This window comes from uncultured Methanobrevibacter sp. (assembly GCF_900314615.1).
Taxonomy (GTDB): Archaea; Methanobacteriota; Methanobacteria; order Methanobacteriales; family Methanobacteriaceae; genus Methanocatella.
The window spans coordinates 1-57,671 of record NZ_OMWA01000014.1; the positions used below are offsets into that span (position 1 = coordinate 1).

A 57,671-nucleotide genomic window follows, 5' to 3' on the forward strand; every position below is an offset into this window, starting at 1 on the left:
AAAAAAACTACGAAAATCACATTCAAAATAAGTACGCCCAACTTGCAATTCATCCACAACCTAAAAGAGGTCGTGGTATTCTTGCATTATTAAGATAAAGTATTATGAATTCAATACGGGAGTAATACTTTAGCATGCAAAATTATGAAAAATTTCTGATTTAAAAAAAAATTAGTTTCTGTTTGCGAATTTTAGAAACTTTTCCTTAGCTTCTTCTATTGTCAGCGGATAATCCCCTTCCATATCAAAGCCTTCAGCTTCAATCTGCTGGAACAGTTCAGTGACAATAGGTACTTTTAAATTAGCTTTTTCGAGAATTTCAGGCTGTGCAAAAATCTCTTTAGGAGTTCCTTCAGCAATCAATAAACCGTCCACCAGTACAAAAACACGATTAGCATAATTAGGAACTAGGTCAACCTCATGTGTTGATATGATAATTGTAATACCTTCGCTGTTGAGTTCTCTCAATAATTTTGTTAAATTTGTAACACCCTGAGGGTCTAATCCTGCTGTAGGTTCATCCAAAACCATTATTTCAGGTTTCATAGCTAGGATTCCTGCAATTGCAACCCTTTTCTTTTGACCTCCGCTTAAATGATGCGGCGCTTTCTTTTCAAAACCTGTCATTCCAACACGGGCAAGTGCCTCTTCAACCCTGTCCTGGACTTCCTCCATAGGCAATCCCAGGTTTAAAGGTCCGAAAGCAACATCTTCTTCCACTGTTGGAGCAAATATCTGGTCGTCAGGATTTTGAAATACAATTCCAACTTTCTGTCTGAATTTAAGCAGAGATTTTTTATCATATTTCAGCTCTTCCCCATCAATGAATACCTGACCTTCATCAGGTTCATAGATACCGTTCAAATGCAAAAACAAAGTTGATTTTCCGGCACCGTTTTTTCCTAAAAGTGAAACCATCTCACCTTTTTCCACTTTTAGACTAACGCCTTTAAGCGCATGATAATCAGAATTATATGAATATTTTAAATTTTTAACTTCTATCATGTTATTCCTCCTTTTTTCTTGGTACGTAAACAGGAAGCTCTCCGGTATATCCTCTAGAATCTAGAGAATGCTGAAGTGTTTCACTTTTATCAAGAGACCTTAGAAATATTGTACTTGCAAGTGCACCCAGAGATTTGAAGGATCCCCAGTATGAAGAGTATCCAAGACGTGTATCCTGTGCCTTTTGCATAGTGTCAATTTCATTTAAGAATATAAATATTGAATTGTACATCAGAAGTGCAATTTCAATTACTACTTTCGGAACTTTTAAATTGCCCAAACAATGCAATATTTTAGCAATTGGTGTTGTTAGAGATAAAAAACCAAGTATCGGCAGACATCCGACTACTCTAAAGAATGTATATATTCCGTAGTGCAGTGAATCGGTTGTAACAACAATACCAAAAATACCTGTTTCATAAATAACTTCCCCCTTTCCGAAGAAGAATATCAGAAATAGACATGTTAAAACCACAAAGGTCATTGGAATGGATAAGAATTTTAAATATGACCTGAAATTTATTTTAGCGATTGCTAAAATTACAATTGACATTACAATGAAGATAAATATGTCAAAATATAGATTATCTAAAGCTAATGTTAATATTAACAGGAAAATTGTTAAAAACAACTTAAAATAAGGATTGGTTTCTGTTAATTCATTATGATGTGCAATATAATCCATATCAAATTTCATAAAATCACTAAAAAAAAGAAAATAATAAAGAAGATTTATTCTTCTTTACCCTGTCCTCTCCAGTAACCGAAGAAGTAACCGATAATGATTGCTCCTATAGCTGCTTGAAGAGCGAATAATAAACTTTCAATTTCTCCACTTGGAGGTTCCCATATAGAGGAGAACCATGGTTCAAAATGAGTTGCTTCAATAGCTTCACTAGCTGCATCGTCTGAACCGCCGAAGTATCCGTCATCTTCCCCATGACCATTAAAGATTACTAATGGTGCAATGAAAATGATTGCGCAGATAATTGCTAAAATAATTAAAGTTGATGTTTTCATTTAAATCACCTTATGCTTCATTAGGAGCTAATGCATTAAGTTTATCTAATAATTTAGGTTTGTAAGCTTTTAATCTGTCCCAGATAATTACTGTTAAGATACCTTCACCAATAGCTAATGGAATTTGAGTAACTGCAAAGATAATTAAGAAGTTAGTTAATGCTCCACCGAATGTTGGTGCAGGAAATGCAAAAGCTAACTGGAATGAAGTAGCTACGTAAGTTAATAAGTCACCTAAGAATGCTGCAAAGAATATTGCAATAGTTGATGAAATATTTGCTTTTGTTAAACCTTTATAAACTGCCCAAGCTACAAGAGGTCCTACAATACCCATTGAAACAATATTTGCACCTAAAGTGGTTAATCCACCGTGTGCGAGTAAAAGAGCTTGGAAAATAAGTACAATAGTTGCTAATACTGCGGTTACAGCAGGTCCGAATAATGCTGCACCTAATCCGTTACCACAAGGGTGAGAACAGCTTCCAGTAACAGAAGGTAGTTTCAAAGATGATAAGACGAACATGAATGCTCCACTTACAGCGAGTAACGCTTTGGATTCAGGTGTTTCATCTACAATTTTTTTAATTTGATAAATACCAACGGCTACAAATATGATTGCTACAACAAACCATATTATACACCATGTTAATGGTAAATATCCTTCCATAATATGCATAAATAATTTCCTCCAAATTAATAATCAATAATATTTGATTAAATTGTCAATAAAAATTTAAATTAAAGTTAAAATTTATTAAAGTTTTATTGATAATGATAATATATAAGTTATTATATATAAATATTATTAGTAATGTACTAAACATTTTTTAGGTAAACCTAATTTATTTAAATAACAAATTAACAAAGATGATACTATGGATATAAAAAATAACCTCATATTGGCACTCGACGTTATGAGTGAAAGTGAAGCGATTGACATTTGCAGATCAGTTGCAGAACATATCGACACAATAAAAATCGGATATCCTCTAGCGCTTGCAGAAGGCCTTGAAATAATCGGCAAAATCAAGGATGCCTTTTGTGTTAAAGTCATATGCGACTTCAAGGTAGCCGATATCGATGCTACAAACTCCAAAATATGTGAAGAGACATTTAAAGCAGGGGCAGATGCAATAATATGCCACGGTTTTGTCGGCCGTGACAGCGTCCAGGCATGTCTTGATGTAGCAGACAAATATGGAAAAGAGCTGTTTCTGCTTACTGAAATGTCACACCCAGGGGCAAAAATGTTTTTACAGAAAAATGCAGATGCAATAGCTCAGATGGGAGTGGATATGGGAATCCGAAACTATGTTGCACCGGCTACAAGACTTGATCGTTTATCAGACATAAGAAACATCGTAGGTGATGACGCATATATAATCTCACCAGGCGTGGGAAAGCAGGGCGGAGACGGCAAAAAGACTCTTGAATTCTCCAATGCAATAATTGTCGGAAGAAGCATTTACGAATCAGACAATCCGAAACTTGCATGTGAAGAATTAATCAATTCAATTAAATAAAATGTAAAATTATTTTAATAAAAAAATATAAAAATATCAATGTTCTTATTATCCTTGAACAGAACAACTAAAAAAGAGGTGAAAAACATGGCATCTGAAGTTACCAAATTAATTATGGAAACCATTTTAGGTTTAATTACTACTGCATTTGCATTCGTTGCAGGTTTAGCATGGAATGATGCAATCCAAAAATTAATTGAACATTTCATTGGAGCTGGAGACGCACTTCCAAGTTTATTCATTTACGCAATTGTTGTAACTATTGTAGCAGTACTTGTAACCGTAATACTCGCAAGAGTAGCTGGTAAAATGGGTATTGAACTCAACGAATAAGAAAAATAGAAAGGAATTAATAATTCCTTTTTTTAACTCTTTTTTTAATTTAACTTTTCAAAAGAAATTTCTGCCATTGTATATGCGACGTCAAATAGGATAAAGCATACGAATATCCAGATATTGAATACACCGCAAACCGCAAGCAATAATACTGCAATTTTTAAAACAAATCTGTATTCGAAAAACAGATTGAGAAACCTATTGTCAGTCACTGTAGATATCAGTTCATGGCCGACTTCATCACCTAAAGCAGCGAAAATACAAATTAGTAAAACCACTAAACTTAACTGTGGAATGCCGAAAATCAATAGTAACACTATAAAAATGACCAATGTAAGTATGTGATGAATACCATCCACTTTCAGGGCCAGAATATTACCAATAGGGATAGCTATAAAAAGATATGCAGCCTCAGCATTATATATTGCAGCTACAGCAGATGCTATAGCGCATAAAACTCCAAAAATACTTGCGTAAAACAGATTTCCATTAATATCAAACAAATCGTCTGAATATTTCATGAAAAATCCGGATAATATAAATAATATCGCTAAAATTATATAACTCATTTCTTAATCACTTCCAATTCTATCTAAAGCTGCTGCATAAATAAGCGGGAAAATTACAGTTACATCACCAACGACGCTGGCCAGACTGGATCCGCATCTTGCCTTTGCCCATGATTTAGCTTCCTCAAGAGGTGCACCACCCAGACTGCCCGCTTCAGGCCTGTCCATTGTAATCTGAATAGCTGCATCCAATCCTCCTTTAATAACATTGGAAGCCAGTGTATAATGTTTTGTGAGACCTCCTCCTAAAAGGATGGCACCCACTTTTTCCGCTTCAAATACTATATCTGAGAGATAGTGCATATCTGCCACTGCATCAACGACAAAATCATGGTCCTGTGAAAATATCCACAATTGCAGACCGATCATTGAATCAATAAGACCCGGTGCAAATATCGGAATGTTGTTTCTTGCAGCTTGTGCAACGAACGAATTTTCATCTTCAACAAGAAGACCTATCTCATAAAGCAGTTCCTGAATTGAAAGTGTTTTTTTGTCTTTTGAAATTTTTTCAAAAATTTTGATTATTTCAGTTTCAAATATAGTGAAATCATCAGAACCGACATTGATATCAGCAATTCTGCCGATTCCTTCCTGATTCAACTCTTCATCATCTTTTCCTTCATGGCGATAATGGGATCCTCCGAATGCTTCGACCAAATCGTGAGTAATGTTTGCACCGCTTGATACAATCAAATCAACATGGCCTTCACTAATCATCCGGGTTATGATATTCCTCATTCCTCCCGGAATCAAAGGACCTCCAAGACTCATGAATACTCTCATTTCTTCATCATTTATCATGTCTGTCAGGATATTGCATGCACGGGCCACTCTGCCGGCGCCCAATACACCTGACTGGTCAAATTGATTTATCAAATCAATTATTTTCATATCTTTATCAACGTTAATCTGTGAAACTCTCATTAAATCACTTAATTTGTAATAATTGGGAATTGTTTTAAATTGGTTATACTATCTATCAAATCAGTTCTTGTTACAATTCCAAGTAAAACCTGATTGTTGTCTGCTATTATTAATCTTGAGATTGATTTTTTAAGCATTACTTCAATGGCGTTTGCTATTTTCATGTCTTCATTGACAATGACTACATTTGTTGACATGAGCTCTCCTACAGTCAGGTGCTCCTTATCATCAGCAATTGCCTGAACAAGGTCTGTCAATGTAAATACGCCAACCACTTTACCGTCCTTAATAACTGGAGCTCCGTCAATTTCACATGAAGCAAGTTTTTTGCATGCTTCCTTTACAGAGCAGTCCATAGCAAATGATATGACTTCTTTGCTTGCAATGTCTCCCACGGTATTTTTAGGAATGCTTCTTATTGTAGTGGTGTCAACGAGAAGAATATTGTCCATATCATCACGGCCTACAATTTTTCCCATAACTCCAAGATTATTAACAGGAGTAGGACCTATTCTTACTGTGTCTCCAAGATTTAAATCTTTTATGCTTCCTAAAACTTTGATTGCAGCTTCGCATTCTGTCGGCTGCGGAACACTGGTGAATTCTATACGTGCGACAGAGACATCCTCTATTCTTTCGCCGTTTTTGTATATCGGTACTTTTGAATCCTGATCAGATACTGAAATGTTTAGAGAATGATAGGCTTCAATTGTTGGCTTGTACCCTCCTCTCGGACCAGGCACTCCTTTTACTAAACTTAAACTTCTTAATGACTGCATCTGGTTACGTATTGTTCCAGGATTCCTATTCATAACCTCAGCAATATCTTCTCCCTTAATAGATTTGCCGTTTGATGACTGGTACAAATTTATCAAGGTTTGTAAAATTTCCTTTTGAACAGATGTTAACATGTTTATTCCCCATCTACTAAATAATATATTAATTTATGTAAAAACTATCTTATAAATGTTAATGATAAATCATGATATTTTAGTTATAGTATTACAAAAAATAAACAAATTATAATCAATATTGAAAAAAATAAACAAAATTCAAGTAAAAAAAATAAGAAAAGAAATGATTATTCTATAAGCTGTTTTAAATCATTTCTGATGATTGAAGTTGCATCAAATCCTTTGATGGCATCTACCATTTCAGGGAATTTTGATTTAGGAATCAGTACGTTGACCTGTGAGAAATCAGAACCCGGAGTGATTGTAGGCTCATCAGCACACAGCTTGTTTTCAATCAAATAATTGGTAACACTTTCAATTTTGCTGTTTGCAATGTTGAACTTAACATCAAAAAATTTTTTAGCAGTAATTGCACCGAAAAGCTGTTTGAAAATCATCTCTGCCTTTTCCATTTTCTCACCAGTGCAGCTTACGCCTGCATAAAGACCTGCTGAAGAATGCAAGATTGTTTCAATTTCTTTCAAGCCTGCTTTTCTTAAGCTGCTTCCGGTTTGAGTATTGTCAACAATCAAATCAGCTCCTTTTGCAATGTAAACTTCAGTTGCACCGTCGGAGTTAATGACCTGAACCATTTCATTGTCACCGTCAGTAAGACCTCTGACCTGAACAAACGGCACCGCATCACCATAGAGTTCCTGATAGACTTCATTTTCCATAATGAATTTTCTGGTTAAATTAGGATACTCTGTAAAGCACAATATTGGAGTTTTTCTGTCCTTGTTTGCTCTAAATAAATCAGATAAACTGTTATAAGGAGAATCATTCGGTACCGCTACAATCAATCTGGTCTGACCGTAATCCAGATCTCCGATTTTTACAGTTTTAGTTGGTCTCAGTACGGATTCTTCCTTAATCCAGTCTTCACCGACAATTGCTATATCCACCATTCCACGATTCAGCTCAACAGGAGTTGACTGAGGGCGGGTCAAATACGCTACAATGTCTTCATCATTCAGTATGTCAATTTCGTAAGATTCATTGCCCGGTTCGTATCCTCGAACCTCATAACCTGCATCAACAAATAACTGATGTGTATTTCCTCTGTTAACATTATTTAAACTTCCTTTCGGAAGGCCTAAGATAATTTTTTCATTCATAATAATACCTATAATAAGATTATTGGTTAAATTATATAAGTTTGATGTAAAAAAAAGAAGTTAGTTGTGATATGGTTCACAACTTTGTCTATTTAATGAATGTTTATGAGCATGCATATGCTTAATTCCATTATCCGTTACAATTTCATCGATAATTTCCACATTTTCATGGGAGTGTGAATGTTCTCCGTCATTGTGGAAGTGATAATGTGAATGTTCAACGTTTTCAGTGTCTATTTTTTTGATTGAATCATCGAAATGCCTGTCATAAAGCAATGCCGCATTTAAAACTACAAGGCATGACCCTGCATTGTGCACAATAGCTCCTGTAACAGGATTCAGTAATCCTAAAACAGAACATATTATTGCAACTGCATTGATTGTCATTGAAATTGCAATGTTTGCCTTTATAGTAAACAATGTGGAATTTGACAGTTTTTTAAGATATGGGATTTTTCCGATATCATCACCTAAAAGCGCAATGTCTGCTGCTTCAATGGCCACATCACTTCCAACAGATCCCATTGCAACGCTGACATCAGCAGTTTTGAGTGCGGGAGCGTCATTTACTCCATCCCCTATCATACAAACCTGTCTTCCTTCATTTTTGAATTTTTCAATCCAGGACAGTTTCTCTTCTGGAAGGAGATTGCCGTAAACCTTGCCAATTCCGACCTTTGATGCAAAATAATTAGCGGTTTCTGTGTTATCTCCGGTAAGCAATACGGTTTCAGTTCCAAGGTCATGAAGACTGTCAATCATGCCTTTTGAATCTTCACGTATTACATCAGACAATCCAATCAGTCCTACAACTTCACCGTCGAGTGCAACAATGATTGAAGCCTTACCTTCATTTTTAAGTTTGTTCAGCTGATTGTCAACATCAACATCAATATTATTTTCAGCTAAGAATTTGGAGTTTCCTGCATATACATTACCAAAAGAATTTATGCATGTTACACCTTTACCAGGATACATTTTAAATTCCTTTGGCTCTTCAATATCAACTTCAGCTTCTTTTGCATTGTTTACAATGGCTTTAGCTAATGGATGTTCGCTTAATTTCTCACATGACGCAGTCATCTTAAGCAAATCCATCTGACTTAAATCGGCTTTAATCGGGATAACATCAGAAACCTCTAAATTACCGTAAGTTAATGTTCCTGTTTTATCAAACACTAATGTATTTAAACCGCCTAAAGTTTCAAGCGCTTCACCTGACTTGATTAGAACACCATATTTTGTTGCCTGACCTATTGCAGCCATTATTGCTGTTGGTGTTGCAAGTATCAGTGCACATGGACAGAATACGACTAAAACTGTCACTCCTCTTTCTATGTTTCCAGTTACCAGCCATGCTGCGATTGCTATTATCAGTGCAACAGGAACCAGCCATGTTGCCCATTTGTCTGCAATTCTTTGTGTAGGTGCCTGTTTTTCATCAGCTGCCTTGACAAGATCAATAAGTTTTTGAAGTGATGAATTTTCACCTAAACTTGTTGCTTTTATGTCAATTGCGCCATACATGTTCATTGTACCGCAGAATACATCATCACCAACTTCCTTATCAATTGGCAAAGATTCCCCAGTCATGATTGACTGGTCAAGAGATGATGTACCTTTTATAATTTCACCGTCAACAGGTACGCTTTCACCGGGAAGAATTCTTAATGTATCACCTATTTTTATCTCATCCACTGATACAACTTCCTCAACACCATCAACTATTTTTCTTCCAGTTTGCGGAGTTAAATTGATTAAGTTTCTTAAACCTTTTTTAGCTCTTTCTACAGTCCAGTCCTCTAAAAGAGCTCCCAGTGCCATAATCCATGCCACTTCACCTGCCGCAAATATCTCACCTATGAAAAGTGATGCCACCATAGCTATTGCAATAAGCAGTGCTGATGAAATCCATTTTTCACGAACGAGTCTGGTCATCGCCAAAAGCAGCATTGGAATACCGCTTATTATTACTGTTCCCCATGCAGGGTTTAAATAAGTTGGAGTATTTATTCCAAAAATCATAAAAATAACTGCTATAAGTAAAAAAATACCTGAAATAATGGTCATTTTTAATCCGAATAGGAAATCAGTTATTTCATCTATCACACTAAACACCTCTAAGTATTACTTTTTTTGAATTTATTTAAATACTCAGTATTACTCAAAATTTTTTCAATGAAAATCCCATTTTTGAAATCCATTGCAAAAACAAATATAGTAAGTACCAACAGCCAAAAAGTATTACTTTTTTGAATTTATTTAAATACTCAGTATTACCGAAAATATATATGTCACCCGAATAATATAAATGTTATTACTTTTTTGAAATTCATTTATATACTCAGTATTACTTTAAAAAAATTAGTGGAAAAATTCTCTAAAAAATTAAGTTAAAAAAAATAGGTGAATAGAAAATATTCTATTCTTCTTCAATCTTTTTGAAATTCTGACACTGCTTAACATCCAAAAGCAGATGTTCATGCATTTTACATACAATCTTATATTTGTTTCTTAGCTCAAGATACTGACATTCATCACAAATCATAATATCTACCCTATTTCATAGCCAAATCCATTATGCTGAACGGATCGCCTTCTTTTCTAGGAGCCTGACCACCCATTCCAAAAGCGGATTTGGCGAATTCCTTATTCATTCTTTTTGAAACTTCACCGAATATCATTTTATATGCTGTACATTGAGGGTCAACTGCCTTAGGTGTTTGATATGCAACAATAGCATTGTAAGGACATCCTCCTTCACAATATTTAACATATCTGCATTTTTTGCAGTTTTCATCAACATACTCTCTGAATTCCATAAGCTTTGCCCATGCAGATGATGCTTTTAAATCATCAAAGCTTGGATTATCAGATACGTTGCCTAAAACATACTCAGGCATTCCAACAAACCTGTAGCACGGATATATTGAACCGTCTGAACCTACAGCAAGGGTTGTTCCGATGCAGTCTGCAAAGGTGCATAATGTTCCTCTTCTTCTAAGTGAACTTTTACAGATATGGTCCAGATCCATAACAGTGAATTTATCCAAATCATAAAGGTATTTGTCAAGCCAGTCTATAAGAAGTTTCCCATGTTCCTCCTGGTCAAGTGCCCACGGATCAGCATTGTCTCCACGAAGAGACGGCAAAGCCGCATGAATTTTAAGATTCAGTTTCTGGCTTTTAAAGAAATCATACAGTTCATCTGAAAAATCTTTGGAGTAATCAGTTACGGTTAAAACAAAGTTGATTATCAGGCCTTTGCTTTTGGCAAGTTCCACTTTACCCATGGTCCTGTCAAAGTAACCTTCTCCTCTTTGATAATCGTTGATTTCCTTTGGCCCGTCAATACTTGTACTAACTACAACATTGTACTTTACAAACAAATCGATTAACTCATCACTTAGAAGCCAGATGTTGCTTTGAAGAGAAAATCCATCAAGATTTTCCAATTTTGAAAGCTTTTCCAATGCATATTCATAAAAGTCATAACCTGCAAGAAGAGGTTCGCCTCCGTGGAAAGTGAAATGGACTTTATCATCTCTAAAATCACCCAGCCATGTTATAATCTGGTCGATGATTTCAACATCCATCATTTCCTTTTTGTTTTCAGATCCCCAACAGTATTTGCAGTTTGACGGACAGTTTAATGTCGGAATAATCATTACATGAAATGTCATTTTAACCGTAGACTTTATTTAATTCATTCAACAGTTTCTTTTTGTCATCTTCGTCCATGCTGTCGTTTACAAAGAAAATATATCCGCAGTCTTCACATTGGACTGCATCCATTTCTGCATGAGCCCTGTGATTATCCAATAATTTTCTTTTAGCGATTTTATCTTTTGAACCACATTTTGGACATGGTGCCAATAATTCTTCAAGTTTCATTTTTTCACCTTAGTTAATATTTTCTGTTTTAAAAGTATATAAGATTATACATAACCAAAAAGTTTAAATAAGATGGTTAAATGACGACAATTTTACGAAGTGGCTTCAACAAGCTTTAAATAAGATAATATTTAATATAAATTATTAAATTAAAAATTAAAGTGATTAAAATGCCATATGACTTCTATGACTTCTTCATTAAGCAGAGAAATAACAAGAATTTTACTGAAGTATCAAATATTGTCCGCCAGAAACTATGGCGTGAGACATATGACGTTATCGAATCCCAGGAATGGGAAGAAATAACAGACAAAATAAGAAAAGGTTAACGGTTTAATAGTTTAACGAAGAATCTGTATACCGGAAAACCGATATTTCTTATAAACATCAGGAAATATTTCATTGCCGGTAATTCATATTCTTTTTTAACCTTTTTAAGCTCGGAAATGATATCAAGTTTTTGAGGGCATTTCCTTAAACACTTACCGCAGCCGTTACAGAGACCTGCATAAGCCGGTTTTCCCATGACTCCACCAACATACTGATAATAATCCAGAAATGCAGGATTCATAAAGCCTTTGTGACCAAATAGATATTTTTCATTATATATCTTCAGACATTCAGGAATGTTTACTCCCTGAGGGCACGGCATGCAGTATCCGCATGTTGAACAGTTGATTTTAAGGGATTCCTTCATGACCCTTTTGACAAGCTCAACAGTTTCAAGCTCCCCGAAAGTCATTGACATAGGCTCTGTCCGGTTGGAAATGGAAATGTTGTCATCAATCTGTTCAAATGAGTTCATGCCTGAAAATACGCAGGTTACATTTCTATTATTTAAAACCCACTGAAGGGCCCATTGGGCAGTTGTCTTATCAGAATCTGCCTTTTTAAATATCTCTTCAGCATCCTTAGGCATATTTCCCGCAAGAATTCCTCCTTTAAGAGGTTCCATTACAAAAACGCCCATTCCTTTGGAAGCGGCATATTCTATTCCCTCAACGCTTGCCTGAACATTTTCATCAAAATAGTTGTACTGAACCATGACCACATCCCAGTCATAGCCGTCAATGAGCAAATCAAACTCTTCTTTGGCCCCATGGTATGAAAAACCTACATATTTGATTTTGCCGTCACGTTGAGCCTGATTTAAAAATTCAAACAAACCTTTTTTAATCAGACGATTAACAGATTTTAAATCAACAGAATGAACCAGATAAAAATCAATGCAATCCCTTTGCAGTCTTTTTAACTGTTCATCTAAAAAATAGTCCATATCTTCGCGTTTTCTAACATTGATAGATGGCAATTTTGTACATATCCTAACCTTATCCCTATATTCCCCCTGAAGAATTTCTCCAAGGAACTTTTCACTGTCTCCATAAAGATAAGCCGTATCTATAAAATTTATACCATTATCAATAGCATAATAAATTTGCTCTTTAGCCAAATCACGATCAATCTTTCCGTTTTTCAATGGAAGCCTCATTGCACCGAAACCAAGCTGGGAGACTTCAACTCCTATTTTTTTGATTAATCGATTTTGCATAATATCACAAATTTAAAAAAAAAGGGAAATTATTCATATTCTTTGATAATTTCCTTCATATATTCAATCAAATCATCTTTGGATTCATCATCATCCATTGCAAATTCAATTGAAGTTTTAAGCCATTCGAAACGATTTCCTATATCATAGGTTTTTCCTTCGAATGTTACGCCGTAAATTGCATCCAATTTCTGAAGGGCATCTGTAAGCTGGATTTCTCCACCTACTCCAGGAACAGTTTCATCTATTTTATCAAAGATATCAGGAGTCAATACATAACGGCCCATAATAGCCAGATTGGATGGAGCCTGATGAGCCAGTGGCTTTTCAACAAGCTTTTCAATATTGTAAACGTTATTTTCCACTTCAGTTCCTTTGATAATTCCATATCTTTCTACTTTTTCTTTAGGAACTGCTTCAAGTGAGATTGCAGATGCATTATATTTTTCATAAACATCAATAAGCTGTTTAGTACAAGGGGTTGGTCCTTTAGTAATTGAATCTCCTAAAAGAACTGCGAATGCTTCACCGCCGATATGCTTTTTAGCACAGTTAATTGCATCACCTAAGCCGTTCTGTTCTTTTTGTCTTACATAGCATATATCTGCCAAATCAGTGATTGCACGAACCTGTCTTAAGCGGTCATCTTTTCCTGCACTTTGCAGAGTCTGTTCAAGTTCAAATGATTTGTCGAAGTGATCTTCAATAGATCTTTTGTTTCTACCTGTTACGATTAAAATATCATCGATTCCGGATGCTACTGCCTCTTCAATAACATACTGGATGGTTGGTTTATCATAAACCGGCAACATTTCCTTAGGTTGCGCTTTAGTAGCAGGTAAAAATCTTGTACCAAAACCTGCTGCTGGAATTACAGCTTTCATAATTTATCACCATAAATTTTTTTATTTAAATAAAATTTTAAATTTATTAATATAAATAGATAACTAGTTTTTCAATATTAAATAGCTAAAAAAAGTTTTAAAAATTGAATAAGGACAAATTTGAAAAACAAATTTTGAGACATCCTTACTCAACTGAAATAATTAGCATTCCTATGACAGTACATCACATGATGCTAATAATTAATTTAAACAAAATAATATATAAAACTTTCTAATTTTCATCCATTATAAAATTAAATCAATTTTTCAAGGTAATACAATATTATAAGTTCAAATAAATAGTGATTTTAAAAAATAACTAAATATAAATAGAATTTCAAATAAACAAGATATTCTAAAATGCCAATATAATTCAATGAAAATAATTAGTGATTTATATGGGATTTTGTAAAAAAATTTTGTATAATATTCTTACCAATTTTGGAGGAATTGTCCTTGACAGTTGAAAATATAGTGCTCATCATAGCTTATTTTGCCATGGCGAGCTACTATATCTTGTTAGGCATTAATTTATTAATATATTAACAAGTTATGAAGTCGAAAAAGAAGAATAGTTTGGATTATCCTAAATTTTCTAATTTGATGATTTGAGAATTCAAATGACAATTAGCTTTAATAGGCATTTTATATCTTCTTTTTTTACTCATAATAATTTTTAACCACCATTCACCTTTTAACAGTAATTTTATTAGAGTTTGTCAAACCTCCGAATGAAGTTTTAATAGTATATTTACCAACTTTAAGATTTTTAGGCAATTTAAATGTTACAATACCTTTTTTATCAGTTTTAATCTTATAGGTTTTGCCTTTGAAATTGATTTTGACAACCTTTTTGGCAAAAACCTTACCGTTGGATTTAAGGACTTTAACTTTAAAGCTGGCAGTTTTTTTAGCTTTTTTAGACATGTTTTTAGTTATCAGAGTTGTTTTAACAGTGATCTTATCTTTGACTTTAACGCTGTCATATTGAGTAGTTATAGTGTATTTTCCAGGTTTTTTATTGATTTTTAAAGTCGCATATCCTTTTTTATCGGTTTTAACAGAATATGTTTTCTTATCAATTGTGAATTTGACATATTTTCCGACAGCCAGCTTGCCGTCTGCACCATATACACGTACTTTAAAGTCTTTGGATTGCTTGTAGTATTTTGTCAAGTCTTTTGATACAATTTTGGTTTTTGGAATTATTTTAACTTCCATTTTACCGTTTTCAAATGTGAGTTTCACAAACCCGTCCCTGTCAGCTTTTACTGTGAGATTTCCGGGAATATTCAAAGCTGTGAAATTGGAAATGTTTCCGTCATTTTCAATAAGAAGAGTGTTACATGTAACTTTAATAATATCTCCTTTTTTGACGAAATCATTATTGCATGTTGCATTAAGGACAATCCAGTTGTTTAAGCTATTGATTTTATCAATCTGTTTATTCGGCAATATGTCTCCCCAGAAATTGTAGTCTGCAACCACATTTCCTGAATACGGATAAAGAGGACTTCCACCGCCAGAATTTAATAAAAATGAATATTTTATTGTTCCATTCTCTCCAAACCACATTATATCTCTTCCAAATATATCTCCGGAATTGACGAATTTGGAATACAATATTGTACCGTTGTCTGCCAACCAGCAGATTGCAGCTCCTCCCCAGGCATTATTATTTAAAAATTGACTTTCGAAAATATTACCTGAATCTCCTCTCCAGCAGATTGCTCCACCATAGTTTGGATATCCTACTCCGTTATTTTTAAAGACACATTTGCTGACTGTACCGTTGGTAGCATTCCAGACAATAGCTCCGCCTTCATTGACTTTGGCACCCATTGGTCTGATTCTTACAGTATGCCAGACGTTTCCGTTTTCATCAACCCATGTTTCTTCCTTGTCAAATGGATCATCTTCAATTCCGCTTCCCCTGTTATTTGTAAAGTTACAGTTTTCAACTACTCCGTTTGCTCCGTTCCAGTAGATTGCTCCACCGCCCGCATCATTTGAGAAGTATCTTCCATATGCATTTCCGTTAATGAAATTGATATTTCTGATAGTGACGTTATCTGCAGTGACATTGAACATTCTTGACAGCTTGTTTCCATCCAGAGTATGGCCTGCACCGTCAATGGTTATAGGTTTTGAGATTAATATTCCCTTATTTGAGCCATTTACAAATTTGTAATCGTCATCCAGTACTAAAATTCCGCCTTCAGGAGTGTTATTGACCAATAATTCCAAATCAGCAAAAGTATTTAATGGTGCGAATTTGACACAGGAGAAATCGACATCATACCATGATTCAATTAATGATTCATTTTCAATGAAGACCTCTGTTAAAGTCATGTTTCGGGAATTCAGGAACAAATCATTTTGATTGTTTTCAATGAATTTGGAGTTTATAAGCTGTCCTCCATCGCCGTTCCATGCAATTGCTCCGCCGGTGTGACCTGCTTTGTTATTTTTGAATTTGGAATTGGAGACACTGATATTGTTTCCCCATGAAACTGTTATAGCACCTCCGGTAAAATCAGCAGAATTATCGCAGAAATTGCAATTGTCAACAGAGATATCATTTCCACATAAATACAGTGCTCCAGCTTCGCTGTTGACTGTCATGATGTGAAGCTGTCTTGGATCATATCCGTCCCCATCAGTCAAACTAACATCGGCTGCAGTTTTTACAGTATTGTTTTTGAAATTGCAATTTGAAATACATCCATAATCACCCCTCCAAAGGACTGCTCCTCCGGCAGATGACGCTGCATTGTCTGTGAAATTGCAGTTAAGCAATACTCCATTGTTTCCCCACCAGGAAATTACACCACCTGCAAGGCCGGTTGTTTTACCGTTGACAAAATTGACGTTTTTGATTGTAACGTTATCTGCCTTAACCCAGAAAACCCTTTCAACATCAGATGCATCTATTGTATGACCATTACCGTCGATTGTAATGGAATTATTGATAATAATATGTTTTTGAGAAGTGTTTATGCTTTGATAGTTATTATCTAAGTTAACAACATCCCCATCATTTGTAAGATTGATTTTGTTTGCCAAATCATCAATATGGGACTCACTGACTGTCTGATTATCAAGTGCACTGACGCCTGAAATTGATAAACAGATTAAAGCAATTACTGTTAAAATAAAAATAAATTTTTTCAAAAAATAAAACCTCCTTTAAAATCAGTTAAATGTATGTTAAAAGAATAAGTTATATTTTTTGATAGTAGTGCGGGGGACGGGACTTGAACCCGCGAAGGGACTAACCCACTAGGCCCTCAACCTAGCGCCTTTGACCGCTCGACCACCCCCGCTATAAAACAAAAGTAGTTATTAATGAATATATTTTTCAAGTTATATATACTTAACTATTTTTCACATGTTTTTATAGTAACTTCCATGATTTTTTCATTTTTTAAATCTTCAATAAGTTTAGTGTCAAGGTCACGTGCAGCCTTATCGGAATTTACCATCAGAGTCCTTGGACATGTAAAATCGCTTTTTCTAATAACAATATCTGTGGGATGTGTCAGACTCAAGTCCTCATGACCATAGCCTACAATTTCATCATATCCGTTTTCAGTTTTAAGTTCAACGATTATTTTTGTGTTGGAATCAGCAATCTGATCCTTTAAATCCTGTGGAAAGTCCAGCATGGTCTTATCCATATCCACTCCAACAATGCAGTCCCCGCTAGGAGTCAAATACTGATCTTTTGTTATCTCAAATGTAGACTTATGTCTTGAAGTAACATTCTCATGACCCTTAGCTAGAATTTTAAAAATCATAAATAATAATTTGTAGCGAAAATTTATAAAATTATTGCTGAAAAGCATCAGGATTTTCTATATCATTTAATGAAAGAACTGCCCAATAATTTCAACAGTTGAGAGTATAAATATTAAAATAATAAATCGTTTTGATGATAAAATTAAAGTTGAATTAAAAAATCAGCAAATTAAATAAAGTAATCTACCATAAAAAAATAAAATAAAAGAAGTTTAGTTAAAAACTTCTATTTTTTGACAGTTATGGTATTTGTTATTGAAGTCTTGCCGTAAACTGACTTGATTTTATGTTTACCAACCTTTAAATTCATTTTGATAGTAACAGTAGCTATTCCTTTCTTATTTGTTTTGGCAATGTATTTCTTACCGTTGATTTTGAAGGTAATCTTTTTACCTTTAAGGACTTTGCCTGCACTGTTTACAAGTTTGGCACTGAATTTAGTGGTTTTGCTTTTCTTTTTAGAGATGTTTTTAGCAGACAATAGTTTTTTAACAGTAATCTTATTGGATACCTTAACTTTACCGTAGCTTGCAGTTACAGTGTATTTTTTAGCAGGCAGTTTAACAGCAAGTTTAGCATAACCGTTTTTATCTGTTTTGACTTTGTATGTCTTGCCGTTTACCTTGAATGTTACAGTCTTACCTGCACCGACAGGAGTTGCATTATCTGAATAGATTCTGACCTTGTAGTTTGTTTTAGCTCCATAATAGTTAGATACATCCTTATTTTCCATTATCCTGCTGTAGATTACAATTTTGTTGGATAATGACTCTCCGGTGGCCGGATTTTTACAGGAAATTGTGTATGTTCCGGGATTGATGTTGATGTTGATTCTTGCAATACCGTTCGGAAGTGTGGAAATGCTATATGATTTGGAACCAATCTTAAAGGTCACTTTTGCATTAGATAAAGCCTTACCTTTTGAATCAGTGAATATTGCAAAATACTGTGTAGCAGTACCATAGAGTTTTACGACATCCATTCCTTCAACGGTCGGCAGAACACTTACGCTGACATTAGCTGAAATGCTTCTGTATCTTTCGTTACTTGAGAATGTGATTTCAGCAATGTAGTCTCCGGAAGCAAGATTAATATCAGCATATGCAATACCTTTGCTGTTGGTTGTTACTTCATAGTGTTTTGAGGCAATTTTAACAGTTATATCCTGATTTGCAAATGGTTTTCCATTTGAATCTTTAAGAATTATTGCCATTTTATCGCTGCCCCCGTAATATTTTGTGAAATCGTTTGCAGTTAAATTAGCATCCAGATAACTTTCAACTACCCTAAAAATGCCGTTATAGCTGGCCGGAGTGTAGTTTTCATTTCCGTCATATGTTACAGTGTAGGTGTAGTTGCCTGCAGCCATTCTACCTAAAACCATAGACCCTACACCATTTTTAACATCAATATTATATGACCTTGTTCCGACTTTTAAAACAACTGTTGAATTTAAAGCTTCATCGTCATTTGAATACAATGTGATTCTGCACATTACTCTTTCTGTAATGGTGACATCATTGATTTCAACGTTCATGAGAGATTTTTTCTGAGTGACATTTAAAATAAATGTAGCATCAGATGAGTAATAGTTCTTATCACCTGCATATCTTGCAATGACCTCATATTCTCCAGTATCCATAGGAGCAATATACCATGTTGCAACGGAATCTGAAATCGCTTTGTTTCTTGGTGAGAAATAACCTGTCATACTGAATGATAAGCTTCCGGTAGCATTTGGACTTAAATCAGCATAGATTCTAATGTTTTCACCTAATGCAACTTCTTTTACATACATTGAGATTGTAGAATTTGCCTTATATACTGAAAATGAAGTTGAGTTTGAAGAGTCAATATAGTAATCATTTCCCAAATATTTTACAGTCAAATTGTAATTTCCAGCGTCAAGACCTTTGAAATTATAAACAGCCTTTCCGTTTGCAATTGTTACCTCTTTTGTTAAATCACCGATGATGAACTGAACAGTTCCTGTTGCATCACTGTTTAAATCAGCAGCAGCAATTAAATCATCAGCATAAGGTGCACTTTTAACGGATATGTTTAAATCGGATGCTTGTTCTTTAACATAAAATGAAACTTTTTGACTCACAGGATTGTAATTGCCGTCTCCACCATATGAAATATCAACTGAATAATTTCCTTCATTTAATTTGGACAAGTTCAATACAGCTTTGCCGTCAGTTATTTTTTCCTGATATGTTTTTGAGCCTACAACAAATGTTATAGTTCCAGTTGCATTTTTCAAACCGCCTACAGTGATAATCTGATCAACGTAAGGTGTAGCGGCAGGAATGTCAACTATTAAATCCAAATCGGATTTTGAAACTTCAAATGTGTTTGATTGAGTAATATTTATCAAATCGTTAAAGTAAACTGCTTTTACAGTGTATTTACCGGCTTTTAAACCTGAAAGATCATATTGTGCTTTTGAATCTGTTATATCACATATTACTTCAAGATTGTTTTCTATAATGAATCTGACTTTTCCTTCAATTCCTTTTGCAAATTCAGCTTTGATAATCTCAATATCACCATATGAAATGTTGTCTGCTGTCAGATTGAAGTTAACGTCATTTACTTTTATTGTATTTGAAATTGTTGAGTTTTTATAGGTTACTGTGATATTATAAGTGCCTGAAGGCAGGTTCAATTTGAAATAACCGTACCCGTCATCGTTGGTAGTAATGTTGAATACCTCTCCGTTGAAGCTGACTGAAACCTCTCTGTTAGGCATTGGAATACCGGTCAGTTCAATTAATCTGATTGAATAGTTAAAGTCATTATATTGATATCCTGTTGAGTTTTCACCGATGAATACAAACTCATCGTCAATTCCCAAAGTTGTATTCCAGGTTGCGCCTTCATATTTTTCATTCCCTTCATAAAATACGAAGATATAATTTGTTCCCTTGTCAAATGTGACTTTAAACTCGCAGGATCCTTTGGTCAGATTCAAATAATAAACATTATAGTTTACGTAAACGCCAACAACACCGCTGCAGGTATTTGGAGTGGTTTTAACAGTAATTGTACCATTCAAATCATTTTCATTTTGATGAACGTCAACTGTTAAAGAGGAAGGTGTTTTCAATACATTGAATGAAGTTGAAACATTTACAGGATAATATCTCAAATCTCCTTCAAATATTAAAGTAACGTTATACTGTCCTCCCGCCAGGTTGGATAATGTAATGTTTGTGACAGTATCATCAATGAATATTTCATTGCTCTCTCCGTTGATTATCAGTGTCGCTTCACCCCTGAGAGTTGCAGGACTGACTGAAACTGTTACAGTGGCATTTTCACCGACATGAATATCACCGGCAGTTATGTTGATTTCTGTTTCATATCTTGTTACATTTAAAACAGCGCTGGCCTTTTTGGAGTAATAGTAATTTGTTTCAGCAAATTCAAGAGTTATGTTGTACTGGCCTTCAGCAAAGTTGTTTAAGGCAATGCTGGTATTTCCGTTATATAAATAAACAATCTTTTTCCTGACTCCGTCAATATATAGAATTGCCTGACCCTGAACTCCACTTGGAAGCAGAGTAGCTATTGCGGTTCCCCTCTGACCCACTTTGATTTCAGGAATTGTTAAAGCTAAATCTACTGACTGCTTTTGAATATGAACAGTAGTGTCATTGAATGCCTTGAAATAGTTTTCATCACCATCATAGATGATTTCCATTTTGTAGTCCTTTGGAATTAAACCTGATATTTCGCCTGATGCCCTGCCGTCAGTTAAATTGAGAATGTATGTTTTACCGTCAATCTTTAACAGAATATTTCCGGTTGGAATGCCGGTTGGTGAGATTACTTCTACGTCAACTGTTAAATTATCCCTGTAGGTGATGTTGTCTGAAACGTTGAACCGAATTTCTGTTAATACTTTTCCCACATCCACAAGTGCTCTCTGGGTGAAACCTTCCAAATCAACGTTAACTTCATACAGTCCTTTGTTTTGAGTATAATTGAAAATGAAATTGGCATTGCCGTTTACAAGCTGTTTTTTATAGGATGCCTGATTTGTGCTGAAAGTTACATTGAAATCCGGAAGCAGACTTATTTGAGCTATATTGTCTATATTGTTTGTTAGAAATGCTTTTAATGTAATGATTTGTGAAATATTTAATTTTGAATAGTCAGGAGTTACTTTAAACATTATCCATGAGCTGAACTCATCCACATTTACCCTTAATTCATCTTCATAAGGATTGTTGTTTGTATCCCACCAGTTATTTTCCAGAGATGTGATGTCTCCTCCGTTTACATAGACATCTCTTGATATATCGTCATGACAATAGTTATCTATAAATGCGTTATAAGTCAGATTAAGGTTTCCGTTAGTGTAGATATTAGGAGATCCTTTTGTTACACCACTTTCATAAACGGCAGTATTGTTTTTAAAGATATTCCCATACCCTGTCAGGAGTCCTGCGTTATATACTGCACCAAAAACTGTGTTGAAGTTTGACCTTCTGATTGAGTTGTCCTTGATGATGGAATTTGTTAATGTAAAGTTTCCTGCATTGTATATTGCTGATCCTTTACATTCCTGAAGTGCAACGGAGTTTTGAATAACCCCATTGTCAAAGAATAAAACTCCATCATTGGCTATTGCTGCACCATATCCGAAATCAATGCTTTTTGATTTGGAAAATGATGAATTTCTGATAACCGCTTTACCTTTATTGTAAATGGAACCTCCATATGAAAAAAGTCCGGATGTGGAAAGTGCAGTATTGTTTACGAAATTTGAATTTACAACAGTCAAATCACCGAAATTGCTTATTGCACCACCATAAATATATTTATCAACACTTCCATAATGCAAAACACTGTTTTCAAATGTGCAGTCTTCAATTGTTACTGTAGCATTTTTTATATCTATTGCTGCGCCGTATACATTATTGTTATAAGTAGCATAGTATGATTCAGGAGATTTATACGCATTTACAAATTTAATGTTTTTAAATCTGACGTTGACGTTATCTGAAACTATAAATAGATAATTTCTGTTCTGCCCGTCAATGACAGTGTTATCGCTTCCGATTATGCTGACGGATTTGTCAATGGTAATTTTTGAGTTTCCATCACCTTTATATATGCCGTCTGACAAATAGACAGTGCCGTTGTCGCAGGCTATATCCAATGCCTCTTTAATTGTTGAGGCAGATGCATTATCAACTTGAATCATGTTAATATCACTACTTAAGTAATTTTCACCGCTGCTGTTTGAATCTGAGGAAATGTCTGATGCATTGACGCAGGATAATGTCAGACAAATTACAGCAATGAAAAATATTAACATTACTTTATTCATTTTCAAATTAGATACCTCGTTTAAATTAATTTATATTAAATAATTTATCAATTATGTTTTAATTTATGAAAAAGAAATTATTTAAAAGTATCTAAAATAATCATTATAAAAAAAGAAAAAGAGTTGTTTTAAAACAACTAAACTATTCAAAATGGGATTCTTTACGTCTAATTCCAATGAGCAACAGTATAATCACGGGTATTATAAAGAAAACTGACGGAATGAACTTGTTGATTTCATTTTTCTCTTCAATTTCATAAACCTTTTTGCTGACACTTGAAGATTCACCTGCAGCTGAAGGTTCCAGACTTGCAGTTGATTTGGACTGACTGGCTTCGGAATTTTCACCGGCATCTGAAGGATTTGCATCAGTGTTATTTGAAACAACACCATTATTTTGTCCGTTGTAGGAAGTGGTATTCACATCACCGCTGTTGGTGTTGGAGTTCATGAAATTCATCAGTGCTTCCTGTAAAGACATTCTTGTTCCAGATGATTTTCCGTTTCCTCTGCCGTCATTTTGAGACTCACCTGACTGCTGATTTGAATCATCATCACCGGACGGTGTAGTCTGCTGATTGTCCTTGTCATCTCCACCATTAGTTTTGGAAGAACCCGGAATCAACGGATTAAAATTGAAATGATTCGGATTATCAGTTTTAATATTGCTTCCGTCAATATTATTGGTTGTTCCTTTGGTATTGGTCGGACTTGTATAATCAACATCGTCCCCATTGTCAACATTGTTGTTCTGTTGTGCATTATAATCAAATGCTGTAACTACACGATTATTATAGAATTCCAAACCTTCATGATTATTTATATCCCAATATTTATATCCGTTATTGCTGTTTTCAGCATTCGGATTATATGATATCAGGAGATTGTTTGAAACGATTGAATTTTTAGAACTTATAATTGAAACGGAATAAAAACCGTCACTTCGCACAGTATTGTTCTGAATATTGTACTGATGATCACCGGAAGTTGACTGACGATAACTTACACCGTAAATATTATCATTTATAGATACATCTCCGACACTGTGAACTTCGATTGAATTGTTCTGAATAATTGAATTTGAATCCTGGGATTCAATTCCTGCAACCAAAGCCCATTCATGAGTTCCTGCAAGCCCAGTAACATTTATCTTATTCTGTGTAATTGACAGGGTTGTTTCCCCGTAGAAATTCTGGGAATATATTCCGATATTCGGACCGTTTGAAAATGAATAGAGATCATTTTTTGTGATGTTAACATCACTGATAGGTCCTGTTATCTGAATAGGGTATGCAGTACCTGCTGCCAGTTTACCTCCAGTAGTTATAATAGTTATATTGTTTTTAGCAACTGTCAAATTATTCAGATTGTAGATATCCAGTCCGTAAATGTAGTTTTCAGTACCAGGATATGTCAGAAAATCTGTCATGTAAATTGAATTATTGTAAATTAAAGAATTGTCTGATTTACTTATCAGCATGGTATCAAGTGAAGGATATCTGCAGTCTGTTCTTTTATTTACTTCGGAATATAATTTGTTTCCTACAAAAATGATATGGTCACAGCCTTCAATACCAACTGTCAGTACCAAATCGGATGCAAGTTCAGCACCGTCTGCACCGAAAATAATATCCTTAAGAGGTAAAGCTGAAACAATAGTATTGTTTTCAACCAATGCATCTTTACAATCAACTAGTTTTAATGCACAATTATAGACGTTTAAATCATTGTTGTGTCCTTCAAAATTAATATATGAATTAATAATCTTAAGATTTTTTAAAGCTTTATTTTTTTGACCTTCGGCATAAATTCCATATGCACCGACATTAGTCGGAACCACATAGTTTATGTTGAGATTTGATAAGCATACGTTATCAGATACAACTTCAATCGCTGCCCCGTCATTGTTTGAAAAATCACTATCCAATTCAAGATTTAGATTTGAAAGTGTTACATGATTGGAAATTACCTCAAAAACAGTGTTTTTTAACTGGAAATCATTGCCTTTAATTGTTACGTTTTCAACACCAATGACCAGTTTTCCAAGATTTTCAAAATCCTGTGTAAAGATTATTGTCTTATCTCTGCACATTGACTTTAAAACACCTTCATCGAAATAATCATCAAAATTGTCTGAATTAATATAAATCGTATTATTCATGACCAAATCAGGTTCATCCGGAACTTCATCTTCAATGATTTTTAGTGGAGTATCATCCGCGATACTTAAAACATCATCAGTTTGATTTTTTAAAACATCAGACATCGTCGTGTTGTCCATTGCTGAAACAGAAGAACATGATAATATAACACAAGCAATTATTAATGCAAATATTAATTTCAAACCATCATCTATACCTTTCACCTCCCGAGATTTAATAATCCCAATTACAAATTCCAAATTAAATTGAAAATTGCTAAAAGGTATTAGATATTATGTTTTAAATTATTTATAAAGTTATCTTTATAAATTAATCAAATGAATTAAAAAAAAGAAAAAAAGTTAGTGAGAAAATAAATTCCCACTATTTAATTGTTATTTTTACAGATTTGCTTGAAGCTTCGTAGGATTTGTCACCATCAAATGATATTTTAGTGGTGAATTTACCTTTTTTAGTTATTTTAAGGCTGAATGTTGCCTGACCTTTAGCATTGGTTTTTGCTGTGTAGGTTTTACCATTGATTTTAAGGGTGACTTTTTTACCTGCAGCGAGGTATGTTTTACCATCGATGGATGATCCTTTGATGGTTTTTAAAGTTACTGTGTATTTTTTGGTTTTGGCAGTAGCTTTGAATGTTTTTGCGCTTGCAGATATTGATGTAGTCTTCTTGTTAATGGTTACCTTATGTACTGCCATGGATGCATTGTAGTTCTCATCACCCAGGAATACTATTACAAAGGTGTATAAGCCTGCGTTTTTCAGGTTAATCTGAACAGCTGCATAACCGTTTGCATCAGTTGTTCTGTTTAATGTTACACCGTTGTAACCGATGTAGATGGTTTTATTTTGTGAAGTCGCTGCTGTTAATTACAGTAGCTGTTTTGCTTGGAGCAATGTTCTGCAGGTTAATAGTCACATTAGCAGGTTCTATGGAATCAGTACCTGCATAGCTGAACTCAACAATAGCATTGTTGGTATTGTTCAGCAAGAACCAACCATTTTCATCAGTTGTAATGTTTGCTTCAACACCGTTGATTTTGCAGACAACTGTAGCGTTTGCAATAGGATTGCCCATGCTGTCAACTAAAACAGCATCAATAAAGCCAGATCCGTCAACAGTGACATTAACAAATTCACTGGATACCACAGGAGCAGCAAAAGTAGCGGCTTTATGGAATCCTGCGTGAGTATCATCACCATCATAGACGACAACAACACTGTGTTCACCAGCAGTCAAGTTTTCAATTGGAATAACAGCAGTACCGTTTTCATCTAAAGGAACAACAGTTTCAACACCATCAACAATTACAGATACATTACCAGTAGCTCCAGGAATGGAAACAGTCACATTAGTATCTTCTCCAACTTTAAAGTCAGTAGGGAGTGTGATATTTGCATCAGTGGTCTGTTTTTCAACAGTGAATGGGACAACAGTGGTTACAGCATCATTTTCATCATCACCATTGTATGTGACAACAACATAATGATCTCCAGCTGTAGCATTTTCAATTGGAATGACAGCAGTACCGTTTTCATCTAAAGCGATTGTAGTGGACTGTGCTAAATCAGAAATAACAGATACATTACCTGTCGCATTAGGAATACTGATTGTAATATTAGCACTTTCACCAGCTTTAATGTCTTCAGGAACATTAATTTCAACTTCAGGAACTTCTTTATCAGCCACTTCAATAGTTACAGTTTCAGAAGCATTTACACTGAAGTAATCGTCACCTAAATACATTGCACTAATATTATAGGTTCCAGCTTTATCGAATGTGAAGTTTACAGAATCGCCCATATTCAATGAAACAGCAACATTTGCATCACCGATGGTAAATACAACCATACCGCTTGCAGCTTCAGGAAGTTCTACACTGATAGTAGTAGGCACTCCAACAGTAGCTTTCTCATCAGCTTTAACTACAACAGGAGCATCTTTTTTCTCTACAGTAAATGGAACAGTAACTGTTACAGCATCATTTACATCATCACCATCATATACAACACTTACATAATGATCTCCAGCCATTACATCTTCAAGAGTGAAAGTAGCAGTACCATTTTCATCTAAAGCAATGGTGGTAGCTTGTCCTAAATCAGAGGTTACAGTTACATTACCTGTTGCATTTTCAGCTTTGATAGTAACTGTTACATTTTCACCGGAAACCGCTTCACTAACTTCAACATTTACTTCTGTTGAGAGTTTTTCAACGTTGAATTCTTTTAATGCATCAGTTGGTGTGTATAAAAGGTCTCCGTCAAAGTATACACCAACAGTATATTTAGCTGCAGGTAAATCAGATACATTTAATTGTGCTGTACCGTTATTTACGTCTACAGTGTATTTTTTACCGTTGAGGATTACTTCAACAGTTCCGACAACAGGTTCTGCGAATTTGATATTGATTACAGCATCTTCACCAACAACAATATCATCAACTTCAACATTTAATACAGGATCAACTGGGAAGTTGTCTTTTACAGTGTTGTTTTCGTTTGCATATTTAACAGATGCATCTCCAACTAAATCTGCAGCATATAATACGTTATCAGTTACAGTGTTGTTTTGAGTTGATTTAAGGTCTATTGTGAACTCGGATGATGAAACAATAAAGTTGTCTTTAATTGTATTGTCGCCGGAGTTTACAGTGACTAAACCAAATACATCGTTTCCAGTGAAAGTAGTGTTTTTAGCAGCTGCACTGATAGTTACAGTTGTTAAAATGGTATTGTCTTCTGCAACAACGTTTTTACCACTGATTGTTAAAGCTTTTGCAGTATTGTTAATAAAGGTACATCCTTCGGTTACAGTTAAGGAACCTTCAGTTACGTTGTTGTTTTCAACAAGGCTGTAAGTACCGATAGCCATTGATCCTCCACCAGTTATGGTGTTGTTTCTGTATACGTTTTTGGTTGAAGTAGCACCGAACTGGTTGACAATTCCATTACCTTTAAAGTTGATTAAGGAGTTGTTTTCAATGATGTTACCTTGACCACATACAGTAATACCATACATGAATCCGGAAGCAGCCATATGACTGACAATCTTGTTGTTTGTGTAGTTTACAAATTCAGGGTTGTTTCCTGTACCTACGAAAATGTTTGAGGACAGTACGTTACCTGATGAGCCAGTTATTTCAAATTCATTGTTGTCAAATGTAGCGTATTTACCACCTTTACCGAGTACAACACAACTTGAACCGGTTCCACCGTTTTCAAAGTGAGAGTTTTTAATGGTTGTGTAGTAAGCGTTAGAGTGGATAGACAGGAATCCAGTACCTGATCCTACTCCTCTTTTATCAGCTTTCATGTAAATATCATCAACAGTCACATATGAAGCTCCTCTGATGAATAAGTTACCGTTTATAATGCTGATACCGGTTATGTTAGTGTGGTCTGCACCAGCAATAACATTGAAGGTTGTCCATGGAGCACTAGTACGGTTACTGTCAAATACTGCATCACCAGTAGTTGAAACAATGTTTTCAGGTTTGTTGATGGATAAAGTAAATTCATTGCCGATAAATGAACCCTGGAAGTCTAAGGTTACATTTTCAGGAACATAATCGAATAAGTAATTATTGTTGTCTGCATCGAAGTAGTATTTGAAGGTTTCATTTGTAATTACACCGTCAATTACTTGTAAGTTACCTGTGGACATAGTAGGTAAATTATATTTGTCTCCGTTGTAAGTTACATTAATTCCATTAGCGCCTAAAACTAAGTCTTCTGCAGTTACATTAACAGTTACAGTTTCATTTTCTAATTTTACTTCTTTAAATGTTTTATTTCCAATAACGATAGTTACATTACCAGTTCCTGTAGGTACAGTTACAGTAATAGTGGAGTTAGTTCCGATCCATGCAGTTTGACCGTCAATAAATATATCAATATCTGCAAATGGAGGAGTGTTGTTTTCCACAATACCGTCCACACCAGGAGCAACAGAATCATCACCGAATAATTCTTCAGCGTATAATGTGTTTCCTGTAACGTTAGCTTTGGTTCCACTAATTACTGAAACAGTGTATTTACCTTGAACATACATAGTGTTGTTCTGTACATCCAATGAACGGGAACCGTACATGTACTGACCATAGCTTACACCGTGAACAGGAGCATCTTCCACGTATCCTGCTACATTATTGGCGTAAATAGTGTTGTTATATATTTTTGCGTCACCGTTTGTGATTTCAATACCTGATACCAATGCCCATTGATCGGAAGTGGTTGCATTACCAGTTACATTTATAATGTTATTTGCAAGGTATACCTCAGATGGTCCGCCCATCATACTAGCAACGTAGAATCCTAAGTTAGGACCGTTTGAGACAGTGGTAATGTTGTTTCCAATAATATCAATTTGAGATTCTACACCTTGGAGCGCATATGCTGTACCGGCAGCGTTTAATCCGGATACAGTTCTCACATCAAAGTTGTTGTTAGAAACAGTAGTGTTTTTATCAAATCCGAAATCAATTACATATAAGTAAGCTACTACACCTTGAGGAGTAAATTCATCAATGAAATAGAAGTCATTTGAATCTACCAGTACATTTTCACAGCCGATAATATATACGGATTGAGCGGTTGGATAACTTGCACTTACATCATTTAAAGTAGAGTTTACTTTATTGTTTGTAAATGTAATGTTTTCGGTTGCTCTGAGTCTGATAGGATTTACAGTATTTAATCCCATCATGAAGTAATCCCAGTCATAGTTGCTTGCATATAATGCAGGGAAACTGGTGTTGAATTCATTTCCGTCGATTAAGATATTTGAAGATTCATCCACATTTATTGCACTTGCTGAGCTAGTGTCTTCAGTAATATGGGTTTCAACGTAAACGACAGAGTCTGTTACATTTACATTATCTACACCATTAATATCGATAGCAACAGAATCACCATCCTGAACAATGTAGGAAATGTTCATATTGGAAATGGATACATCGCTTTCAGTTACAGTGATTAAAGAACCTAAATTGCTTGTGGAAGTTAAAGTCAAACCGTCAATGCTCACATCACTGGAACCTATTACAATACCCATATCTTTTAGCACTGCATCTTCACCAGTAATGTTAACAGGCCTGTCAAGAACCACGTAATCTGAAACTTTGCTGAATTCACCTTTAAATATTAAATCACCGAATGGAACATCTGATTTTAAGAATCCTGAATCATCGAAGTAATCAAAGAATACATCTTCAGTTACAACATTGTCCAAACCAATGAAAGTAGCATTTTCGGTTCCAACGTTGACGAAATCATCACCATTGTAGGTAACAGTTACATTGTTTACACCAGCAATGAAATCAGTGCTGTTTAATTCAATAGTTAAAGAACCGTTTACTAAAGGTACTTCTACAAACTCTTTATTGTTAACTTTAACAGTTACATTTCCAGTAGCATTTAAAACAGTGATTGCAATAGTATTGTTATTAACAATGAATGCATTTTTAACATCAATATCGATTACTGCGTTACCGCCGTTGCGAACAACAGTATTGTCTTTACCTTCAGCATATTTAACTGCTTCATCACCTAATTTATCAGCACTAGCCAATTTATTATTTGTTACAGTATTGTTTGAGGTAGATTTAAGGTCAATTGCATAATCAGTTTCAGATGAAATGACATTTCCAACAATTCTGTTTTCATTTGAATTAACAGTTAAAAGACCTTTTACAGTGTTGTTTTCAAATGTTGTGTTTTTAGCAGCTGCAGCAATAGTTACAGTGGTTAAAACTGTGTTGTCAGTTGCAACAACGTTTTTACCACTGATTGTTAATGATTTTGCAGTATTGTTGACAAAAGTACATCCTTCGGTTACGGTTAAAGAACCTTCAGAAACATCGTTGTTTTCAACAAGACTGTAAGTACCGATTTGCATTGATCCTCCACCTGTTATGGTGTTGTTTCTGTATATGTTTTTGGTTGAGGTTGCACCATATTGGTTAATAATTCCATTACCTTTAAAGTTGATTAAGGAGTTGTTTTCAATGATGTTGCCTTCACCACATACAGTTATACCGTACATGAATCCGGAAGCAGCAACATGACTGACAATTTTATTGTTTGTGTAGTTTACAAACTGAGGAAGTTCTCCCGCACCAACAAAAACATTTGAGGATAAAACGTTACCTGATGAACCGGTTATTTCAAATTCATTGTTATCAAATGTAGCGTATTTACCTCCTTTACCCAGTACAAGTACGCTTGAACCTGTTCCACCGTTTTCAAAACGTGAATTTTTAACGGTTGTGTAGTAAGCGTTAGAGTGGATAGACAGGAATCCGGTACCTGATCCAACACCAGTCATATTAGCTTTCATGTAGATATTGTCTACAGTAACATATGAAGCTCCTTGGATGAACAAGTCACCATTGATTATGCTGATGCCAGTAATATTGGTATGGTCACCGCCAGCAATAACATTGAATTTTACCCATTGTTTGTTGGTAGTGTTACTGTCAAATACAGCAGTACCAATTAAATCTTCATTGTAATTGCCTAATACTCCAGTTCCGTTAGCAGCTTTAGATGAAATTACATTTACAGGTGTGTCAATGTAAACACTGTATTGAGCGCCGTAGAATGGTCCTTGGAAGTCTAAGGTTGCTCCTTCAGGAGTAGGTAATAAGTATCCTTTTTCATCAAAGTAGTTGTAGAATGTGGAATTGGTAATTACACCGTCAACAACAATGAATGTAGCATTGTTTTCACCAGTGTTGACAGTTTCACTGCCTGCATAGATTGCAGTAACATTGTTAATACCGTCAACTAAATCAGCGAAGTCAACTACTTGTGATACAGTACCGTTTACAATTGGTAAATCTTTGAATTCTTTATCATTTACTTTTAATGTTACGTTTCCTTCAGTAGCATTTGTAACAGCTACAGTGATTACATATTCAAATCCTTTGAATGCATTTGGAGCGGAAATGATTATTTCAGCAGCGTAAGGAGGTACATTGTTTCTGATTACATTGTTTGAACCGTCTTTAATGATAGCTGCATCGTCACCCCATAGCTCCTGAGCATGTAAATCGTTTCCGATTACATTTGAGTCAACTGCATGTAAGAAGTAGACCGCATATGCCCCATCAGTGAACACTGCATTGTCCCTAATATCGAATGTATGGTCACCTGAAGTCCATTGAGCATAGCTTATTCCATATAAGTTATTGTTTTCGTCATAAGCACCAGTACTTTGAGAGTGTACAGTGTTATTGTATATTTTAGCATTGGTATCTTGAAGTTCCATACCTGAAACTAATGCATATACATTAGTACTGGTTGCAAGACCGGTTACGTTAATGAAGTTATTGGTTACAGTAATATCGGTTTCACCCATATAGTTTTGTGAGTAAATACCTAATGTAGGGCCGTTACTGACTGCATTTAAAGTGTTTCCATCAATTAAAAGACCCTCATATGGACCTGTAAGTTGAATTGGATAAGCTGTACCTGCACCGTCTTCACCTGCAGTAGAGTTTACAGTAATCTTGTTATTTACAATTTGAGCATCATTACAGCTGTACAAGTCTACAGCATTGGAGTATCCTGCACCCTGAGTTGAGAAGTCATTTTGGGTAATTGTGTTTCCGCTGATTAATAAATTAGTTACTCCAACAGCCATTATTGAATCAACAGTTGGATAGTCTCCATTAGCAGCAGTCACATCAGTAGTTACTTTGACATTGGAAATTGTAACGTTTTCACTGTCTTGAGCACCGATTGCTAAGATTAAATCTTGATCAATACCTGATGAAGCGAAATCCACATCACATGCAGGCAATTTAGAGTTTATGGTTCCTCCGCTTACAGCAACATTTGTTGAATCACGGATTTGAATAGCATGCTGAGTGTATCCTTCAGTTCCAACAGAGTTACTTACAAAGTTGATAGTAGGATTAGTTACTTTAACATTATCTGCTTCATATACATTTACAGCATTAGCTTCAGTATCTTTTTCAGTTTCATATTTTACAGTTAAATAACTTAATGTTACACCGTCACCTCTGACATTGACAGCAGCACCGTGGTCTCCATCAAGATTAATTGTAAATCTTGTGAATGTTACATCATCGGATAAGATGTCAAATGTAATGTTATTGAATACAGCATGACTGGATGAGTATCTGCTGAATGACATTGGTGCAGTAATGGTTATTTTATCGATTCCTAAAGTTTCTGCATTGAATGCATCCCTGAATGTTAGGGAAGTGAATGGAATATCAGTGTACATGTATCCGTCTTCATCAAAGAAGTCATGGAAGTTGGAATTGTAAATGTAGTTGTTGTTTCCGCTGACTTTTAATGTAGCGGTACCGAAGTTTTCTTCGAATAATCCTTCTTCATCAGTGTATTTAGCAACTATATCATAATTACCGTTACCTAATGAAACTACAAATTTGCCTTTTGCAGTACCGTTTTCAACAGCTAAAACTGCAATTGATTCCTCATTGATGAATAATTCAACATTACCCTGGTTAATGATTGTTCCATCACTTGAAGTTACATTGATAGTGTAGAGAGGTCTTTCACCTTTTTTAGCAGATACATTATCAAGTTGAACTACAGTTGAAGTGGAAACCAGGAATAAGTTTTCTTTTTGATAGTCCACAATAACATCTACAACTTTTAAGTTAGCAGGAACATTGTAAACAGTTGAGAATTCACCGTTTTCCATTACGCCTTTGATTTCTCCTGCAGATGTTTCAATGGTTACGTCACGAGGTACTGAAATAGGATTAGTCAATTTACCAGTGGATGAACCTGTTGTGTATGAATTAATATCTGCAGTAATAGTTACGTTTTCACCTTCAGCAAATGCAGTGTCATTTGAAACTGTTAAGACAGCCCACCTGTTTAAGGTTACTTTGTTTGATACTAATTCTTTTGGTGATTCACTGGATCCCCACCAGTTATCGTTTGCATTTACAGTAGGTGTAACCATACTGGTTACTCTTGAATAAATTGCATAGTCATAGTCATCATTATTGTTTACTAAAACAGAGTTTGCAACGTTTACGGTGGAAGTTCTTACGTAAATTGCTCCACCACCTAAACCGTCAACAGTGTTGTCTTCAAATAATGAGTCAGTTATAGTCAAAGTTTCTTTTTTATCAGAATAAGCTCCAATAAAACTAATTGCTCCTCCACCATAGTTACTGTCTGAGTCTTCACCTTTAGCAGAGTTTTTGGTAAATGTAGAACCAGTAATGGTTGCAACATTAGTGTTTACGATTTCAATAGCTCCTCCACCATATGAATTAGCGGAGTTGGAGATGAAGTCGGAATTTATAATTTCAAATTTACCAGCTTGTTGAGCAAATATTGCTCCTCCAGCAAAGTTGGTGTTTCCTCCAGCACTGTTTTCAGTAAAAGTGGTTCCTTCTACATGTAATTCAGGAGAAATTCCAATGCCTGCATTTTGAGTGAATATTGCTCCACCGTTTTGGCTTGCTTTATTGTTTTCAAATATTGAATCAATAACAGTCAGGTAAGCAGCATTGTATATTGCTCCACCGTTTTTGGAAGAAGTGGAGTTAGCTAAAGTACAGTTTTTAATAGTCAAATTACCTGAGTTTCCAAGTAATGCACCGCTTTCATCAGAAGAAATGTATCCATTAGTTAAAACAATATTTTCCAAAAGGACATTTGCATCTGTACCGACATATAAAATTCTTCCGTTATTGTCAGCATCAAAAATAACATTACCTTCACCGGTAATAGTCAGGTTATCATAGATAGATCCTAAATTACCAGTTTTATAGGTACCTTCCAATACTACAATTTGACCTTCAGTTGCAAGTTCAATAGCTTTTGCAACAGTTTTAACTGCAGTTTCTTTGCTTAAACCATCATTGTCATTGTTACCGTTTTTATCTGAAACATAAATGATTTTAGCAGCAGGAGCAGGTTCCTCACTGGAAAGGCCAGGAATTTCTTTTTCTAATGCATTTCCATTACTTAATTTGTATTCACCGTTATCTTCAACTACCCAAACAGTTGCAGTTACATTTTCAGGCAATTCATTAGATCCCCAGTAGTTGTTTTCCAAATCTAAAGTACCCACAGTATTTGCAATAGCGCTAGCATCATTGTCCTGAATATTACAGTAATTGACTGTAGTTTTTGAATTTGCTCCAACATTAACAAATACAGAATCTACACAAGTATTATTAACAATTTCTGTTTCTTCAATGGTTAATTCAGCATTATTTGCGTTAGTTATTATACCACATGATTGAGTATTATATTTTGTGAAACTATTATTTGCAAAAGTACTTTTTGAAATGTTTAATTTTCCACAATTGTAGATAACACCTCTAGATTGTCCAGTAGCATTAACAATTGTCATATTTACCATGGTGACTTTTGCACTTTCTTTAATATAAATAGCACCATAAGAGTATGAAGAGGATAGAGTGTATCTAGGACTGTCAATTAAAACATCTTTAAGTTCAACATCTGCTGAACCACTTATATAAATTGCACTGCATCCTGCACTTGTTGCTTCTTTAGAATTTATAATTTTACAGTTTGAAACAGTTGCAGTTCCTGCAGCTCCTAACTGAATAGAACCCCATTTGCTTACACAGTTATCTAATGTACAATCAGTTATAGTAATATTATGTGAACTATAAGTAAATTTCATTGCAGCATTAGAACCAGTACCCGCATTTAAAATAGTTAAATTTTTAAAAGAGAGAGCCATAGAAGGTTCTACTGCACTGAATAAAGATTTTGCAGCACCAGTAATTTTTACACCATCCTGACTTTCACCAACAAGACTTAATGATTTAGTGAAAGTTATAGTGTTACTTTCAGAGTAGTTTCCATTTTTTATAAAAATAGTTTCTCCACCAGTAACCTTATCTGAGTTAACAGCGGAAGAAATTGTTTTATAAGGACTACTCTCCGTTCCTTGTTCGTCGTCACTTGTCGAAGAACTATCAACATAGATAGTATCTCCACTTGCACTAATAACATCACCAGCATCAGAGCTAGCTAAATTGTTATCAAGTGCATTATCTTCTGCACTGACCGTACTGATGCAAAATAGCATCATTACGACCAAAAGTGCACAAATAAAAATATTTTTATTAATTTTCTTCATTCAATCACTCGATTCAATGTTTTTTTAAATAATAAAGTTAACATAAGAAAAAATAAATTTAACTTTACATTCATAATATATGTGAAATCTAATATATAAATTAATATTAAATTAAAAAAAAATAAAATATAATCTATAAAATTTTTTCTAATAAAATATAAAACAGAATTGAAAAAATAATTCAAAAGGAAAATAACACATCAATTTTAAATAGCATTTACTTCAAAATACAATTAATCATTTGACATGATTGTTTTACAAACATCACAATAATTATATCTCCAAGTAAAATCAAAGAAAATTCAATGATTTTTAACATTCCGTTTTAATTTAGGATATATCTGAAAACGAAAAATAATAAAAAAATATACAAAATAAAAGAAAAAGTGAAATCATCCACTTATTTGAATTTTATAGTTTTTTTGACAGTGTTTTTAAGATAAGTGACCTGATAAGTGTATTTTTTACCGGTTTTAAGTTTTTTATAAACACTGTTTTTAATTGTGAATGTTGCTACACCTTTCTTATTGGTTTTGACTTTGAATGTCTTTTTGTTGAACTTCAGAGTAACTTTCTTGTTTTTCAGATATTTACCGTTGACCTTTTTAAGAGTTACAGACAATTTAACAGTTTTGGCAGATCTTTTAGCATTGATGTTTTTAGCAGCAATAATAGTTTTAACTACAACTTTATTTTTTGCTTTCAAATCTCCGTAAACTACATTGACAGTGTATGTTTTAGGAGGTAAAGATATCTTAACTGAAGCATAACCGTCAGCGTTTGTTATACGTGTGTATGTTTTTCCATTTATAACAATTTTAACAGTTTGATTTGCAAAACCTGCAGAATTTTTGGTTAATCTGACTTTATAATATTTTCCGCTTGTATAAAGCATGGATAAATCATATCCTTTTAGTTCAAATACAGGAACGGAAATATTGGAAGTTTTAATAATAGGAGAGTATTTGGAATCTCCTGAATATGTAACTGTTATGTTATGACTTCCACCACTTAATTTAGGAACATTAACACTGGCTTTACCGTTGACAACATCAGAAGTGTACTTTACTCCATCAACGGTTACCGTAAATGTACCTGTTGCATCAGCAGGAAGAGAAATGCTATACTCTTCACCAGAATCCGGAATGACAATGGTTTCATCACTGACAGGAATATCAACCTTCAATACTTTAAATCTAGTTGAATTAGCAGATTCGTTATAATAGTTATTTCCCCAATATTTAGCAGACACTTCATATTCACCTATAGCTAAACCAGAAACAACAACATTAACATTATTATTTTCAGCAATTACTTCATAATCCTTATTATCAACAGTTACTGTTACTTTTCCAGTCACATTTTCTGAAAATACTATATTAATAACTGCATCTTCTCCAACAGTTACATCAGATACTGAAATTTCCAGAGCGACTGATGATTTTTCTGGAGGTTTCTCATCCGTAACATTAACAACTGTACTTTTAGTTATTGAATCATATTTTGAATCACCAGAATAGGAAACAGTAATGTTATGACTTCCATTGGATAATTCAGGAACATTAACAGTAGCTTTACCATTACTCAAAGTTTCAGTATATTGTACCCCATCAATACTTACTGTTAATGTACCTGTTGCATCAGCAGGAAGAGAAATGCTATAACTTGAAGATTCACCAGATTTTGAAATGTTAATCTCAATTGTTTCTTCATCCGGAGGAATTTCCACCTTTAAAACCCTGAATGAAGTGGTATTTTCACAATCATCATAATTGTCTCCAGCGAATTTAACCGCAATTGTGTAATTTCCGGCATTTAAATCACTTAAAATGATATTGGAAACGCCTTTTTCAACATTTGATGTGTAATTTTTGCCGTTCAGCTCAAATGAAACAGTACCCTCAACAAATTCAGGCATTTCAACTTTAACAGTTACATTTTCTCCTACGGAAATATCATTAGAGCTGACAGTCATGTTTGTTTTAGCTTTTTTAACTGTGAAATTGGAAAGCAATGTCTTTTGAGTGAATCTGGCATCACCTGCAAAAGTTACTTCAACTGTATGAATTCCGGCATTTAAATTTGAAATGTTTTTAACGATTGATTCGTGAGCACTGATTGTTTCATTAAAGATTTTATCATCAATTTTAAGAGTTATTTCACCTGTGCATTGAGAATCAATTCCAACAATGACGGTTACATCATCACCGAAAACAGCATCACTAACGTTAATACTTATGTTAGGATTTTTCAATGCCCCATCAGTTAATGCAACTACTGAATTTTTAGTTTGAAGATATATTAAGCCATTTTCACCGATTACATGGCTTCCAATAATCTTTGATTCAACATCTGATTTCCACAGAAGGTTTCCTTCATTATCGAAAGCATAAAATACATTATCAAATCCAACATATACCTTACCGTCATTTCCAACTAAAATACCTGAAGTAAATGTTAAATTGGATATTAATGATTCAGTACCGTCAATTAAATCATATTTATATAAGTTTCCTTTTGAATTTAAGAGATATAATCCGGATTCATCATCCAAAACCAGATATTGACCTGCACCGCCAGTGATTTTGGTTTTCCAGACAGCACTTCCCTGAGGAGTGATTTGACAAATGTTATCATCTAAAACAGCATAAATCATATTGCCCGGCCCAACAACCGGCCTGATTGATTCAGTATTGCCTTTAACACTTGACAATACCTGATTGTTAGAAAGATTTATAATCTTGAGACTGTCATCACATCCTACAATTGCAGTGGAATCATCAATGATGACCGGTGCTGAAAGGGAACGGGATTTACCTAAACTGATTAATATTGGATTTCCACCTTTTTCCCATAGTTTATATGGAATGATTACCAGCTTATAGTCTTCAGAACCGTATTGGTATTCACTGGATATATAGACATTTGCATTTGAATCAACAACAGGAGCAAATAAGCTTGATCCAAGGTAAATATTAGAGTTTCCAAACTTCTCACCAGTTGTCTGATTTATGAAGTTTACAGTATTGCCTGCTTGAGGAACAATAACTACACCACGACTGATAGCCATTGCAGACAGATTTCCATCCCCATTTAAAGACCTGTTCCATAACTCTTTACCGTTATTGTCAATTGCATATATTGCTTTAGATGTTATCAGATAGATATTTCCGGCTGCATCGATTGCAAGGTTTCCGACAGCTTCCCCCTTTACAGCGTATTCCCATAGAATTTCTCCATTTGAATCAGATATATATGGGGATTTTCCAGTGTTTTTACTGTCATAGCCTTCATTAGGCCATTGAGGAGTTTGATAGTCAGATACTTCAAATGAAGTGTGATTTTCAGCATCTTCATAATTTTCACTCATTAAAGCTGCTGTGACTTCATAATTTCCAACAGCTAAATCTGAAATTGTCAGTGAAACTTTACCGGTACGTGGGATTGATTTTACTGTATTTTTATTATTGCATACAATTGTAATGTTTCCGGTAACTCCATTTTTAACAGTCACTTCAATAATTACATCCTGTCCAACCTTAATATCACCCACACTGATTGTTAATGGACTATTGGCTTTGACTACATTAAATGATGCAGTTGCATTATTCGGATTGAATACATTATCACCACTGTAACTGACCGTGAACTGCTTATATCCTGCATTTAAATTTGAAATATTAATTGTTGATTTACCGTTTTCAACATCTGAAGTGAAATCTCTGCCATCTACAGTAACATTAACATTTCCGCCTGCAGCATCATTTAATGTAACTTCAACTATTGCATTTTCACCGTAAACAATGTCAGCTGCACTGACAGAAATGGTCGTATCAAGCTTATCTACACTGAATTTAGCGTTATCCTGACTTTCAATGAATTTATAGTTTCCGTTGTATTGAGCCTTGATATTATAATCTCCACGAGTGATAGCGTTAATTGTATAAGTAGCTTTTGAATCAACAAGGCCCAGAGTTTCGGACTTATTATTTATTATCAAAGTTATATTTCCTGTAACACCAGGAGATACTGTAACTGTTATCAATACATCCTGTCCAACATCAATATCACCTATTGAAATATTTGTGGTTGAATTATACTTGTTGACATTGAATTTAATGTCTTTTACAACAGAAGAGTAATAATCATCCCCTGAATATGTAACTGTTCCAGCATATTCCCCTGAACTTAAACCGGATAATGTGAATGAGGTTTTTGCACCATTTACTGTTTGTGTTTGAGTGACATTTGCCAGATTAACTGTTATTTCGCCGGTTGCATTTCCCGGCAGAGTTATTGTTATAATTTCATCATCATCAACAAAGATATCTTTATATTCCACATCCATTTGAGGTTTTACTTTAGATTCTGTGAAGTTAATTACATCACAAGCACCATTATAATCAGCTTTCAGACTGCCTTCAGGATCAGTTAATGTAAATGTTGCCTTTCCGAATCCGTTAACAAGAGCAACTTCATTTTTATCGCAAATTCCCCCGGAAGTTAAAATAGCAAGTCTTACCAAAGGAAGATTGCCGCTATCCCAGTATGTTGCATTTCCATACTTGTTATATGCATTATTCAAATTAAATTCAACAGCAGCTTTTTCACCTATAAACATTGAGGTAGAATTTGCTGTTATGTTAAGGAATATCCAGTTTTCACAGTTGGATGATGAACTGATTGCAGGAGAAATATTATAATCATCCTGATTGTTACCGAACCAGTTTCCTGTACAGTAAATCTTCTTTAAGCCTGCTGAAGATTTTGAGTTGATCAATAATTTATTATTATTGTTATAGGTATTTCCTATAAATATAGAGTCTGAAACATGGATTTCAGTTGAAGTTAGAATTACTGCAGAGGATTTTCCTGTATCAGTATTATTAATAAATAATGTTGAGCTTAAATCAAGAAGCCCTCCGGAAATCAGTATTGCTGATGCTCCGTCATTACCTATGTTTTTAACAAATTCACAGTCTGTAATTGTTAAAATGTTCTGATTGCTGTTTCCTGATGCAAAGTTAATGCATCCGTCTTTTACATCATTGTTTGAAAATTCTGAATCAGTAATACGGGCTTTCAGTCCGCTTGTTGATTTGATTAATGCAGGAATTTTTGTTGTTTTTGCGCTATTGCTTTTAAATTGTGAAGATGAAATTTGGTAAGTGTTGGCCTGAATTAAAACACCGGAATTACTTTCGAATTCACAGCCTGTCATCTGAAGAGAACCTTCAGTTTCGATTAATGTTACATAGGTATTGGAATCAAAAGTACAATCATTAATATTTAAGATACCGTTACTCTGCTTTATAATTCTGTCAGCAGATGCAGATGACTGTTTAGAAGCTTTGAATATGATATTTTTAAATTCAACTTCAACATCACCAATATCGAAAATGTTACCTTTTGATGTGATTACTACACCGTCATTTCCGGAAACTGACAAATCATAATTTATTACCAGATTAGTATCGCTGAATGTTCCGTCCATAATAAATATATTTCCAGTTGAGTTTGCAAGTTCAATTGCCTTTGATAATGTTGCCACAGGAGTCGCATCAGTCATACCATCATTACCATCATTTCCGGATTTTTGTGACACATAAATATATTCCTTAGGCATACCGACAGAAACTTCATTACTTTTACTGGTTGATATAGATGGGACAACATAAACTTGGGCTTTTTCGATGTTTTTTAAATTTAATGTAAAATCAAGACCGGTAATTGTTTTGAGATATGAGCCATCCACGTAAACCAGATAGTCAGATTTCTTTAAAATATCTGAATCATAGTAATTTGCATTTTTTAAGGCTGCATCAATATGTAATGTTACTTCATCTCCAACCCGGTCATCAGCTACCAGTTTAAGTTTTGAAAATTCAATTGAATTTCCATAATAATAATTATCACTAATGTTGCATAGGGAATCATAATCCAATCTGATTACCAGTACGTCACTTACTCTAGTATGGTTAATAAATCTGTTTCCTACAATAGTAACATCAGGAGAACCATAGTTAGCACCCTGAGTTATAGCACATATAGCAGTACCTATAGATGCACTATTCTTAATAAATGTAGTGTTCAATACAGTAAGACCACCCTCATCCATTAATGATATAGCACCTCCACGACCTAGTCCATTAGACTCATTAGTAAGTGCCCAACATAAATTCTCATTACTCTCAAATAATGAATCTTCTATATGAATATATGGTGAGTGTAAATACTTACAAGCACCTATTGCACCACCTCCATTATTAGTAGTACAATTATTACCTTTAAATATTGTATTATATATCTGTAAGTAACTGTAGGTATATAGTGCACCGCCATTCCAACCTGCTATATTATCAGTAAAGTTGGAATCATATATTGTTGTATTAGCTCCCCCATGAGTATGTATTGCACCTGCCCACCAGAATGCAGTATTTCTATAGAATGTTGAATTTCTAACAACAAGTACACCGCAGTTATTGATACAACCTGGTTCGGTTCTGGCATAGTTACCTTCAAAGTAAGAGTTACTTACAGTAGCTCTTGCATGAGTACATATACCAGTCGGGTCATCCTTAGGATCATATAAACTTAAGCAACCAAAATCTGAAGTCATGTTTGTAAATGTGGAATTGGTTAATGTCAAATCCCCTCTGACAACATGAATAAAAGAGGAGTGGCCACCAGTTACTGTACAATTATTAAATATACAGTTTTCAATCAGATTATTTGTATTTCCGGCAATCTGTAAAAATATTGCATTTGGCTGGAATTCACAGTTAATCCATTTAAATGTGATTCCTTTCAATGTTATTCCAATGCCTGAATTCTCAGGAACAATAATTGGCAAATAGCTAATGCTTCTTGCATTTCTGGAAGAATCACCGAAATAAGCGCCAGAACTTCCCAGAATAGTTACATTATTATTTACCTGAATCTGATAGCTTTCCTCTTTTGGATTTGTGGGATAATAATTGGTATTTTCTTTTAGTTTCAGCACATAATTCTTATCATTTAAAGAACAGTAATACTGCAGATCATCCCAATCATCGACAGTAATTTCATTGGATGTCTCTTCAAGCACATCAATGTTTTGACTTTCAAGAATTGGAGTATCATTTATACCAATCTCCAATTCACCAGCATTCTGATTTAAAGTAGTATTTTCCAATTCATTAGCACATGCGCTACCAATGCTTACAATTAATAGCATTATCATTGCTAAATAGAAAAAATTTTTATATGACCTCATAATTAAACCTATTTGATAATAAATTAAAATATGTTAAGTATTTATGTTAATTTACATATATAAACTTTTCAAGTTTATTTGAAAAAAAAAGAAAAAATTAATGGAAAATCTCTATTTTTTAATTCTGATAGTGTTTGTGATTTTGGATTTTCCATAAATTGAATATATTTTATATGACCCCACTTTAAGGTTAAGCTTAATGGTTATAGTAGCTTTTCCATACCTGTTAGTTTTGGCAATATATTTTTTACCTTTAATTTTAAATGTGATTTTCTTATTCTTTAAGGCTTTTCCATTACCGTTGACTAATTTAGCAGTGAATTTGTAAGATTTTGCCTTTTTGAAAACCTTATTGACAGTTATCAAAACAGGTTTTACAGTAATGGTATTGGATACCTTAAATCCTTTATAGGTTGCTGTAATGGCATATTTTTTATTTATAAGATTTATTTTAAGAGATGCATAACCGTTAGAATTGGTTGTAATTGTATATGTCTTTCCAGCTATTCTAACAGAGATTTTTTCACCGAATCCAACAGGATTACCATTATCGTCATAAACTCGTATTGTGAACTTTTTACCGCTTAATGCATAAATGGTCATGTCTTTGTTATTTGTAATCCTTGGTGAGACATTTATGGACTGAATTAGGGTTTCACCGGTGTTCAGATTAATAATAGTCATATTATACTTGCCAACATCCAACTGAATCGGAATAGATGCGAAACCATTAGCATCAGTTGTCCCAATATATTCAACATCGTTGATTATGAATTTAACATCTGAATTATTTAACGGATTTCCATAACTGTCCAAAAAGATTATTGAATATTTAGAATTATATGTCTTATTTGAAGTATTATTGTTTAATATTGTTGATTTAACTTCCAAATCAGCAGTGAAATTCACTCCATCATAATATTTATCGCCAGCAAAGTAACCCTGAATTAAGTAATTTCCTTGAGTTAAATTTAAAGAAGCTTCCCCATTTTTATCAGTATTAATAGTGAAAGATTTATTGTTTAACTCAAATAGGATTTTACTGTCAGATATAGGCTGTCCCATTGAATTAAATAAGGTTACTTTATAAAGATTTCCGACATATATCTGTGAGATATTGGAGCTTAAAAATGCCTTTTGAGCCTGCACTTCGAAACATGCTGAAATATTATTTACATTATAATCCATTTCATTTTCAAGATACACCTCAACAGAATAATTTCCTTTAGCCTGATTAAGGAAAACTATATCTGAGGTTCCATTTGTTTTTAATCTAAACTCTTCATCATTGATTTTTACAATATAAGTTCCATTAATAGTTTTTGATGATGAGATATTGATGGATACATTATTTGCATCAACATTAATATCCATGCCAATCACAACATTTTCTCTAACTTTAACAGATAAGTTTTTTGATGAATTAAAGTAATTGTCATCCCCCATGAATGAAATATGAACATCATAAAGTCCATTTGTCAGGTTGAGCGGAATTTGGCAAAAACCGTTTAAATCAGTTAGGACACTATATGCTTTTCCATTCAATTCAACTTCAATCAAACGGTCAGGTACGCATTCGCCGTTAACATCTTTTAAAGTCATATTAAATTCAGAGAACTGATTTTCAACAATTGTCAAATCATCTGCTGCAATTACAGTTCCTATAACATTTACAGTAAACTGATCAATGGCCTTGTTAAATTCATAGTTGTCATTTAGTTCAACAGAAACATTGTAAATGCCATTTTCGAGATTATTTAAAACTAAAATGGAGTCAAAATCGTATCTATCACCGTTTACAATGATTGTCGGCAAATCATCAATCTCTTTAGACAGACTTACATTAATTTTTGCAGAATTTTGATATTTTTCAACTTCCAGCACAATTGTAACTTCTGATTTTACTTTAATTAGTGATGTGGAATGTGAATCAAAGTAATTGTCATCCCCTGCGAATTTAACTAAAACATCATACTTGCCGAAAGGAAGATTCATAGGAATAGAAACCATTCCATCAAAATCAGTTATAGTAATGTAAGTTTCATTGTTTAAAGTCAACTCAAGAGTTTTATTGGAAATTGGCTGATTTTTGCCGTCAACAAGATAAGCAGTGAAATTCATTTCATCCTCATCAGTTACGGTCAGATTATCTGCTATGATTTTACTTTCACTTACATTAACTTCAAATGAATCTTTAACCTCATCAAATACATAAGAATTATTATTTAAGATGATTTCTACATTATAAACTCCATTATCAAGATTGATCATATTCATACCTGCAATACCATTTTGAGAAGTGATATTGAATTTATTGTCATTGACAATGACTGTTAATGTTTCATTAATTGATCTTGATAAAGTAATGTTTAAAGAGGCAGTGTTTTGATACTTTTCAATACTCAAAGAGATTTCAACTTTAGGATAAACTGTAATGACTGAATTTTTAGATGTATTGAAGAAGTTATCATCACCGTTAAAGTTTGCTGTAACATTATAAGTGCCTGCAGTAAGATTAATCAATATTGCAAATTCTCCATTATCACCAGTTACAGCAGAGTAACTTTCATTATTCAAAATAAATTCTACGGATTTATTAACTAACAGATTTCCTTCAATATCAGTTAAACGACCTGTATAATTTAAAGCATCACTATCATCGCATACCATATCATCTGCATCAATAACAGTTCCTGTAACATCAACAACAAAACTAATATCAGCAGGATTGGATAAATAGTTATCATTTGCTATAGAAACACTGATATTGTATTCGCCGTTGTCAAGACCAGTCATGTTTAAAAATGCCATTCCGTTTGTTGATGTGATATTTTGAGTCCTGTTGTTAATTTTAAATGTCAGTGTCTCATTAAGAGGCTTTGAAATATTCACATAAACAATTGCGGTGTCCTGATATTTATCATATCTGACATTAATCTCAACAATGTCTTTAACCATGACTGTTTTAGATGAATTTGATTTGAAATAATCATTGCTTCCTTCAAAATCAATATCTAATTTATATTTGCCCAATCCAAGGTTTAAAACAAGTGTTGCGACACCATTATCTGTAGTTGCATTATAGGTAACATTGTTTATGGTAAATCGGATATTTTCTCCAGATAACGGATTGCCATCTGAATCAGTTAAAGTAATGTTATAAATTAACTGATTATCGTATATAGTTAAGTCATCAGCAGATATTACGGTATTTTTAACATCGACAGTAAAACTATCTTCGATGATATTGGAGTTGTAAATCTGCTCGTATGAGCAAACAGTGACATTATAAATATCATTTAAAAGATTGGATAAGTTAAGACTGGACTGGCCATTGATTAATTCAATTTCATATATCTTACCATTAACAACCACACTGACAGTCATATTAATTGTTTCATTTGCACTAACAGATATGGATACATTGTTTAAAACTCTTGAAATGCTTGAAGTCAGATTTATTTCTCTGACACTGATTTCTACTGATTTATAATCCGCAGATGAGTTATAACCTGTTGCAGCAAATATTGCTGAAATGAAATTGACAGTCCGGTTAAGACTGCATTCAAAAACAGCCTGACCATTGCTTGCATTGACATGATAATCTTTACCGTTGATATTGAATATTACTTCACCATCAGGCATGTTTCCATATTCATCTGTGAAACTGGCAATAAGAGTGACCGGATTGAAACCGTTATAGCTGACATTTAGAGAAGTATTAACAGCAATTGGATTTAATATTGTAAACGCTTTAATGCCTGCTACCTGAGAATAGTATGAATGAGATGAATATGCCCATTTCAAATCGTATAAATCATCCCATTTCTTACCGTCATAGCTTACAAAAGAAATTCCCGGTTTATAAAGCATCCTGTTTAGGGATATTGCTTCTGAAATTGGGAAATTTGCTTCCCCGTCAACATGAATATTGAAAACAACTTCAAATACATCTCCAGCTTTTAATGGAATTAACTGACCTAAATCAAAGGTGTAGTAACCCGGATTGGAGATTCCTTTTTTAACCAGTACCAGCTCATCATTTACATATACGGATGCTGTCCAGTTGGTAATTTTTTCAAAGTAGGTTGAAACAGCAGCAAGATATTCGTCATCGCCTGCAGTGAAAACATTCTTATACCAGACAGTATCTGAAGAGTTGCAGAAGAGGTATGTAATTCCTGCTATGTCATACTGGTAATTTTTATCATATTTTTTTGTGTCATTAAATATTATTGTATATGCAGAATCTTTAATGCCAGGCTGGGCAAATTTCATATCATAATATGATACATAGAAGTATCCGTTTTCACCCCATGAAGGTCCCCAGCTGTTTCTTACAATCCATGCACCATCTCCTTCAATGGAGTTTGACCATTTGAAATTGGATTTGGAATAATTGTCATCCCATCCGACAATTGTTACTGCATGATTCGATGCTACATTTGAATAACAGTAATAACCTTTGGTTGTACTGTCATAATAGTTACCGTAATAAGCCATGGATGTTCCAACAGCACCATATTTTAATATTGCTTCTTTTATTGCATCATTATCAGTGTAATTTTCACGTGATAAAAACAGTATATTTTGAACATGGAAAATGCTGTTGAATATGGATGACAATACTGATTTATCATCGAATAAGTCATCCATTTCAGATACAGGACCCAACCAGCTTGTCAGATATCCCCAAGGCATATTATCATAACCGCCATCATTTGTATTCATATTCCACCCGTAATCTGAAAATAAAGCGGCAAGATTTTTCATGTTTTCCTCGGATAAATCATAAGCATTGCCTGTAGCCTTAAGTAAACATGACTCCAAAACTGAAATCGCTGTAAATGCCCAGCAGTTACCTGAAGATTGCTGATTTTTTACAATAGTTGTAAATCCGTTTTCATAGAGATTATATCTGGAAGGGATTGAATCTATAGGAGTGTCATTGAATTTAACCATTGAATAATTTCCGCTGCCAATTGTCAGATTAACATTTGAAGAGTCAAAAAGGTCATTATTCAGATATGCATTATTATCTGAAAATTTATTGAATCCCAATATTGGGACTTTAACTGTGTTTAAAAGAGAGTATACTGCTCCGCCGATAAAAGATGCATTATTACCATTGAATATATTAGCTCTCATAAAAAGAGAGGTAGAGTTGTCTGCAAATACTGCTCCACCATTTCTTGCTGAATTGCTAATGAATTTTGAACTGGTCAGTGAAAGATTACCATACATGTGATAAATAGCTCCGCCATTCCATTTTGCAGAATTGTTTTCAAAATATCCGTTATTTAATGAAAAAGTGGATTTTAAAGAAGTTATCGCTGAGCCAAATGTTGCAGAACAATTTATAAAATCAACGTTTTTACCGTCAAATGAGGAATATTTAATGTAAACTGCTCCTCCGGCATCATCAATCGAACGTGAATTATAAAACTTTGATTTTGAAATGACTACACTGCCTGTATTTTCACATGCAATTGCTCCACCGTAATTATATGCAAAATTATTGATAAAAAGTGAATCGGCAATTTCAAGATTACCGCTGCCCATATAAATTGCACCACCATAGACGGCATAGTTGTCAGAGAAAGTACAATTATTTAATGTTAGTTGTGCATTAGGGTAATCAGAAGGAGTATAAATTGCTCCACCGAAATTATTTCCATAGGAATCCGGACGTGAGCCATATCCGTATGAAAAGACTGTATTATTTGCTGCAATTTTACCTAAATTGGTAATTGACATGTCCACAAAAGTTACATTTTGTACTGTTAAAATGGTGCTTACTTTAAAACCGACACCGGCATAACTTATTATGGTTTTTTCAACATCACTACCGTAAATATTAACCCTTTCAATATTTTTATTGGAATCCAGTTCATATTCCCCATCTGCAAGATAAATATTGCAGTTTGATTTGATTCTATCGGCGGTTAAATATTTATAGGGATTGTCTATAGATCCATTTCCATCACTTTCAGCTGAGGCATTGAAATAATAGTCATTAGATGCCTTCAATATATTTCTACCCAGATTTGCTGAAAGAGATGGTGATTCATTAAAATTATCGTTATTTAGCATATCAGTAGAATTATCTGCTGCAAAGCCTGCAGGAATTATTATTAATAAAAATAATAATGCTAAGCATATACTAAACAAACTGCATCTCTTTTTATTCATATTTTGACCTTCAAATTAAAATTTAATTTATATTATTTTAATTTATATTTATAATAATATAAATAATCAACTGAACTTTAAAAATTTATACTTAAAAATATATATTAAAAATTGATGAAAGGATGTTATTGTTTAATAATTAAATTAAATAAGGATACAACCATTAAAATAGGAAAGAAACTTGGAAAAATAGATTTTAATAAAGGATATTATGTCTATGTGGGCTCTGCTATGAATTCACTTGAATCAAGAATTAAAAGACATTTGAGTGACGAAAAAAAGCTTCACTGGCATGTGGATTATCTTTTGAGAAAAGCAGAAATTACAGATGTAATCTACAACGAATCAAAAAGAAAAATAGAATGTGACCTTTCACAGTTGATTTCGCTAAAATCAGAAGGCATTGAAGATTTCGGATGTTCAGACTGTGAATGTGAAAGCCACCTATATTATTTTAAAAATAGAAATGAAGCTATTGAGACTGTTGAAAATGATTATAACTCAATAGCTATGGATTTTAAATATTTTAAAAAATAAATCCCCGTTTTTTCTTGTGTCTGTAGGATATTTCAAATGAATCAAGGGCTATTTTTTTCAAAACCTCCCTGTCTTCATCATTAATATTGACGACACTTTCCCATTCCTTTTCCAAGGCAGATATTTCATCAAGAATAGTTATACCCTTTTCGGTTAAAGTGCAGTCATATTCAAGGCCGTTTCCAGGATTTAAATCTACTTCAACCAGATTATACTTTTCAAGTTTCTGATATTTCTTCAAATATAATCCTAAATGCATATTGAACAGGTCGTCCTTTTTAGCTTTTTCAAACTGTTTTACACGAATCTTTTTGTGATGATGCTTTTCATGCTTTTTGACCTGCTTTAAAAGTTTGATTTGACTTTCATGAAGAAATATGCTTAAGTCTTCACGTACATAAGTCATCTTGGACTCTTCAATAATGCCAATCAGTGAGGAGGCAGGCATTTTTGCAATTGCATCTTTGTGAGGATGTGCCATTAAATCACCTTATTTCATCTGACCGAATATTCCTCTCATCAGACCTTTAGTTACCTCACGTGCAGCTGTGTTAACAGCCTGAGAAGCAGCTTTTTCAATAGCCTTCTGCTGAGCGGTCTTTTTGGTTTTCTTACCTGTAGTCTGTGTTTGACCTGACAATACTGTACCTAAAATATCGCCTAAAATTCCTCCTGCATTCAGTTGAGGCTGCTGCGGAGCTTCTTCAGCTTCACTTTGAACAGGTTCACCAGCAGGTTCTGTTTGAACTTCAACTTTTGCCTCTTCAATGACTTCAATATCACTATGCGGAACTTCACTTTCAACATTAGGATTTGAATCAATTTTATTTAAAAGCATTTCATAAGCAGACAATCCGTCTACAGCTTCCCAGTATTTTGATTTAAGTTCTGAAAGGTTAATCAGTTCCCCTCTCATTGCATCATCAATAGCTCCGATATAACTTTGCGGAGGAACAATATCGACTTTTTGAACTACTCCAGGTACACCTTTTTCATCTAAAACAGAAACCAGCGCTTCACCGATTCCAAGTTCGGAAATTACAGAGGCAGTTTCAAATTCAGGATTTGGTCTGAATGTTTCTGCAGCCACTTTAACGGCTTTCTGGTCTTTTGGAGTGTATGCATGAAGTGCGTGCTGTACACGGTTTCCGAGCTGTGCCAAGATATCGTCAGGAATATCTGCAGGGGACTGTGAGATAAAGTACAGTCCTACCCCTTTTGAACGAATAAGCCTTACAATCTGTTCGATTTTTTTGGCAAATTCAGGAGACATATCATCAAATAACAGATGAGCTTCATCAAAGAAGAATACGAATTTAGGTTTATCCATATCCCCAACTTCAGGTAAATTCTCAAATAATTCTGATAACATCCAAAGCAGAAATGTTGAGTAAATTTCAGGAGACAATGATAATTTTTGAGCATCCAAAACGTTGATTATACCTTTACCGTTGTCATCAACTCTCATAAAGTCATCCAAAACAAGTGCAGGTTCACCAAAAAATTCATTTCCGCCCTGGTCTTCAAGTGTGATAAGGCTTCTTAAAATGGTATTTGCAGATTTCTCAGCAATTGCACCGTATGCGCTTTCATATTCTGCCTTGTTTTCAACAACATGATTGATCATTGACTTTAAATCCTTCATGTCAATGATTAAAAGAGATTTTTCATCAGCTACTTTGAAAACTATATTCAAAACGCCCTGCTGAGCTTCAGACAAGTTCAGGATTTTTCCCAGAAGTGTAGGACCCATTTCAGATAATGATACACGAACAGGAAGACCTTTGGCTCCGAATAAATCCCAGAATTCAACAGGATATGCCTGATATTTGAATCCTTTAGCTGCAAGGCCATATTTTTCCACATTGGTTTTAATCTTTTCTGTTTCAGAACCTATTTTGGCAAGTCCTGAAATGTCTCCTTTCATATCCGCTAAAAATACAGGAACCCCCATGTCTGAAAAAGATTCAGCCAGAGTTTTTAAAGTGATTGTTTTACCTGTACCTGTTGCTCCGGCTATCAGACCATGACGGTTAGCCAGTTTCAGCTGCAATTCAACACAAACATTTTCATTGCAACCAATCAATATTTTGTCATCTGCATACATTGTATTCACCCGTTTTCTATTTTTTTAATTAACCAATTAGTTTTTTTAACAATATTTTGTCTATTGAATGCTTTTGCAATCCTTTTGATTGCATCAAGGTTTTTAACGAAATTATCCAGCCATGAGAATATATCTCCCGGATATACCTGAATCTGATATTTTCTAAACAGCTTATTTGATATATCTTGAGGGTCCTTGCCTTTAAGTCTTTCGTGAATTATCACTTCTGAAATTCCCCTCTGCATGCATGAGCAGAACGGCCTGTCCTGACATTTGCACTGCATGAAATCACTTTGAAGAGCAATCAGTGCATCCTGGAATTTCTTATCAACCTTTTCAATGGCTTCACCTGAAGATATAATGTCCAAAGTGGATTCTGCGAATAATCTGGTTGAAAATTTAATCTTTAATGCATTGGCTATCTGATTGTGTATAACGCTTGAAAGATAAGCATTTTCAAACATCTCCAAATCAAGGGCCATTGCCAGTATAAGTACCTTAAGCTTGTCATATTTGTCCTTTTTCTTATACATTGGAGACAAGCCGACATAACGTTTAAGATAATTGTAATCGTTTAATGTATTTTTAATAAATTCCGCATCCTCAATTGATAAAAATGAAACTGATGCGGCACGGCCGTACCTGGTTACCTGCAGTCTGTTGTTGTAACTTCTATCAATAAGACCAAGGTCTTCCATCTCATCAACTGCAATCTTTATGCTTATCGGAACGTCAATATTCTTATAGAATTTATTTAACTCATCCATTGAGTTTATTGATGTTGATGATATGTCTGCAAGAATCTGTTCATATGCTGACTCTTCATCATATTCAATATATACATCCTCGCTATTGCTTTCCAAAAGTTCCAGCGCCTTTGCTTCTTCTGATTCACCGGCAAAATCATTTCCAACTTCAGGAATCAAATATACTATACCTCTGTCATGATATGACGGCCTTCCTGCACGTCCAAGCATCTGTGAAAACTCATTGGGATTGATCCATTTATTTCCCATTACCAGTGAGTCGAATATTACCTGTGATGCAGGAAAATCAACACCTGCTGCAAGAGCTGCTGTTGTAACAACACATGAAATCTTTCCCTTGTCAAAGTCCTTTTCAATCTTTTCTTTTTTATAGTAGGAGAGCCCTGCGTGATACGCTTTGGCATTGACTCTTTTGTTTGAGAGGAAATTTGCAATCTGATGAGTTTTACGCCTTGAATTGGTAAATATTATAGTCTGGCCTCTGAAACCTTTCTTGGATTTTGAATTGAATTCCCTTTTAGCTAATTTCTGCATCAGGTGACGCTTCTGGGATTCGTTTCTAACATAAACAAGATGCCTTTCAAGAGGAACAGGACGCTCATCGTATTTTACAAGTTTCATGTTGAATTCATCAGCCAGAAACTCAGGATTTTTGACAGTAGCTGAAAGTCCTATAATTTGAGTTTTAGGATATAAATGTTTTATACGCTTTATCAAACCGTTCAGGCGTGTTCCCCTGTCTTCATCATCAATCATATGAATTTCATCGATTAGAACAACTCCCAGATTGGACAGGCTGTCTGAATTGCCGTTTCTTAAAAGATAATCTATTCCTTCATATGTTGCAACTACAATATCTGATTTTGAAACGTCAGAGTCCGGAAGTTTCAGCTCACCTTTTGCCTTTACACGGTTTCTTCCAACCTTAATTGCAACATTTAAACCTAATTTTGAATATTTCTTTTTAAAGTCCCTGTATTTCTGGTTTGCAAGAGCCACAAGCGGAGTGAGAAATACGAATTTCCGTCCTTTTAAAGCTTCTGTTATTCCTGCAAGCTCCCCTACCAGTGTTTTTCCAGATCCTGTTGCACTTACAACCAGCAAATCTTCCCCTTTAAGGAGTCCCTCTTTAATGGCAAGATATTGAACCGGCAGTAATTTGGTATTTCCAGAATCCAAGAGAACTTTTTTAAAGTTTTTAGGTATTTTTAACCGTTTCATATCAACCGGAGGTACAATATGTCTTGATTTACGGGTCTTATCGAATAATGTCAGGTTTCTGTTTTTCAACGCATCAAAGTGAGGGTCAAGAACTGAGAGTGTCTTTTCAAGACTTCCGGTTTTTTCAAGTGTCTTTTTGAGATTTCTAAAAATCGCCTTGTCAAAGCCCTGAAGCTTTAGCTCCTCTTTAATTGTATCATGAGCACAGTCCTTACAGATTAGCTGATTGTTGAATTTATATGAATAATCAGAGTTTACTATTGTAATATTTCCTTCATATGCACAGTAATCGCATACCTGAGTATGTCTTACCTTGATATTTAGAGATTTTAAGTATTTTTCAACCTTTTCATCTTTGGTTGCCAGAAAAACTGCCTGAGAGCGAAGCAATTTTATGACTTCTCCAGGAGGCACCAGTTTTTCATTTAATGTGGAGTTGTCCTTAAAGTTATAATCCGCTACAAATCTTGAAATTGCCAATGAATCTCCTTCATGAGCAAATTTGATATTTCCAACAAATTCCGGTTCTCTTTTATAATTCAGCGCACCTTTTGGAGAACCTATCGGATATAATCTCCACTGTTTTTTGACTTTCTTTAAAACTAGCATTGTATTTTAATATATTTTTAATTGTTAATAAATTTTAAAAAAAATAATATCTTCAATTATATAATTGAAACGTTCATTATTATCCGAAACAATAGACAAGAAAATATTCGTATCCAGAAAATGATGATTATTATCCAAGTTAGTTCCCTCTAAAATTTTCAAGATAATTTCTTTTGCTTAGAATTATAATCTTTTCTAGAATAATCTTTAGTATTAATTAATAGTTCTGTTTTATCAATAGCATTTTCTAAATCATATAAACTATTCTTAAACTCTGAATTCCATTGTTCAATTTGATTATAATAATAGCTAAATTTTACTAACTAAGAGCAATTTTACTAAGTGAGAATAATTTTATTAAAAAATACAATTAAAAAAAAAGTTTAAAATTTGATTACTAATCAATGTAATCAAATCTTGTTTCAAGAATAATAATCAGAGCAAATCCGATTATTGCAACAATAACGCAAGGAAGTAATCCTGCAAAGTTTATACTAACTGCATTAGCCACTTCTACAGCCGGAACTTTAAGTGATCCAAGCATTACACCAATGAGAAATGCCATTGTCACTTCCTCATGATTTTTTAAAAGGAAGTTCAGGATTTTGGAAAATCCTAAAATACCAATCAGGGCACCGACTACAAATACTATGATTTCAGACAGGTGAAACTGGTGAAGTGCATTAAGCATGTATTCATACTGGCCTAAAAGCAGAAGCAGAAATGAACCTGAAATTCCCGGAAGAATCATTGCACAGATTGCAATCATACCTGAAAGGAATAATATAATTAAAGAATGGTTAGCTGCTATCGGATTTAAGCTTACAAATATATATGTTAAAATCATACCGATTATTGCAAAAACAACATGTTTTAAGTTAATCTTTTTGATTTTTCTAAATAAAATCACCGCTGAAGCTACAATCAGTCCTAAAAAGAATGAATATGTAAGTGCAGTATGAACATCCATACAGTAGGTTACGACTTTTGCCAGTGTTAAAAATGCAACACCAATACCTAAGATTAACGGTATGAAAAACTTGAAATCAATCTCTTCAAGCAGTTTTGACCAGAATCCTCTTAAATCTCCTTTAAATAGAGGCCTTACAAATCCGAAACTGATTTTACTAATTGCTTCAACCAAATGACCATAAATTCCAGTAATTAAAGCTATTGTTCCTCCTGAAACACCCGGAACAATATCTGCAGAGCCCATCAGAACTCCGCGAATGAAAATTAAAATAGCTTCCTTAATATAAAAATTCAATTTATCACCTAGATACTAATTATATAATTATTAGGCTAAACTGTTTTAAATAGATTATCAAAAAAAGAAATAATGAATAATTCTAAAAAGAATTATTCATCATTGAAAGGTTGTGGAAGTTCACAGACTCCACTGTCTTTTGCAAGATATGCATATGCAAATGCTGCACAGATTGCACCGAGAATTGGACCGACCAGATAAATTGGGAAGAGACTCCATAGGTTTTGTCCTCCTAAAATCATGTCCATCAGGTATGGTCCGAATGTACGTGCAGGGTTAATTGATGCACCGGTAAATGCACCTAAAACAACGATAACAGCAGCCACAGTCATACCGATAGATATTCCGGCAAAACCAGGTTCTGCTTTTTTATCAACTGCAACACCCATTACAACCATCATTAAGAAAAATGTTCCTAAAAATTCTGCAAACATTGCCTGGAAGTAGCTTACACCCATTCCAGGAGCTGTTGCGCCTAATCCTCCGATTGCGACAGCCGGAGCGCCGAGGCATAAGTAAAGACATAAACTTCCTAAACATGCACCGATAACCTGAGCAACTATATAATAAATACTGTCAACCAGATCGATGTTTTTGGTTACAAGAAGCCCGATAGTTACAGCAGGATTTAAATGTGCACCGGATATCTTACCGAATACATAAATACATATCATTACAGTCAGACCAAATGCTAAAGCAATAGCAATCCAGTCACCTAAACCGCCTAAAAGTCCAATTCCAGCAGCGCCAGGAGTAACGCCTTCAGAAATGAGAAGTGTTACAACTGCAGCACCGGTACCGAAAAATACCAAGAAAAATGTTCCAAGCAGTTCTGCAAAGAATTTTTTTCTAATATTACAAGTCATTTTTATCGCCTATACAGCTTCTCTCCATTGACAGTATTCGTGTTTGTTGTCCACAAGTGAAGCGGCAGCACAGTTTTTACAACCCCTTACAGGTGATCCTGGTGCTCCTTTGTTAAGTGCAATGATGTTTGTCATCATGGTTGCTGTAATTGGTTCTGAGGTTAAAAGACATGGATAGTCTGCTAATCTCATGAGTGAAGAGAATCTTACTGTAATTGCACATGCAGGATAAGTGTATCTTTGTGGGTTCATTACAATTTCACTTTCAAGAATTGGGCTTAAGTCAACTGCCAATCCATTGATTTTTGGCACTAGTTCTCCGCCGGTGCCTGCTCTGAACTTACGGGCTGAACTGATTGCGTTAAATCCTCTGTAAATCATGTCCATAAAGTCACAGTTGTGCAATTCAGCAGCTGCACCTCTTGTTGGATACTGCTGTACAAAGTTGTGGAATCTTTTGGAGAACAGGTCAACTACCATCGGAGCATTGAATCCGTCAAGTTCCAGGATGAATTCAGTAGCGCATGCTGATGAACCAGTAGCTAATTTAAGCACGTCAAATTCTGATTTATAGTTACCAAGGTTGGATGTTAATGTGTTTCCGATTACGTCTGCAGTTGCCTGAACGATAGCT

The 57,671-nt window shown here is 34.3% G+C and carries 32 protein-coding genes and 1 tRNA gene (1 of these 33 running past the window's edge); 4 read left to right on the forward strand and 29 right to left on the reverse strand.

All coding sequences use genetic code 11. From position 1 onward, the window contains the following. Positions 1 to 171: 171 nt before the first annotated feature. From QZN33_RS05725 to QZN33_RS05740, 4 genes are read right to left on the reverse strand one after another with little or no spacing between them, the layout of a single operon-like run. Positions 172 to 1,005, reverse strand: a complete 834-nt coding sequence (locus QZN33_RS05725; protein ID WP_296789994.1) for an ATP-binding cassette domain-containing protein — start codon at positions 1,003 to 1,005, stop codon at positions 172 to 174. A gap of 1 nt (position 1,006) precedes the next feature. Beyond that, the gene (gene cbiQ / locus QZN33_RS05730; protein WP_296789995.1) at positions 1,007 to 1,702 is read right to left on the reverse strand and encodes a cobalt ECF transporter T component CbiQ; all 696 of its coding nucleotides are present in this window, start codon (positions 1,700 to 1,702) and stop codon (positions 1,007 to 1,009) included. 35 nt (positions 1,703 to 1,737) lie between these two features. Next, positions 1,738 to 2,025 (reverse strand): energy-coupling factor ABC transporter substrate-binding protein, encoded by a 288-nt coding sequence (locus QZN33_RS05735; protein WP_296789996.1) that lies wholly within the window; start codon positions 2,023 to 2,025, stop codon positions 1,738 to 1,740. Positions 2,026 to 2,035: 10 nt separating this feature from the next. Continuing rightward, the gene (locus QZN33_RS05740; protein WP_296789997.1) at positions 2,036 to 2,701 is read right to left on the reverse strand and encodes an energy-coupling factor ABC transporter permease; all 666 of its coding nucleotides are present in this window, start codon (positions 2,699 to 2,701) and stop codon (positions 2,036 to 2,038) included. Between the two features lie 199 nt (positions 2,702 to 2,900). On the opposite strand from QZN33_RS05740, the gene pyrF reads away from it, so the two are divergent. Beyond that, positions 2,901 to 3,548, forward strand: a complete 648-nt coding sequence (pyrF, locus tag QZN33_RS05745) for an orotidine-5'-phosphate decarboxylase (RefSeq protein ID WP_296789998.1) — start codon at positions 2,901 to 2,903, stop codon at positions 3,546 to 3,548. An 87-nt stretch (positions 3,549 to 3,635) separates the two neighbouring features. Next, positions 3,636 to 3,881, forward strand: coding sequence for a DUF5654 family protein (locus QZN33_RS05750; RefSeq protein WP_296789999.1), 246 nt, complete (start codon positions 3,636 to 3,638; stop codon positions 3,879 to 3,881). A gap of 44 nt (positions 3,882 to 3,925) precedes the next feature. On the opposite strand, the gene QZN33_RS05755 is transcribed toward QZN33_RS05750, so the two are convergent. The 8 genes from QZN33_RS05755 to QZN33_RS05790 form a co-directional block, all read right to left on the reverse strand. Then, complete coding sequence (locus QZN33_RS05755) at positions 3,926 to 4,453, reverse strand: hypothetical protein (protein WP_296790000.1); 528 nt, start codon at positions 4,451 to 4,453, stop codon at positions 3,926 to 3,928. A gap of 3 nt (positions 4,454 to 4,456) precedes the next feature. Further along, positions 4,457 to 5,380, reverse strand: a complete 924-nt coding sequence (locus QZN33_RS05760) for a deoxyhypusine synthase (protein WP_296790001.1) — start codon at positions 5,378 to 5,380, stop codon at positions 4,457 to 4,459. Between the two features lie 8 nt (positions 5,381 to 5,388). Next, a complete protein-coding gene (locus QZN33_RS05765) occupies positions 5,389 to 6,291 on the reverse strand; it encodes a CBS domain-containing protein (RefSeq protein ID WP_296790002.1) in 903 nt (300 codons plus the stop codon). Between the two features lie 170 nt (positions 6,292 to 6,461). Continuing rightward, on the reverse strand, positions 6,462 to 7,451 hold the full coding sequence (locus tag QZN33_RS05770) for an ATP phosphoribosyltransferase (protein WP_296790003.1): 990 nt from the start codon (positions 7,449 to 7,451) through the stop codon (positions 6,462 to 6,464). A 60-nt stretch (positions 7,452 to 7,511) separates the two neighbouring features. Beyond that, positions 7,512 to 9,560: a cation-translocating P-type ATPase gene (locus QZN33_RS05775; protein ID WP_296790004.1), complete on the reverse strand. Its 2,049-nt coding sequence runs from the start codon at positions 9,558 to 9,560 to the stop codon at positions 7,512 to 7,514. Positions 9,561 to 9,873: 313 nt separating this feature from the next. Further along, a complete protein-coding gene (locus tag QZN33_RS05780) occupies positions 9,874 to 9,999 on the reverse strand; it encodes a hypothetical protein (RefSeq protein ID WP_296790005.1) in 126 nt (41 codons plus the stop codon). Between the two features lie 10 nt (positions 10,000 to 10,009). Next, a complete protein-coding gene (locus QZN33_RS05785) occupies positions 10,010 to 11,134 on the reverse strand; it encodes a TIGR04083 family peptide-modifying radical SAM enzyme (protein ID WP_296790006.1) in 1,125 nt (374 codons plus the stop codon). A 1-nt stretch (position 11,135) separates the two neighbouring features. Continuing rightward, entirely contained in the window at positions 11,136 to 11,345 is a 210-nt protein-coding gene (locus tag QZN33_RS05790; protein WP_296790007.1) for a TIGR04165 family Cys-rich peptide, read from the reverse strand. A gap of 170 nt (positions 11,346 to 11,515) precedes the next feature. Between QZN33_RS05790 and QZN33_RS05795 the strand changes: the two genes are divergently transcribed. Next, the gene (locus QZN33_RS05795) at positions 11,516 to 11,674 is read left to right on the forward strand and encodes a hypothetical protein (RefSeq protein ID WP_296790008.1); all 159 of its coding nucleotides are present in this window, start codon (positions 11,516 to 11,518) and stop codon (positions 11,672 to 11,674) included. Here the strand turns inward: QZN33_RS05795 and QZN33_RS05800 are convergent. The 11 genes from QZN33_RS05800 to QZN33_RS05850 form a co-directional block, all read right to left on the reverse strand. Beyond that, on the reverse strand, positions 11,671 to 12,894 hold the full coding sequence (locus QZN33_RS05800; RefSeq protein ID WP_296790009.1) for an aldo/keto reductase: 1,224 nt from the start codon (positions 12,892 to 12,894) through the stop codon (positions 11,671 to 11,673). The two genes, QZN33_RS05795 and QZN33_RS05800, sit on opposite strands and share 4 nt — an antisense overlap. Positions 12,895 to 12,923: 29 nt before the next feature. Beyond that, entirely contained in the window at positions 12,924 to 13,778 is an 855-nt protein-coding gene (galU, locus tag QZN33_RS05805) for a UTP--glucose-1-phosphate uridylyltransferase GalU (protein WP_296790010.1), read from the reverse strand. 687 nt (positions 13,779 to 14,465) lie between these two features. Continuing rightward, positions 14,466 to 16,952, reverse strand: a complete 2,487-nt coding sequence (locus QZN33_RS05810; protein ID WP_296790011.1) for a hypothetical protein — start codon at positions 16,950 to 16,952, stop codon at positions 14,466 to 14,468. Positions 16,953 to 17,020: 68 nt separating this feature from the next. Next, positions 17,021 to 17,104: transfer RNA gene (locus tag QZN33_RS05815), tRNA-Leu, on the reverse strand. Between the two features lie 54 nt (positions 17,105 to 17,158). Then, complete coding sequence (locus tag QZN33_RS05820) at positions 17,159 to 17,578, reverse strand: DUF371 domain-containing protein (RefSeq protein WP_296790012.1); 420 nt, start codon at positions 17,576 to 17,578, stop codon at positions 17,159 to 17,161. Positions 17,579 to 17,805: 227 nt separating this feature from the next. Beyond that, positions 17,806 to 22,923, reverse strand: coding sequence for an Ig-like domain repeat protein (locus QZN33_RS05825; protein ID WP_296790013.1), 5,118 nt, complete (start codon positions 22,921 to 22,923; stop codon positions 17,806 to 17,808). Positions 22,924 to 23,065: 142 nt separating this feature from the next. Further along, positions 23,066 to 25,288 (reverse strand): right-handed parallel beta-helix repeat-containing protein, encoded by a 2,223-nt coding sequence (locus QZN33_RS05830; protein ID WP_296790014.1) that lies wholly within the window; start codon positions 25,286 to 25,288, stop codon positions 23,066 to 23,068. A gap of 160 nt (positions 25,289 to 25,448) precedes the next feature. Beyond that, on the reverse strand, positions 25,449 to 25,781 hold the full coding sequence (locus QZN33_RS05835; protein ID WP_296790015.1) for a hypothetical protein: 333 nt from the start codon (positions 25,779 to 25,781) through the stop codon (positions 25,449 to 25,451). A 145-nt stretch (positions 25,782 to 25,926) separates the two neighbouring features. Then, on the reverse strand, positions 25,927 to 36,216 hold the full coding sequence (locus tag QZN33_RS05840; protein WP_296790016.1) for an Ig-like domain repeat protein: 10,290 nt from the start codon (positions 36,214 to 36,216) through the stop codon (positions 25,927 to 25,929). Between the two features lie 400 nt (positions 36,217 to 36,616). Further along, positions 36,617 to 43,438 (reverse strand): Ig-like domain repeat protein, encoded by a 6,822-nt coding sequence (locus tag QZN33_RS05845; protein ID WP_296790017.1) that lies wholly within the window; start codon positions 43,436 to 43,438, stop codon positions 36,617 to 36,619. 144 nt (positions 43,439 to 43,582) lie between these two features. Next, positions 43,583 to 49,642, reverse strand: a complete 6,060-nt coding sequence (locus QZN33_RS05850) for a C1 family peptidase (protein ID WP_296790018.1) — start codon at positions 49,640 to 49,642, stop codon at positions 43,583 to 43,585. Positions 49,643 to 49,777: 135 nt separating this feature from the next. Between QZN33_RS05850 and QZN33_RS05855 the strand changes: the two genes are divergently transcribed. Continuing rightward, entirely contained in the window at positions 49,778 to 50,200 is a 423-nt protein-coding gene (locus QZN33_RS05855) for a DUF123 domain-containing protein (protein ID WP_296790019.1), read from the forward strand. Here QZN33_RS05855 and QZN33_RS05860 read toward each other — a convergent pair. The 6 genes from QZN33_RS05860 to QZN33_RS05885 all read right to left on the reverse strand — a co-directional run. Then, positions 50,190 to 50,681 (reverse strand): hypothetical protein, encoded by a 492-nt coding sequence (locus QZN33_RS05860; RefSeq protein ID WP_296790020.1) that lies wholly within the window; start codon positions 50,679 to 50,681, stop codon positions 50,190 to 50,192. The genes QZN33_RS05855 and QZN33_RS05860 overlap by 11 nt on opposite strands. Before the next feature lie 9 nt (positions 50,682 to 50,690). Next, positions 50,691 to 52,307 (reverse strand): helicase HerA-like domain-containing protein, encoded by a 1,617-nt coding sequence (locus tag QZN33_RS05865; RefSeq protein ID WP_296790021.1) that lies wholly within the window; start codon positions 52,305 to 52,307, stop codon positions 50,691 to 50,693. Between the two features lie 5 nt (positions 52,308 to 52,312). Next, positions 52,313 to 54,904, reverse strand: coding sequence for a DEAD/DEAH box helicase (locus tag QZN33_RS05870; protein ID WP_296790022.1), 2,592 nt, complete (start codon positions 54,902 to 54,904; stop codon positions 52,313 to 52,315). Between the two features lie 397 nt (positions 54,905 to 55,301). Further along, the gene (locus tag QZN33_RS05875; protein ID WP_296790040.1) at positions 55,302 to 56,120 is read right to left on the reverse strand and encodes a DUF368 domain-containing protein; all 819 of its coding nucleotides are present in this window, start codon (positions 56,118 to 56,120) and stop codon (positions 55,302 to 55,304) included. Positions 56,121 to 56,263: 143 nt separating this feature from the next. After that, the gene (locus tag QZN33_RS05880) at positions 56,264 to 57,037 is read right to left on the reverse strand and encodes an MIP/aquaporin family protein (protein WP_296790023.1); all 774 of its coding nucleotides are present in this window, start codon (positions 57,035 to 57,037) and stop codon (positions 56,264 to 56,266) included. A gap of 9 nt (positions 57,038 to 57,046) precedes the next feature. Further along, positions 57,047 to 57,671 carry the end of a DUF2193 domain-containing protein gene (locus QZN33_RS05885; RefSeq protein ID WP_296790024.1) on the reverse strand. The gene runs 875 nt beyond the window's last position, so 625 of the gene's 1,500 nt are visible here — the last part of the coding sequence; its start codon lies beyond the right edge, outside the window — the gene reads right to left on this strand; the stop codon is at positions 57,047 to 57,049.

What these genes read in the sequence shown, in the direction of transcription:
- QZN33_RS05725 (WP_296789994.1), bottom strand. Translation starts at nt 1,005, where the DNA reads ATGATAGAAGTTAAAAATTTAAAATATTCATATAATTCTGATTATCAT.
- cbiQ (WP_296789995.1), bottom strand. Translation starts at nt 1,702, where the DNA reads ATGAAATTTGATATGGATTATATTGCACATCATAATGAATTAACAGAA.
- QZN33_RS05735 (WP_296789996.1), bottom strand. Translation starts at nt 2,025, where the DNA reads ATGAAAACATCAACTTTAATTATTTTAGCAATTATCTGCGCAATCATT.
- QZN33_RS05740 (WP_296789997.1), bottom strand. Translation starts at nt 2,701, where the DNA reads ATGCATATTATGGAAGGATATTTACCATTAACATGGTGTATAATATGG.
- pyrF (WP_296789998.1), top strand. Translation starts at nt 2,901, where the DNA reads ATGGATATAAAAAATAACCTCATATTGGCACTCGACGTTATGAGTGAA.
- QZN33_RS05750 (WP_296789999.1), top strand. Translation starts at nt 3,636, where the DNA reads ATGGCATCTGAAGTTACCAAATTAATTATGGAAACCATTTTAGGTTTA.
- QZN33_RS05755 (WP_296790000.1), bottom strand. Translation starts at nt 4,453, where the DNA reads ATGAGTTATATAATTTTAGCGATATTATTTATATTATCCGGATTTTTC.
- QZN33_RS05760 (WP_296790001.1), bottom strand. Translation starts at nt 5,380, where the DNA reads ATGAGAGTTTCACAGATTAACGTTGATAAAGATATGAAAATAATTGAT.
- QZN33_RS05765 (WP_296790002.1), bottom strand. Translation starts at nt 6,291, where the DNA reads ATGTTAACATCTGTTCAAAAGGAAATTTTACAAACCTTGATAAATTTG.
- QZN33_RS05770 (WP_296790003.1), bottom strand. Translation starts at nt 7,451, where the DNA reads ATGAATGAAAAAATTATCTTAGGCCTTCCGAAAGGAAGTTTAAATAAT.
- QZN33_RS05780 (WP_296790005.1), bottom strand. Translation starts at nt 9,999, where the DNA reads ATGATTTGTGATGAATGTCAGTATCTTGAGCTAAGAAACAAATATAAG.
- QZN33_RS05785 (WP_296790006.1), bottom strand. Translation starts at nt 11,134, where the DNA reads ATGACATTTCATGTAATGATTATTCCGACATTAAACTGTCCGTCAAAC.
- QZN33_RS05790 (WP_296790007.1), bottom strand. Translation starts at nt 11,345, where the DNA reads ATGAAACTTGAAGAATTATTGGCACCATGTCCAAAATGTGGTTCAAAA.
- QZN33_RS05795 (WP_296790008.1), top strand. Translation starts at nt 11,516, where the DNA reads ATGCCATATGACTTCTATGACTTCTTCATTAAGCAGAGAAATAACAAG.
- QZN33_RS05800 (WP_296790009.1), bottom strand. Translation starts at nt 12,894, where the DNA reads ATGCAAAATCGATTAATCAAAAAAATAGGAGTTGAAGTCTCCCAGCTT.
- galU (WP_296790010.1), bottom strand. Translation starts at nt 13,778, where the DNA reads ATGAAAGCTGTAATTCCAGCAGCAGGTTTTGGTACAAGATTTTTACCT.
- QZN33_RS05820 (WP_296790012.1), bottom strand. Translation starts at nt 17,578, where the DNA reads ATGATTTTTAAAATTCTAGCTAAGGGTCATGAGAATGTTACTTCAAGA.
- QZN33_RS05825 (WP_296790013.1), bottom strand. Translation starts at nt 22,923, where the DNA reads ATGAATAAAGTAATGTTAATATTTTTCATTGCTGTAATTTGTCTGACA.
- QZN33_RS05835 (WP_296790015.1), bottom strand. Translation starts at nt 25,781, where the DNA reads ATGGCAGTACATAAGGTAACCATTAACAAGAAGACTACATCAATATCT.
- QZN33_RS05840 (WP_296790016.1), bottom strand. Translation starts at nt 36,216, where the DNA reads ATGAAGAAAATTAATAAAAATATTTTTATTTGTGCACTTTTGGTCGTA.
- QZN33_RS05845 (WP_296790017.1), bottom strand. Translation starts at nt 43,438, where the DNA reads ATGATAATGCTATTAATTGTAAGCATTGGTAGCGCATGTGCTAATGAA.
- QZN33_RS05855 (WP_296790019.1), top strand. Translation starts at nt 49,778, where the DNA reads ATGAAAGGATGTTATTGTTTAATAATTAAATTAAATAAGGATACAACC.
- QZN33_RS05860 (WP_296790020.1), bottom strand. Translation starts at nt 50,681, where the DNA reads ATGGCACATCCTCACAAAGATGCAATTGCAAAAATGCCTGCCTCCTCA.
- QZN33_RS05865 (WP_296790021.1), bottom strand. Translation starts at nt 52,307, where the DNA reads ATGTATGCAGATGACAAAATATTGATTGGTTGCAATGAAAATGTTTGT.
- QZN33_RS05870 (WP_296790022.1), bottom strand. Translation starts at nt 54,904, where the DNA reads ATGCTAGTTTTAAAGAAAGTCAAAAAACAGTGGAGATTATATCCGATA.
- QZN33_RS05875 (WP_296790040.1), bottom strand. Translation starts at nt 56,120, where the DNA reads ATGGGCTCTGCAGATATTGTTCCGGGTGTTTCAGGAGGAACAATAGCT.
- QZN33_RS05880 (WP_296790023.1), bottom strand. Translation starts at nt 57,037, where the DNA reads ATGACTTGTAATATTAGAAAAAAATTCTTTGCAGAACTGCTTGGAACA.